The sequence below is a fragment of the Nocardioidaceae bacterium SCSIO 66511 genome (assembly GCA_023100825.1).
Classification (GTDB): Bacteria; Actinomycetota; Actinomycetes; order Propionibacteriales; family Nocardioidaceae; genus Solicola.
The window spans coordinates 920,389-978,059 of record CP095846.1; the positions used below are offsets into that span (position 1 = coordinate 920,389).

Genomic DNA, 57,671 nt, shown 5'->3' on the forward strand with positions numbered 1-57,671 from the left:
GTAAGCCAAGACGTTTCGTACGTCTTCGCCCCGTGCGCCTGCGCCGGGGCTCCTTTCGTTTCCGGGCCCGTTACGGGCCAGCGCATTCGGCGCATACCGACGAAATGAGAAGGAGACCCATGGCGCGCCAGGACAAGGCAGCCGCGGTCGCCGAGCTTGCGGACGAGTTCCGTAACAGCAACGGTGCCGTGCTGACCGAGTACCGCGGTCTCACCGTCAAGCAGCTGCAGGATCTGCGCCGCTCGCTCGGTGAGGACGTCAGCTACGCCGTGGTGAAGAACACCCTGACCAAGATCGCGGCCCGCGAAGCCGGCGTCGATGCATTCGACGACCTGCTGGTCGGCCCCTCGGCCATCGCCTTCATCAAGGGCGACCCGGTCGAGGCCGCGAAGGGTCTGCGTGACTTCGCCAAGGCGAACGAACCTCTCGTGATCAAGGGCGGCGTGCTCGACGGCAAGTCGCTCGACGCCGACGAGATCAAGAAGCTGGCCGACCTCGAGTCGCGCGAGGTCCTCCTCGCCAAGCTCGCGGGCGGCATGAAGGCCAGCCTCAGCCAGGCAGCCGCGCTCTTCAACGCCCCGTTGGCCCAGGCGGCCCGCGCGGTCGGAGCGCTGCAGACCAAGGCCGAGTCCGACCCGTCCGTGATCGGCGGCGCCGGCGAGGCCACGTCCGAGGAGCCGGCTCCTGCGCCCGCAGAGGACGCAGCCGAGTCCCAGGACTGACCCACCCCACGTACGCACCAAGCAACACCATCCAGGAAGGAAACGCCACCATGGCGAAGTTGAGCACCGACGAGCTGCTGGACACGTTCAAGGAGATGACCCTCCTCGAGCTCAGCGAGTTCGTGAAGCAGTTCGAGGACACCTTCGACGTCACCGCCGCCGCGCCTGTCGCGGCCGTTGCCGCAGCCCCCGCCGCGGGCGGCGCGGCAGCCGATGACGGCGCAGCCGAGCAGGACGAGTTCGACGTCATCCTCGAGGCCGCCGGCGATAAGAAGATCCAGGTCATCAAGGAGGTTCGCGGACTCACCAGCCTCGGCCTCAAGGAGGCCAAGGAGCTCGTCGAGGGCGCGCCGAAGCCGATCGTAGAGAAGGTCAACAAGGAAGCCGCTGACAAGGCCAAGGAGGCGCTCGAGGGCGCCGGCGCCACCGTCAGCGTCAAGTGATCGCATCCAGGTCCTCGCGGGCCTGAGCAACGGGCGGCCAGGCATTGCGCTGGCCGCCCGTTGGCGTACCTGCAGTGCGTGGAGACGGTGCGGTCTTACCCGCCCGCAACGGTGCGGTAACGCCCCGACACCAGGGGTTGTAACTGCAGGTTACCCTCAGGTAGCATCCACGCTTGTTTAGGATGAGCGTCACACCTCGTCCGGGAACAACCGGCAGATGATCGGCGGCGCCTGACGAGGGCGCCACACAGAGTTCGACCGGGTCGTACGACCCGTGCAGATAAACCCAGGGGAGCGGTGGCCGCGGGAGCGGCGATCGCTCCATGCAGGCAAGGAGGCGCGTGCGTGGGCGTTGCAGTGCAGGTGGAAGGGCTGACGAAGTCCTTCGGCAACCAGCTCATCTGGGGCGATGTCACCCTCACGCTGCCACCCGGCGAGATCTCGGTGATCCTCGGGCCGTCCGGTACCGGCAAGTCCGTCTTCCTGAAGAGCCTGATCGGCCTCCTCAAGCCCGACCGTGGCTCCATCACCATCGAGGGCACCGACGTAGCGAGCTGCAAGGAGAAGGATCTCTACGAGATCCGCAAGCTCTTCGGCGTGCTGTTCCAGGACGGCGCGATGTTCGGCTCGATGAACCTCTACGACAACGTCGCGTTCCCGCTGCGTGAGCACACCAAGAAGTCCGAGTCCGACATCCGTCAGATCGTGATGGAGAAGATGGAGATGGTCGGACTCATCGGCGCCGAGGACAAACTGCCCGGTGAGATCTCCGGCGGTATGCGCAAGCGTGCCGGCATCGCCCGCGGCCTCGTACTCGATCCCGAGATCGTGCTCTTCGACGAGCCCGACTCCGGCCTCGACCCCGTACGTACCGCCCTGATCAGCCAGCTGATCATCGACCTCAACGCGCAGATCGACGCGACGTTCCTGATCGTCACCCACGACATCAACACCGCGCGTACCGTCCCCGACAACATCGGCATGCTCTATCACCAGCACCTTGCGATGTTCGGGCACCGCGAGATGCTCCTGTCCAGCGACCAGCCGGCCGTACGCCAGTTCCTGAATGCGCAGAAGGCCGGCCCGATCGGCATGACCGAGGAGAAGGACCAGGACGAGCTAGCCCAGGAGGCGCAATACGAGATGCCTCCGCTGCCGCCGATCCCGATGCAGGTGATGCCGTCCGACGGGCGCCCGCGTCGGGGGCAGCGCCCGCCCGGCGAGTGGTGCCGCGAGAACGGCGTCACCCCGCCCCCCGGATCATTCCGCCAGGACATGTCCATGGCCCCCGGCGGTGCTGCGTGACACCAGTGCCCCGGCCACCAGCACATACCCTGTTGCGCGACGCCCGGACGGGCGCCTCGCTGCGTTCTCGTCGGTCGAAGGTGTGCTATCACCGACTTCCCTCCTCGGCCTTGCGATGCATCCCGCCTGACGTCGCTCACGACGGGCAGCGCTGATGGCCGGGACACTCACGACGCTCGCCCGACCCATCGGGGTGGCGGGCAGCCTTTTTGCGTTCGGGCTCGACGTCATCGTCTCGATCTTTCGGCGCCCGTTTCAGCTGCGGGAGTTCCTGAACCAAGCCTGGTTCATCGCGTCGGTCACGATCTTCCCGACCGCACTCGTCGCGATCCCGTTCGGTGCGGTGATCGCACTGCAGACGGGTTCGCTGATCAGCCAGTTCGGCGCCCAGTCGTTCACGGGTTCGGCGGCGGTGATCGCGATCGTACGAAATGCCGGCCCGATCGCAACGGCTCTGATGGTCGCCGGTGCGGGCGGATCCGCGATCGCGGCCGACCTCGGCGCGCGCAAGATCCGCGAGGAGCTCGACGCCATGCAGGTGTTGGGCATCGACCCGATCCAGCGCCTCGTCGTGCCGCGGGTGCTCGCCTGCATGCTGGTCGCGGTGTTCCTGAACGGCCTCGTCAGCATCGTCGGCGTGATGGGCGGGTACGCCTTCAACGTCATCTTGCAGGGCGGTACGCCCGGCGCGTACCTCGCCTCGTTCACAGCACTGGCGCAGTTACCAGACCTGTGGCAGGGCATGGCCAAGGCGCTCGTCTTCGGTCTGGTGGCCGCGATCGTCGCCGCCTACAAGGGCATGAACGCGAAGGGCGGGCCAAAGGGTGTCGGCGACGCGGTGAACGAAGCCGTGGTCGTCACGTTCATGCTGTTGTTCGTCATCAACTTCTTCATGAGCGCCATGTACTTCCAGATCGTGCCAGAGAAGGCGATATAGCTATGGCAGATCTACGTACCATCTACCAGCGCCCACTCGGTAGCGTCGACAACCTCGGCCATCAGCTCGCGTTCTACATCCGTGCCCTGATCTGGGTACCGCGCGTGCTCGTGCGCTACCCGAAGGAGATCCTCCGGCTGCTGACCGAGGTCACGTTCGGCACCGGCGGCCTCGCGATCATCGGCGGCACGATCGGCGTCATCACCGCGATGTCGTTCTTCACCGGCACCGAGGTCGGGCTACAGGGCTTCACCGCGCTCGACCAGCTCGGCACGTCCGCGTTCACCGGGTTCATCTCGGCGTACTTCAACACCCGTGAGATCGCGCCGCTGGTCGCAGGCATCGCGCTCGCCGCGACGGTCGGCTGCGGCTACACCGCCCAGCTCGGCGCGATGCGGATCAGCGAGGAGGTCGACGCCCTCGAGGTGATGGCGATCCCGTCGCTGCCGTACCTCGTCACAACCCGGGTCATCGCCGGCCTCGCGGCGATCATCCCGCTCTACATCGTGGGTCTGCTCGCCTCGTACTTCGCGACGAGATTCGTGGTCACGGTCGCGTACGGGCAGAGTCCGGGTACGTACGACCACTATTTCGACCTGTTCTTACCACCCGGCGATGTGTTGTGGTCCTTCTTCAAGGTCCTGATATTCGCCGTCGTGGTGATCATGATCCACTGCTTCTACGGCTACTACGCGACCGGTGGCCCGGCCGGCGTCGGTGTCGCCGTCGGCCACGCTGTTCGTACCTCGATCGTTGCGATCAACGTCGTCGACCTGCTGCTGTCGATGGCGATCTGGGGTACGACGACGACGGTTCGATTGGCGGGTTAGCGCGATGGCCCGTACCCCTGTGCTCGAACGCACGTCGACCGTGCGCACGCTCGGCATCGCATTCATCGTGCTGATGCTGATCGTGCTGTGGATCACGTGGGGCATCTTCAACAAGACGTTCCGAGACACCGTCGAGGTGTCGATGATCGCGCCGTCGTCCGGCCTGCAGCTGAGCGAGGGCGGCGATGTCAAGATGCGCGGCGTGCTCGTCGGGTCGGTCAACGACATCGAGCTCGCGCCCGACGGCGAGGGTGCCGAGATCTCCCTCGATCTCGACCCCGACCAGGTAGAGAAGATCCCGTCCGATGTGTCGGCGCTGATCGTCCCGAAGACACTGTTCGGACAGAAGTACGTAGACCTGCAGATCCCCAGCGGTGCGGTGACGACGCCCATCGCCCAGGGTGACGTGATCAGCCAGGCGAAGGTGCCGGCCGAGGTCGAGACCCTGCTGAACGACCTGTATCCGTTGCTGCGTGCGGTCAAGCCGGCCGACCTGTCGAAGACCTTGAACGCGCTGGCGACGGCGCTCGACGGGCGCGGCGAGGAGATCGGCCAGAACATCGAGAACCTCAACGACTACCTGAAGAAGCTCAACACCGTCTCGCCCGAGCTCGTCGACGATATCGTCAAGCTCGGTGACGTGTCCGAGACGTACGCCGACGCGATGCCCGACCTCGGCACGCTGCTGCGCAACGCGGTAGAGACCGGCGACACGATCGTGGAGAAGCAGGACCAGCTGGCCGAGGTGTTCTCCGCGGTGAGCGACTTCTCCGATGTGGGGCGGAGCTTCCTTTCGTACAACGGCACCGGGCTGATCCGGCTCAACCAGCAGGCGCGGCCGACGATGTCGCTGCTGGCGGAGTACTCGCCGATCGCGCCGTGTGTGACCAGGGGAGCCGCGAAGATCCTGCCGCGACTGAACCAGGCGCTGCGCAACAACACGCTGCACGGGCGCGTGTTGTACCCGGTCAAGCAGCCCACTCCGTACTCCGGCAGCGAGACGCCGATCCTGCCGCCGATGAGCGACCAGTCGTCGGTGCTGGCACCGAGCTGCCTGTCGGCGCCGAACTCCTCGTACGGCAACGGCACGTGGGGCCCGGGTGCGCCGCTGGAGCTGCTGCGCAAGTTCGGCGTGAACAACGACCACAACAAGTACACCAGCCTCGGTCGCCCCGCTCCCGTGGTCGGGGGTGATCGCTGATGGCTCGTAAGGGACTCGACAAGCAGAGCGCCGGCTCGCTGGTGAAGCTGCTGATCTTCATCCTGGTGACGACGCTGGCTACCGCGGTGCTCGCGATCACGATCGGCAACATCTCGTTCGAGGACCGCCAGACGTACAAGGCGGAGTTCAGCGACACCACCGGACTGATCAAGGGCAATGACGTACGTATCGCCGGCGTGCGGGTCGGCACCGTCGAAAGCGTCGAGCTGGGTGACGACAACCAGAGTTCGATCGTGACGATGGCGGTCAACAAGAACACCACGTTGCCGCAGTCGACCGAGGCGACAATCAAGTACCGCGATCTGATCGGTCAGCGCTACATCTCGCTGGAGCGGGGGTCGAAGGGCTCCGACTCGGCGATGGAGTCCGGCGACATGATCCCGCTGTCGCAGACGACCGAGGCGCTCGACCTGTCGGCGCTGTTCAACGGCTTCAAGCCGCTGTTCCAGGGGCTGTCGCCGGAGGACACCAACAAGCTGGCCAGCGAGCTGGTGCAGGTGCTGCAGGGTGAGTCCGGCACGATCGAGACGCTGCTGTCTCGTACCGCATCGGTGTCGCAGACGTTCGCCAACCGCGACAAGCTCATCGGCAGCGTGATCACGAACTTCAACGACCTACTCGACACGCTGAACAACCGCGACGAGGAACTCGACGACACGATCGTCACGCTGCAGAGGTTCATGAGCGGGCTGAACAACGATCGCGGCGCGATCACGAACGCGCTCGACTCGATCGACGACCTCACGACCGAGACGGCGTCGCTCGTCACGGACGTACGCCCCGCGCTGACGACCGACATCAAGCAGCTGCGCGAGCTGTCCACCCGGCTTGACCGACCGGTGATGCGTAAGGAGCTCAACGAGATCATCAAGATCCTGCCGATCAAGGCGACGAAGCTCGGGCTGGCGGGCGACTTCGGACCGCTCGGTGGTGTCGTGCCGTGCGAACTCTCAAGCGATATCAATATTCCCGCGTTGCCAGGGGTCCCCGGCTACGAGAAAGCTCAGAGCATCTACAGCGGCGTCGTCGTCAATAACCCGTACTACGAGAAGAGGTGCGCATCGTGAAGCCATTTCGCGAGCGCAATCTCGTCGTCGTCGGGCTCGTTTCGATTGCCGTCATCGCCGTGATGATGCTCGCCGCGTTCCGCGCCGAGTCGCTGCCACTGATCGGCGGCGGTAACACGTACTACGCCGAGTTCACCGAGGCCGGTGGGCTGCGCGCGGGCGACGATGTCCGCGTCGCGGGTATCAAGGTCGGTGAGGTCAAAGACATCACCCTAGAAGGCGATACGGTCCGAGTCGAGATGCTGGTGGAGGATGGCGTCGACCTAGGCTCGGAGTCACTCGCCGCGATCAAGATCAAGACGATGCTCGGCGCGATGATGGTCTCCATCCAGTCTGACGGGCCCGAGACCATGGACGCGGGTGACGACATCCCCGTCGACCGCACCACGCCGCCCTACGATGTGGTGCAGGCGTTCTCCGATCTGTCCACGACGACGCAGGAGATCGACACCAAACAGCTGGGCAAGTCGTTCGACACCCTTGCCGATGTGATGGACGACGTGCCCAAGGATCTGCGAGGAACGCTAGACGGGGTATCGCGACTGTCCAAGAACCTTGCCGCGCGCGACCAGCAGATCAACACGTTGCTGAAGAATGTCGACGACCTCTCCGGGACGCTCGCGGATCGCAATGACGAGCTGATCACGCTGTTCAAGGACAGCAGCACCCTGTTCCGAGCGTTGACTGCCCGCCGCGATGCAATCCACGACATCCTGGTATCCACCCGGACATTAGCCAATCAGACGGAACGTCTCGTCGCGGACACCAGGGGAGACTTGAAACCCGCCCTCGACCACCTGCGTGGGGTCGTAAGGGTTCTCCAGGCCAACCACGATCAGATCGACCGCGCCCTCGGCGCGCTCCCGAAGTACTACACGGGTCTCGCAGGTCAGAGCGGAAACGGGCCATGGCTCGATTCCTGGATCGAAAATGTGACCAACTTAATTCTCTGTGGTGAGACCGGAAGCAGCTATTGCGGATGACGAAGACACGAACGGTGCTGATGGCAGGAGTCACGCTGGTGGCCCTTGCTCTAATTGCCGGGCTTCTACTGATTGTGCGTCCAGGGGGCGACTCGCGAACGCATATCACGGTGGATTTCGAGCGAACTGTTTCCTTGTATGAGGGAGCTGACGTTCGGATCTTGGGCGTGCCCGTGGGAAGTGTCGACTCGGTCGAGCCCATGGGTGAGAAGGTTCGGGTTGACCTGTCGTGGGACTCGGACTACAAGGTGCCCGCCGACGCAAAGGCAGTTGTTGTCTCGCCCGCGATCGTCGGTGACAGGTACATCCAATTGACGCCCGCGTACGAGTCGGGTCCAGAAATGGAGGACGATACTGTCCTCGACGCCTCCCAAACTGCCATTCCGGTGGAACTCGATCAGGTTTATGACTCACTCGATCAGCTCGCGACCGCGCTTGGCCCAGAGGGTGCGAACAAGAACGGAGCGCTAGATCGGCTCCTGAGCAGTAGTGCGAAGGCGTTCGACGGGCAAGGCAAGAAGTTTCACCGTACGCTCGAGGACCTGTCCAAGCTCACTGGGACTTTGGACGACAATAAGGACGAGCTCTTCGGTAGTATGACGCAGCTTGAGCGATTCGTTGGTGCGCTGGCGGACAACGACGCGGCGGTTCGCAGATTCAACAGGAGCTTGGCCGAAGTGTCGAGCATGCTCTCCGGCGAGCGCAGGGATCTGGCTGGTGCGCTAGGCGCTTTGGGTGGCTCGCTTGACAAGATCCGGTCTTACGTTCGCGAGAACCGAGGAACGCTGAAGCGCAACGTAAGCGCCCTGGTTGACGTGACGGATCAGCTTGTGAACCAGAGGCGTAATCTCTCGCGGATCTTTGACACGGCGCCAACCGCTCTGAGCAACCAAGTTCTTGCATACGATCCGTCCGTTGGTGCTCTCAATGCGCGCTCCACCATCGCGATCCAAGCTGGTGCGGCGACGTCCGGCTTCGAGTCTGGACTAGTCACTCCTTCGAATATCGCCGCCTGGGGAGGCAACCTGCTCGCACCATGCTCCTTCTTGGGACGGTTCGGAGGCGACACCGGTGCATCGCAGCCGGGAGGCAGCGAGCGAATTGACTGCCTCGTCAAGTTTCCGCCGAATGCTGTTGACATGCTGCTCAAGCGTGGTTTGCAGGGCAATAGTCCTGCCAGAAGACCGAGGCTAGAGCAGCTCCGTCGTCTCGATGACGCCAGTGGCGTGGCTAGTTTGATGGCGGAGGTGACAGAGTGATTGCGAGCAATAGGTCACGTATTTCAATGATATGCGTGAGTAGTGTTCTCGTACTTGGTGCGACCGGTTGCGGATTCAATTCCGTATATGACGTTCCTCTCCCCGGGGGTGCGGACGTCGGAGACAATCCGACCGAGGTGACGATCCAGTTCAGTGATGTTCTCGACTTGGTGCCGCAGAGCGCGGTCAAGGTCGACGACGTCACGGTTGGTAAGGTGACCGATATCGAGATGAAAGACTGGAATGCGGTCGTCACGATTGAGATGCGCAACTCGGTGGAAATGCCGTCGAACGCGACGGCTGAGATTCGACAGACGAGTATCCTGGGCGAGAAGTTCGTATCCCTCGCGGCGCCGACGGAACCGGCACGTGATGACCTCGAGTCGGGCGACACCATTCCGCTAGAGAACACCGGCAAAAACCCCGAAATCGAAGAGGTGCTCGGCGCTTTGTCGATGGTACTGAATGGCGGCGGGGTCGCCCAGTTGCAAGCCATCACGAGGGAGATGAATCGCATCTTCGATGGCCGCGAGGACGAAGTAAAGTCAGTTCTCCGACGGCTGAGTAAGTTCATGGGAGATGTTGACCGGCAGAAGCCAGAGCTCGTCGCGGCGCTGCGAAAGGTCGGTCGACTGGGCAAGAGTGCAAACGATCAGAGCGATGCCATCGAGGCGGCGCTTGACGACGTTCCCCGCGCGGTTCGAGTGCTGAATGATCAGCGTGACGAGTTTGTTCGTATGCTTGGGAAGCTTGATAGGTTCAGCGAGGTCGGCACAAGAGTAATCCGACGGTCTCGTGCGGACACGGTGGCAAATCTCCGTGACCTGGCGCCTGTGTTGCGTAATTTGAATCGAAGCGGCGACTCGCTTGTGCGGTCGCTTCGTCTGCTACTTACTGCTCCATTCCCGGACTCCCTGGTTGGGGATACACCGGTCGAGGCGCGCGCGTACAACAAGGGGGCATTTCTGAATGCGAGCCTGACGTTCAACCCGGAGTTGCAGCCGATCATCGACGACATGTCACCTGCCGAGTACAAGAAGTTTCTCGCAGCGATGGGCGTGAGTCGGCGTAGCGCGGATGCGCGGTCAGAGCGGGAGTCCGTTGAGAGCGATAACTCGTCGAACGGACTTGAGCAGCTGCTTTTGGACGGAAGCGTTAGCGAATGATCACACGCGCAACAAGACTGCGACTCCTCATCTTTGTTGTACTCACGCTGGTCGGCATTGCATATGTCGGTGCAAGGTACGCTCAGGTGGATCGCCTCGTCATCGACCGTACGTACGACGTGACTGTGGATCTGCCGGAATCCGGAGGCATCTTCGTTGGTGCTGACGTGTCCTATCGTGGCGTGAGCGTTGGCAGGGTCAGCGATCTGAAGTTGTCGGAGACAGGTGTCCACACGACCCTGAGCATTGATGACACCAACGACGACATCCCGAGTGACCTCGAAGCGGTTGTCGCGGACAAATCGGCCGTCGGCGAGCAGTATGTTGACCTTCAACCACGGACAGACTCGGAGCCCTATTTGGCAGACGGCTCCGTCATCGAACAGGCTGACACGACGACGCCGATCTCGACTCAGGATCTGCTCGCCAACGTTTCGAGCTTTGTAGGATCTGTGAACACGCACGATCTGCGTACGGTGGTGCACGAGCTCGGCGTCGGTTTCGACGGTACCGGTCAGGACATCAGCAAGATCATCGATACCTCGAACTCGTTCATCGAGACCGCGAACAAGCGGTTCGGCGTCACTGCTCAGCTGATCCGTGACGGTTCGACGGTGCTGGACGGGCAGATTGCGGTTGGGAGCAGCATCCGATCGTTCAGCCGGGATCTCGCCGACTTCTCTGATGCGCTGCGTGAGTCCGATCCTGACCTGCGGGCGGTGCTGGAGGACGCGCCCGGCACGGCCGACGAGATCAGTGCGTTGCTCGACGAGAACAAGAAGAGTATTGGAGCATTGATCGGGAACCTGCAGAGTCTCAACAGGCTGACGGTGGCGAACCTTCCTGGTCTTCGCGGAGTTCTCGTTCTTGCTCCGTACGCGGTTGAGAACGGATTCAGCGTGTTGTCGAAGGACCGAGATGGCAAGTACGAGATCCGGCTCGCGATGGCCGTGAGCAAGGAGCCGCCGTACTGCGAGAGTGGATACGTTCCGCTTACGGACCTCCCGAAGCCTTCAGATCTCGGGGCACGCAAACTTGTTGGCCGTGTCTGCAACGAGCCCGCATCGAAGACCAACGCGCGTGGGGTGCAGAACAACCAATCGCTTCGCGGTGCCCCGGTCGCCGGTGTGTACGACGAGGAGTCCGGCGAGTTCAGCACCGATGTGCCCGACGGCCTGTCGCGGCCGGCCCCGTCTGCCACCGATGAGCCGCCCTCGGACTCGTGGACGAACCTGATGATGGCACCATCGGTTACTCAATGAGCGAAGCAGAAGACGACCAGGTCGAGCCGGCCGCCGACGACTCGACTGAGGTCAAGCAGGATGAGCGTGCCCGTACCGCAGCACTTCCGATCGCGATCGTGCTCGTAGTCATCGCCGTGATCGCGGCAGGTGTCGGCATCTGGCTGGTGGCAGCGCCTCCGGCGACGACCGAGGAGACGAACGACTCGAATCGGCAGGACGCGATTGTCGCCGCGGAACGGTTCACGAGCCTCCTGACCGACTTCGACGCCACCAAGGACGTGAAGGCGTATGCAGGCGAGCTCGCCGACCAGCTGACCGACGGCACCGACAGTCCGTGCTGGTCGACTGTCGCAGGGTTCGTACCCGCGGTTGCCGACGAGGCGACCGCGCAGGCCGCGAAGCAGCGCAAGCAGCTCTATGAGGGCGAGGTTCGCGAGCGGGCTGTCGAGACCGTCGACTCGGATTCGGCACGCGTCATCCTTGCAGCCGATTTCGCCACGTCGGCGGTGATGAAAGGTAAGCGAGTTCCGCTGCTCGCGCAGCCCTTGCGCCTCAGGCTCGACCTCGAGCTCGACGGGGACAACTGGCTGGTCTCGAACTGCACCCTGGTCACGCCTGCCACGGGCGACGAGGACGGTGAACAGTGATGACCCCGAGTCCTTCTGGGAGCAACCGTCGCCGGATTGCCGGTGACGCAGCACGCCGTCGCCGCGAGGCCGAAACGGGCGGTGACACCGAGGCGGCCCCCGAAGCAGTCGAAGACGGTCAATCCGCCGCCGGCGCGGAGACCGATAGCCCATCGGACACGGTCGAGACTGAGCCTGCGGACGCGGATACGAGTGACACCCCCACTCCCGACGCCGACCCGGCACCGGACCGAGCGCGCAAGAGCGTGTTCGACCTTGCAGTACCGCCGCGAGAGACCTGGTGGTGGCTGGGCGCGTTGATGGTCGTGATGATCGCTGCACTTGTTTTCGTGGCCTACGTGGGCTTCGGGTACCTCGATGATCGCAACGACGATCAGGCCTTCGCCGACAATCGTGAGGACGCGACGTCATCCGCGGCAACCGCCGCCGAGACGATCTTGAGCTACAGCTACCAGAGCCTCGATGACGATCGGGCCGCGGCCGAGAAGACGATGACCGACGACTTCGCCAAGGAGTACGGCGAGTTATACACGAAGCCGTACTGCGAAGCGTTCCCGGGCCAGGAGGACTGCACCGTCGAAGGCACCTTCCCGGACGTGGTCAAACGCAACAAGCAGCAGACCGAAGCCGCGGTCGTCGACGTTGCGCCGATGGAGTGCGGTGACGAGTGCAGCGACGACAAGGCGTCGGTGTTGCTGTTCATCGACCAGGAAAGCACCTCGGACGGCGAACAACAGAACCCCGTCGGCAACCGAGCCGTCTTCACGATGGTCAAGCAGGACGGCGACTGGCTCGTCGACGGCATCCGCTACGTCTAGCTCCGGTTGTGGCCTCCGTCACCTTCCGTTACGGTCACTGGGTCACCGTGTGTGACACGCGGTGTATCACCGAACGAGGGACGACGAGGGGACGACGGTGAATTCACGAGTCATATTCGCGACCATAGGCTGCGTGTTGACATTTGGGTTGAGCACTGGTCCGTCTAGTGTGGCTACGCAGCCCAATGTCGCGGCGCCGAGCACCAGCGGTCGAACCAAGTTCATGAAGGCCACAGCCGACTACAGGTGTAAGGCAATAAATTCCGTGGTTGATCAGTTGATCGGTGGCCCGCAAGATGTTCGTGTTCACCTTGCTGGAAAGTTCCCGACGGTGCTTGCGAGTGGGCAGATTGCGAGGGTGCGGAAGTTTCGGGCGAGGTTGACGTTAAGTCGGAGGCTCGTTCGGAAGTTGAAGCACGAGCAGGGTGTCAAGCGTGTAGCGGCTAATGCTGGCGCACGTTACCTGGTCGGAAAGTCGAACCATGGTAAGCCGATTGGCCTTGTTGTAAAGTGGCAAGGCCGCCAAGAATATGTGCGTTCGAACCATAAACGTGGACGCTTCGTGAGGTTGCGGCTGGGGCATAAGAACGTAACCTACAGTCCGGGTCGGGTTAAGGTGCGTGCTCCGCAGTCGGCGGAGAGACTAGTGGTTCTTCTCCCGAAGCACCTTGGGTACGTCCAACACTATCGAATGCCATTGGTAATGGGAGGAAAGAAGCAGCCGTGGAAGTGCTCCGTGGCCGGAAAGGGTAAGCAAAAGGATCGGCGTCTCGGTGTGATCAAGGTTCGCTGAGATGAACTACTGAGCGATGGGTGCTGGAAACTATCGTCGTGCGGCACGCAACTATGGCCTCGGCCATCTTCGGCGCGGTCACTGCGAAACCGCGCGTGACACGCCGTGTATAACCGAACGAGGAACGACGAGGGGGCTACGGTGAAGAAGCGTTTGGCCAGAGTCGCTTGGGTGGCCGTGGCTGTGGTTGCCCTGATGGCGGGCTCGGCGACCGCACATTCAGAGATGAAACTAGTTGCCGATGGCGAGCAGGTTCGGAACTCCAATACCAACCATCGCATCGACGGGGAAACAGCTCGGCGAAAAGCCATTCGAGGTACGTCGCAGCATCGGTGCGAGATGCCACAAGGCAAGCCGATCCGTTTTCGGATTAGCCTGCGAGCCGACGTTCCCGTAAAAGTCAGGCGCGGGTCTACTGTCGTCCTCCACAATTGGCGCGCTCGGATTCGTCTATCAAAAGGCTCAGTAGCACGCCTTAAGGCCTACTCGAACGCGCAGCGTATCAAGATCTACATGGGAGCCGGAGCCTCCGAATACAATGCGATCTTCATTGTTGTCGGGAAAGGTAAGAAGCGAGTCGTGTCGCAGATCGATGACGGTAGGACGGGTGCGAAGCTGAAGCGTGGTAAGCCATCAGTTTTGCGACTGCGCGGCGATCGCCTGAAGGTCGCGTTGCCGAATCAGAGTGGACAGCGTGTATGGTTGCGTTTTGGTCGTTCGGGCTCCTGGTTCTACACGTTGATACCTCGAGACGATTCGGTGACCTCGCTCTTCTTGAATTGTCAGCGGATCGCGTCGCCTCACAAGATAGGATTCGTCACTGTGCGCGGGTAGCCATCCAAAGCCTGAGGAGATGACATTGCAATGCTCAGATCAATTGCAATTGGTGCAATGGCCAGTCTTGTCGTCGTTGCGATAGGCTCGCCCGCCCAGGCGGCGGAGCGGACACTGCACGATAAGCGTGGAGACAAGAAGCAACTCGACATCGTCGCTACCAAGTTTGTGAACGGGGGAAATCGAGCGGAGTCGCGACCCGCTTCCGCAACTCGAGCATGGGCCGTGAGGGCTACGTCATTTCACTTCTCCGCCCGACCCGCAGGCCGGTCAACTTCTACTTGGTAGTTGGCTGGGACCCTCGCAGGGTGTCACGGGCGGCGTGATGCGTCAGTCACGTGATCGCAAGCATATGAAGCTCATCACGAAACGTTGTGGTGTGAAGAAGGGTCGGAAGCACAGTCGTATCTGGATCAGCGTCGATGCTGATCGGTGCTTCGGTCGCGCCGCGGGTGCGATGCGCTTCGGAACGAGCAGCGCATCCGACGACCATGCCCCTCAGAAGCGACTCGTCACCAAACATCCGGTCAAGCGCGGCTGAGGCTGTAGGCAGAGTTCGCCGACTTCTCGGTGCTGGCGAGCGCGTTCGGCACCTAAAAGTCCGCGAACTCTGGCCAGCGGCCGCCACGAAGGCTGGCGCACGCCCAACCCGCCGGGGTACGGTGCTTGACGTGCGGTTCGCAACCGGGCATAGTCGCCGGTTGCGTTCTTGCCGTCGTGGGTCTAGACTGCTTATTTGCGCTGCCTGCATCCCGCCTTGGTCCCCTTGACTGGGGCGATGTGGCCTGCGCGGAATCCGCCGGATTCCCAAGCCGGATGAGCTTCATCGAGAACAGCGAGCCCTCGGAAGGACCCTCTCTTGGCCGCCTCGCGCACTGCCGCACCTGCTACGACCAACCCTCGCATCTCATTCGCAAAGATCAAGGAGCCCATGGAGGTTCCTGGTCTGCTCGAGATGCAGACCGACAGCTTCTCCTGGCTGATCGGAGACGACGAGTGGAAGGCTGGGGTAACAGCCGCACTCGAGTCCGGACGCACTGATGTGTCCACCAAGTCCGGTCTCGAGGAGATCTTCGAGGAGATCTCCCCGATCGAAGACTTCTCCGGCACGATGTCGTTGTCGTTCCGCGACCATCGCTTCGAGCCGCCCAAGAACTCCGTCGAGGAGTGCAAGGACCGCGACGTCACGTACGCCGCGCCCCTGTTCGTCACCGCCGAGTTCATGAACAACGAGACCGGCGAGATCAAGTCGCAGACGGTCTTCATGGGCGACTTCCCGCTGATGACCGACAAGGGCACGTTCATCATCAACGGCACCGAGCGTGTCGTCGTGTCCCAGCTCGTCCGCTCACCGGGTGTCTACTTCGAGCGCACCCCCGACAAGACCAGCGACAAGGACATCTACACCGCCAAGGTGATCCCGTCGCGCGGTGCCTGGCTGGAGTTCGAGGTCGACAAGCGTGACCTCGTCGGCGTACGCCTCGACCGCAAGCGCAAGCAGAACGTCACCGTCCTGTTGAAGGCGCTCGGCTGGACAGAAGCGCAGATCCTCGAGGAGTTCGGGCAGTACGAGTCGATCCGCGCCACCCTGGAGAAGGACCACACCGCCGGCCAGGACGACGCGCTCCTCGACATCTACCGCAAGCTGCGCCCGGGCGAGCCGCCCACGCGTGAGGCCGCGCAGACGCTGCTCGACAACTACTACTTCAACTCCAAGCGCTACGACCTCGCCAAGGTCGGCCGCTACAAGATCAACAAGAAGGTCGGCACCGCCGAGGCGTTCGACCAGCAGACGCTGACCGTCGACGACATCGTCGCCACCATCCGCTACATCGTCGCGCTGCACGCCGGCGAGACCGAGCTGGAGGCCCCGGGCGGCACCGCGTACGTCGAGGCCGACGACATCGACCACTTCGGCAACCGCCGTATCCGTACGGTCGGCGAGCTGATCCAGAACCAGCTCCGCACCGGCCTCGCCCGAATGGAGCGGGTCGTCCGCGAGCGGATGACGACTCAGGACGTCGAGGCCATCACGCCGCAGACCCTGATCAACATCCGGCCCGTCGTTGCGGCGCTGAAGGAGTTCTTCGGCACCTCGCAGCAGAGCCAGTTCATGGACCAGAACAACCCGCTCGCCGGGTTGACCCACAAGCGTCGTATGTCGGCGCTCGGCCCGGGTGGTCTGTCCCGTGAGCGCGCCGGTTACGAGGTCCGTGACGTCCACCCGTCGCACTACGGCCGCATGTGCCCGATCGAGACTCCCGAGGGTCCGAACATCGGCCTGATCGGCTCGCTCGCCACGTTCGGGCGGATCAACCCGTTCGGCTTCGTCGAGACGCCGTACCGCAAGGTCGAGAAGCGCAAGGTCACCGACCACGTCGACTACCTGACCGCGAGCGAAGAAGACCGCTTCATCATCGCGCAGGCCAACTCGCCGCTCACCGACAAGAGCACGTTCGCCGAAGAGCGCGTCCTCGTACGTGAGCGCGGCGGTGAGGCAGAGCTGGTGCCCGCCGACGAGGTCGACTACATGGACGTCTCGCCGCGCCAGATGGTCTCGGTCGGCACGGCGCTCATTCCGTTCCTCGAGCACGACGACGCCAACCGCGCGCTGATGGGCGCCAACATGCAGCGTCAGGCCGTTCCGCTCGTACGTAACGACGCCCCGCTCGTCGGCACCGGCATGGAGTACCGCGCCGCCGTCGACGCCGGCGACGTCACCGTGGCCAAGAAGCCCGGCGCCGTCACCGAGGTGTGCGCCGACTACGTCGAGGTCATGAACGACGACGGCACCAACCAGACGTACCGGCTGGCGAAGTTCCGTCGCTCCAACCAGGGCACCTGCATCAACCAGCGTCCGCTCGTCTCCGAGGGCGACCGGGTCGAGGTCGGCACGCCGCTGGCCGACGGCCCGTGCACCGACGAGGCCGAGATGGCACTGGGCACGAACCTCCTCGTTGCGTTCATGCCGTGGCAGGGCCATAACTACGAGGACGCCATCATCCTCTCCCAGCGGGTCGTACAAGACGATCTGCTCACCTCGATCCACATCGAGGAGCATGAGGTCGACGCACGCGACACCAAGCTGGGTCCGGAGGAGATCACCCGCGACATCCCGAACGTCAGCGAGGAGATGCTCGCCGACCTCGACGAGCGCGGCATCATCCGCATCGGTGCCGAGGTCGGCAACGGCGACATCCTCGTCGGCAAGGTCACCCCGAAGGGCGAGACCGAGCTGACGCCGGAGGAGCGGCTGCTCCGCGCGATCTTCGGCGAGAAGGCGCGCGAGGTACGCGACACCTCGCTCAAGGTCCCGCACGGCGAAGAGGGCACCGTCATCGGCGTCCGCGTCTTCGACCGCGAGGAGGGCGACGAGCTGCCCCCGGGCGTCAACCAGCTCGTCCGCGTGTACGTCGCCCAGAAGCGCAAGATCACCGACGGCGACAAGCTCGCCGGACGCCACGGCAACAAGGGCGTCATCTCGAAGATCCTGCCCGTCGAAGACATGCCGTTCATGCCCGACGGCACCCCCGTCGACATCGTGCTCAACCCGCTCGGTGTGCCCGGCCGGATGAACGTTGGTCAGGTTCTCGAGACGCACCTCGGTTGGGTCGCGAAGGCCGGCTGGGAGATCGATGGCAAGTCCGAGGAGTGGCAGAAGCGCTTGACGGCGATCGGCGCCGACTCCGCGCAGCCCGACAGCAACCTCGCAACGCCCGTCTTCGACGGCGCGCGTGAGGATGAGATCCAGGGCCTGCTGGGGTCGACCCGACCGAACCGTGACGGCGACCGCATGGTCGGCCCGGACGGCAAGGCGACGTTGTTCGACGGGCGCAGCGGCGAGCAGTTCCCCGACCCGGTTTCGGTCGGCTACATGTACATGCTCAAGCTGCACCACCTCGTTGACGACAAGATCCACGCCCGTTCGACCGGTCCGTACTCGATGATCACCCAGCAGCCGCTCGGTGGTAAGGCGCAGTTCGGTGGTCAGCGGTTCGGCGAGATGGAGGTGTGGGCGCTCGAGGCGTACGGTGCGGCGTTCGCGCTGCAGGAGCTGCTCACCATCAAGTCCGACGACATCCTCGGCCGCGTCAAGGTGTACGAGGCGATCGTCAAGGGCGAGAACGTTCCCGAACCAGGGATCCCCGAGTCGTTCAAGGTCCTCGTCAAGGAGATGCAGTCCCTGTGTCTCAACGTCGAGGTGCTCTCGAGCGACGGCACATCGGTTGAGCTGAGAGACGCCGAGGAAGACGTCTTCAGGGCTGCCGAAGAGCTGGGCATCGACCTTTCGCGTCGCGAGCCCAGCAGCGTCGAGGAAGTGTGAGGCCGGGGGCCCGCCGGCACTCGGTGGGCCCCGACCCCCACTCCCCACCTTTGAGTTTCACCAAGATTGAGGATGCGAAGACAACGTGCAGGACGTGAACTTCTTCGACCAACTGCAGATCGGCCTTGCGACTGCAGATGACATTCGTACCTGGTCCCACGGCGAAGTGAAGAAGCCGGAGACCATCAACTACCGCACGCTCAAGCCCGAGCGCGACGGCCTCTTCTGCGAGAAGATCTTCGGCCCGACGCGTGACTGGGAGTGCTACTGCGGTAAGTACAAGCGGGTCCGCTTCAAGGGCATCATCTGCGAGCGCTGTGGCGTCGAGGTCACCCGCTCGAAGGTACGCCGCGAGCGGATGGGCCACATCGAGCTCGCCGCGCCCGTCACCCACATCTGGTACTTCAAGGGCGTCCCGTCACGCCTCGGATACCTGCTCGACCTCGCGCCGAAGGACCTCGAAAAGGTCATCTACTTCGCCGCGTACATGATCACCCACGTCGACGAGGACGCACGTCACCGCGACCTCTCGTCGCTCGAGACCAAGATCGACGTCGAGCGCAAGGGCATGGAGTCCAAGCGCGACAACGACATCGAGCAGCGCATGGCCAAGCTCGAGGAAGACCTCGCCGCGCTCGAGGCCGAGGGTGCGAAGGCCGACCAGCGCCGCAAGGTCAAGGATGCCGCCGAGCGTGAGGCCAAGCAGATCCGTGACCGCGCCCAGCGCGAGATCGACCGCCTCGACGAGGTCTGGGATCGCTTCAAGAACCTCAAGGTCCAGGACCTCGAGGGCGACGAGATCCTCTACCGCGAGATGACGTACCGCTTCGGCAAGTACTTCGAGGGCTACATGGGCGCCGCGGCGATCCAGAAGCGCCTCGAGACGTTCGACCTGAACGCCGAGGCCGACAACCTGCGCGAGACCATCAACACCGGCAAGGGTCAGCGCAAGACGCGTGCCCTCAAGCGCCTCAAGGTCGTCTCGGCGTTCCTCGCCAACAACAACGACCCGAAGGGCATGGTGCTCGACGCCGTCCCGGTGATCCCGCCGGAGCTGCGTCCGATGGTCCAGCTCGACGGTGGCCGGTTCGCCACCTCAGACCTCAACGACCTGTACCGGCGAGTCATCAACCGCAACAACCGCCTGAAGCGGCTGCTCGATCTCGGCGCACCCGAGATCATCGTCAACAACGAGAAGCGGATGCTGCAGGAGGCCGTCGACTCGCTGTTCGACAACGGCCGCCGTGGTCGTCCGGTCACCGGACCCGGCAACCGTCCGCTGAAGTCGATCTCCGACATGCTCAAGGGCAAGCAGGGTCGATTCCGGCAGAACCTCCTCGGTAAGCGTGTCGACTACTCCGGCCGTTCGGTCATCGTCGTCGGCCCGCAGCTGAAGCTGCACCAGTGCGGTCTGCCCAAGCAGATGGCGATCGAGCTGTTCAAGCCGTTCGTGATGAAGCGCCTGGTCGACCTGAACCACGCTCAGAACATCAAGAGCGCCAAGCGGATGGTCGAGCGCGGCGTACGCGCCGAGGTCTGGGATGTCCTCGAAGAGGTCATCGCCGAGCACCCGGTGCTGCTCAACCGCGCACCGACGCTGCACCGCCTCGGCATCCAGGCGTTCGAGCCGCAGCTGATCGAGGGTAAGGCCATCCAGATCCACCCGCTCGTCTGCTCGGCCTTCAACGCCGACTTCGACGGTGACCAGATGGCCGTGCACCTGCCGCTGTCGGCAGAGGCACAGGCCGAGGCGCGGATCCTGATGCTGTCGACGAACAACATCCTGAAGCCGGCCGACGGCCGTCCCGTCACGATGCCGACGCAGGACATGATCATCGGCATCTTCTTCCTCACCTTCGCGAGGGAGAACCAGCCCGGCGAGGGCCGTGCCTTCGGGTCGATCGCCGAGGCGATCATGGCCTTCGACCGTCAGGAGATCAGTCTCCAGTCGCCACTGCGGCTGCGGCTGCGCAACGGCGTGATGCGCGAGACGACACTTGGTCGCGCGCTGTTCAACGACGCACTGCCGGAGGACTACCCGTACGTCGACTACGAGGTCGGTAAGAAGCAGCTCGGCGTGATCGTCAACGACCTCGCGGAGCGCTACTCCAAGGTCGACGTCGCGAACGCGCTCGACAACCTCAAGGACACCGGTTTCCACTGGGCGACGCGTTCCGGCGTGACGATCTCGATGGAAGACGTCATCTCACCGGCCCGCAAGCCGGAGATCCTCGCCACGTACGAGGAGCAGGACGCCAAGGTCCAGAAGCAGTTCTCCCGTGGTCTGATCACCGACGACGAGCGCCGCCAGGAGCTCATCGAGATCTGGACCCAGGCGAGCAACGAGGTCGCCGCGGAGATGGAGGGCACCTTCGACAAGGAGAACCCCATCTTCCAGATGGTGCACTCCGGTGCCCGCGGCAACATGATGCAGGTCCGTCAGATCGCCGCCATGCGCGGCCTGGTCGCCAACCCCAAGGGCGAGATCATCCCGCGGCCGATCAAGTCGAACTACCGCGAGGGCCTGTCGGTCGTCGAGTACTTCATCGCCACCCACGGTGCCCGTAAGGGCCTCGCCGACACGGCGTTGCGTACTGCCGACTCCGGCTACCTCACGCGTCGTCTCGTCGACGTCAGCCAGGACGTCATCATCCGCGAGGACGACTGCGGCACCGAGCGTGGTCTGCCGAAGGTCATCGGCCAGCGCCTCGACGACGGCCGGGTCATCGCAACGGAGAACGTCGAGACCTCGGTGTACTCGCGTACCGCCTCCGTCGACATCGTCCACCCCGAGACCGACGAGGTGCTGATCAAGGCCGGTGGCGACATCGGCGACGTGCAGATCGCCGAGCTGGTCGCGGCCGGCGTCGAGAAGATCAAGGTCCGCTCCGTGCTGACCTGCGATGCGCGTACGGGCACGTGCGCGAAGTGCTACGGCCGCTCGCTGGCGACGGGCAAGCTCGTCGACCTCGGTGAGGCCGTCGGCATCGTCGCCGCGCAGTCCATCGGTGAGCCCGGTACGCAGCTGACCATGCGTACCTTCCACACCGGTGGTGTCGCAGGTGACGACATCACGCACGGTCTTCCGCGCGTCGTCGAGCTGTTCGAGGCCCGCCAGCCCAAGGGCCGTGCGCCGATCACCGAGTCGGCCGGGCGGGTCGAGATCGACGAGACCGAGAAGGGTCGCAAGATCCTGGTCACGCCCGACGACGGCACCGATGTGCAGGAGTACCCGGTCACCAAGCGTGCCCGGTTGCTCGTCGGCGACGGTGACCACGTCGACGTTGGCCAGCAGCTCACGCACGGCACGCCCGATCCGCAGGACGTCCTGCGCATCCTGGGCGTACGCCGGGCCCAGGAGCACCTGGTCGACGAGGTCCAGGAGGTCTACCGGAGCCAGGGCGTTTCGATCCACGACAAGCACATCGAGATCATCGTGCGCCAGATGCTGCGCCGGGTCACGGTCATCGAGCAGGGCGACTCCACGCTGCTGCCCGGCGACCTGCACGATCGGGTGCGCTTCGAGGAGGAGAACCGTCGGGTCGTCTCCGAGAGCGGCTCGCCTGCCTCGGGCCGCCCGGTGCTGATGGGCATCACGAAGGCGTCGCTCGCGACCGATTCGTGGCTGTCGGCGGCGTCCTTCCAGGAGACCACCCGAGTGCTCACCGATGCCGCGATCCACGGCAAGTCGGACTCCCTGCGCGGTCTGAAGGAGAACGTCATCATCGGCAAGCTGATCCCCGCCGGCACCGGCCTCGAGCGTTACCGCAACATTCGGGTCGAGCCGACCGAGGAGGCGCGCGCAGCGGCGTACTCCGTCAGCGGGTACGAGTCGTACGACTACGACTTCGGCCAGAGCAGCGGCCAGTCCGTCGCACTGGACGACTTCGACTTCGGGTCGTACCAGAACTAACCCATCGCTGAGACGCGACTTATATCGCACTGAGACGAGAACTGCCCCAGCCGATCGGCTGGGGCAGTTCTCGTCTCAGTGCGATATAAGTCGCGTCTCAGCGCTCTTCGACGACCTTGAACACCATCGTGCGATCGAACTCCCGACCGTACGCGTCCGTCGCGGTCACCACGGCCTTGTGCGTACCGGCGTCCAGCGTCGTCGGCAGCTCGTGCCGCCACAGATGCATGGACCGGTCGGCAACGCTCCCGCCATTGACGAGTTGCTGGGCGACGGCGTGCGGATCCGACCACTGCGGACCGATGCGCTGGTCCTCGCCCTGCATCGGCTGCGTACGTACGGCCTCACCCGCGGGTTCGCCGTCGATCGTGACCTCGACCGTCGAGTCCGACGATCCCATCCAGAAGTTGGCCGTCAGCCAGCTGCCGCCTTGCAGGTCTGCGCGCGTGATGCGGCGCAGGTCGCCGAGCTCAGGTGCTTTGCCCTGCTTATCGTCGTTCCACTTCTGGCGGGCGACGTACCACTGCCGGTACGACGGGGAGTTGACGCTCAGCTGCACCTGGTAGTCGTCGGGTTTGCCGGTGACCGTGTAGCGCTCCTGGAACGAGTTGCCGTCTACGTCCAGAGTCAAGATGCCCGGCCGCCCACCGTCACGGCCGACGGCTACCGGGTAGCCCTCCGGAGTGAGCTCGCCGGAGAACCAGTCACCGGAGATCGCGCCCGCCACGAGATGCGGGAACGGCAGCCCCTCTATACCGAAGATGTCCTTCCAACCCTTGACCAGGTCTCCGGTCTTCATGTTCTCGATCGAGTGCGTATGACCGGCGACGGCAACGGCGTCACGGCCGTCGAGCAGCCGGTAGACCTCGCGTACCTGATCGACCTGGTGGATCGGGCTGCCCTCGTCGGCGAACGTCAGCAGCGGGATATGGCTTGCGATCACGACCAGCTTGTCGTCGGGAACGTTGCGCAGATCGCGCTCCAACCAGTCGAGCTGGTCTGCGCCGAGCCGTCCGTTGTACGACGGATCGTTCTTCGGGTCGTCACACTCGGGACGCTTGCCGTCGGAGTTGTCGACGTCAGGCGTGCAGGGATAGCGAACCGTGTTCAGCGCGACGACGTGCGCTTCGCCGACGTCATAGGAGAAGTACGTCGGCGCGAGCTGCTCCCGGAAGGTGTCGAAGGAGTGCTCGGCGGTGGGCGAGTCGTAGTCGAGGTCGTGGTTGCCCGGCAGGAACCGAACCGGACCGTTCAGCTGGTCGGCCAGGCCGCGTACGTCCGGGTACAGCGACAGATCGTCGCCGACGACGTCGCCGATGAACAACGCACCGCAGCTGGCGTAGTCGGTGCGCTCGGACAGGTCGGTGATGGCGCCGTCTCGCGCGTACCCGATCTCGGTCTTGTCGTACGGCTGCAGATCGCCGGCGATCACGCAGCCCTGCTCGCGATCGGCGGTCGCCTTGCTCTTGGCCAGCGGAAAGTTGACGGCGTCGGGCAAGGGCCCGGTCGGCTCGATCCCGCCGTACTTCAGCTTCGGGGAGCCGGCCGGCAGATGGGTGTAGTGGAACTGCGCGACATTCGATTCGTCGACCGGCACTTGGTAACCCGCGGGCTGGGTGATGAACACGGTCATGTTCTCGTACGCGGGCAGTTCGTACCGACCGAACCGGTCGGTCGTCGTGACGTCGCGTCCGTTGGAAACGGTGACCTCGGGAAGGCCTCGTTCGCCGCCGTCGCTACTGCTGTCACGGTCGCGGTCGACGAAGACCCGGCCCTTCAGGGTCTCGGCGGAGCGCGACTCAGAGCCGCTCTCGCGTACGACCTCGACCTGGCCACGGTACGCAGTGGCGTCCCAGTCGGCCGGCGCAGCGGCGTGGGCGGGTGGAGAGACGGATGGGCTGGTGGTCGACAGTCCGGCGACGGCGATGGCGCCGGATGCGATCAGGGCGAGGGTGGTTCGACTTCGGTGCGGAGCGGACATGAGGGGTGGCCTCCTGCTCGACGGACGGAGCGAACGCGACCGCCAACCGGTCGCTGCGGAGGTGATTCCCAGGCATGCTGAACGTTCGGCGAGGCGGGGTCGAACGGTCGATGGCCGCTCGGTGGAGCGTGCAGGAGCGCCGACTCAGCGGTGCAGGAGCGCCGACTCAGCGGGGTACTTCTCGCGTCTCAGCGGGGGAGTCGTCGCGGAAGAGCCACTTCAGCCGTGGCTCGAGGATCGGCCGGAAGCCGTCGGCTACGGCCCGCGTCATCAGCAGGTTCGCCAGCACCAGCGCCGCGATGACCGAGATGCCCATGCCGACACCACCGTGTTCGAGCAGGTAGTCGAAGGCGCCGTAGTAGGTGAGCGCGAGTACGACGAAGCCGTGCAGCAGATAGCAGTACAGGGTGCGCTGGCCCATCCGCGAGTACCACGCCCACCCGTGCGGTACGAGCGCAAGCACCGCCGCCGCGAGAAGGAACCCGATCGCGAGCAGTCCGCCGCGGTTCAGCATCCCGTCGATGGCCGAGGCGTCGAGCGGCGATTCGGAGTACGCGTCGCGCCAGTACAGCCACGACACGATCCAGTCCTTTGGCTCCAGCACGCATACGTACGCCGCGATCGCGAGGGCTGCCGCACCGCCGGCGCGTACACGCCAGTCGCGCAACCTGTCGAAATGCTCACGTCGCAGCTGCATGCCGACGACGTAGAACGGCAAGAACCCGATGATCTGCGGGATGGCCAGCACATCGCTGACCGGGGCCAGCCCGCCGATGAGCGAGATCGCGATCGCGACCGGGATCGGCCAGCGGATCGCCCGCCAGATCGGCGTCGTCAGCCGCCACACGAACAGCGCCGCGATGAACCAGGTGAGCCATTGCGGTTCGAGCACGTGCAGCTCCAGCGGCTCATCGGCCAGCCACGCCTCGTACGCCTCGAGCCCCAGCTCGACGACGAGGTACGGGACGACGAGCGCACCGACCATCCGACGGATCTGACGCGGCGTCCCTGTGTAGTGCCGACTGGTGTAGCCCGAGATCAGGATGAACACCGGCATGTGGAACAGGTAGATCCAGCGGTACGCCGCGCGCGCCTCGTCCTGGGCGAGCAAGGGGGTGAGGAAGTGCCCGATGATGACGAGCAACATGACCCAGTACCGTGCGTTGTCGAGGAACGGGTCACGCGCCGGCGACGCCTGGCGGCTGGTGGTGTCGGTCGTCGGTGCCGTAACAGTCATAGGGAAAGCGGTGGGTCCTCGATTCGCTGGTCCGGTCGTTCCCACCGTGCCAGTTATCGTTTCGTTACACAAAATCGGCGGCGTGGAGGACGGCCTAAGGTGGCCCCGTGACAGACCCCATCGAGCCCGTGCGACGCCAGCGGATCGCGGCGTACGCCCGAATCATCAGCGGCGACCAGCTGCTGCTGACCCGCATCTCACGAATCGGTCATCACGACGGATCGTGGACGCTCCCGGGTGGTGGTATAGATCACGGGGAGAACCCGCGGGACGCGCTCGTACGCGAGGTCTACGAGGAGACCGGACTCGACGCGCAGATCGGCGCACTGCTCGACGTACACGACACCCATTTCACCGGCACGGCGCCGAACGGGAGGGTGGAGGACTACCACGGCATCCACCTCGTCTTCGCTGCGACCGTGCCGGACGGCGTTCGCGCGGCGGTCACGGAGGTCGGTGGTACGACCGACGCCGTGGAGTGGGTACGACTCGACGCCGTCGGCGACCGGCCGGTGCTCCAGGTCGTTCGCTACGCGCTGGAGCTACCGAGAGGCTAGGACCCTTCGGACTTATCGTCCTTCTCGGTGTCGTCCGACTTGTCGTTGTCGTCCTTCTCGCCCTGCTGCGCCTTCTGCCGCAGGTTCGGACCCGGTGGCGAGTCGGCGTCGTCGGAGTACAGCAGCTCGATGTAGTTGCCTCGACCCGTCGCAACGGCCGTCACAGCGATAGCGGGGCCCGAGCCGTCGTTGCGCGGTGTGTACGTGATGCTGCGCTCGTTGCGGTCCTCGACCTCGTCGATCTTCGGCGTCGTCGCCACATCGGCGAACGCGCGTACGTACCGGCGGGCGATCGCCTCGGTGTCTGCGCCGTCCTTGACCGCGAGCATTGCCACCTTCGGCGTCGCGCTGCTCAAGATGACCTCGGTGTTGGGACGGATCTTCCACTTCGGCGTGAGGATCCAGTCGCCCGCCTCGGCCGGGCGCTCACGCTTCATGGTCGGCCACTTGGGCTCGTCCGGCTTGTCGGCCTCGGGATCACCGGAGCCGTCGGAGTCGGGCTCGTCGCCGTCGCTCGTCGGATCGTCGGTTTCGGGCTGGTCGCCGTCACTACTCGCATCGCGTACGCCGGCCTTATCGGGCTTGGCCGCCGACTTGTTGTCGGCCTTGCGCTTGTCGCGCTCCTTCGCGATCGCGGCCTCCTCGGCCTTACGCGCATCGAGGGCGTTCTGCGCGTCGCGCGCCTGTGCGTCGGCGCGGTCGCGCTGACCGGACTCGGCACGCGGACCGAGCTGCTCGAGCGTCAAGACCAGCACCGGCCGGAGCAGCGAGCCCGCGGCGGCGAGCTTCGCCTTCGGGTCACCGGGGTACACGGTGAGTTCGACGGCGACGTGCACATCGTCATCGGTCGTACCTCGATCGGCAAGCCGGCACCCCATGATCTGCGCGTCGTCGACGACGCAGTAGTCGCGCCAATGCTCGGCGTCGATCTCGCTCCCCTCGAGGGAGTCTGACAGCTCGCCCAACATGGCCGGAACGACCTCATTGGGGTCACCGTCGACGCGCAGCATTGCGGTGGTGAAGTCGGGCAGCGCGGGCTCGTCGGGATCGCGCGTCTCCGGATCGGCCGGATCGGCCGGGTCACCGTCGTTGGCGAAGGCATCCTCGCGTCCGTCGACGTCGTCGATGACCTCCTGTACGTCGGCACGCCGCTGGCGGATCAGCGGGCCGACCTGCACGGCGCCTTCGGGGACGTCGATGCCGAACGAGATGGGCGTACCTGAGGTCGCCTCGTGGCGTTCGACCTCATCGGGGTCGACCGCAACGTGTTTGGTGGGTGCATCCGTCGGGCCGTCGTCCGAGTCCGCCGTGCATGCCGTCGCTGTTGCGATCAGGGCAGCCGTCGCAATGCCGATGGCGACACGTCTCATGGCTACCCTTCGGTCGGGGATCGGCAGGACTCCGGCGACCGGCCACGACGCTTGCGCGAGGAGGTTCCAGGTGGCCGACGCTACACAGGTTACCGGTGCCCTCATAAGGGACGCGACACGCGATGGCGGGGTTCCCGTCACATTCGCCGAAAGCGTCGCGAAACCTCGCGCATGGCCACGCCTCGGACGGCCCGCAGAGCGCCTGTGCCCGCCCCCTAGTCTGTCCTTCGAGGCGGCTCAGCGGCGGGCTGCGAAGGAGTGGGGTGTCGATGACAGTTGTGGAGACCGCGACCGGCGACGTCGTCGCGGCACTGCGACGTAATGGGGTCGGCGATGTCGACGACTCGAGCCTGGCGCGGGCGCTGTACAGCAGCGACGCGTCCCTCTATCGCGTGACGCCCCAGGTCGTCGTACGCCCAAGAGAGATCGACGAGGTGATCGCAACGGTCACCGCCTGTGCCGAGACCGGCGTACCACTCACGGCCCGAGGCGCCGGAACGTCGATCGCCGGCAATGCGGTCGGCACCGGCGTCGTCCTCGACTTTCGCCGCCACCTCGGCGCGGTCGAGCACATCGACCCGGAGGCGCGTACGGCGCTGATCCAGCCGGGTGTCGTGCACGCGAATCTGCAGAAGGCGGCGGCGCCGCACGGCCTGCGCTTCGGGCCCGATCCGTCCACACATACGCGGTGCACGATCGGCGGCATGATCGGCAACAACGCATGCGGATCCCGCGCCCTCGGGTACGGCCGGATGGCCGACAATGTCGCCGGCCTCGACGTCGTGACGATCAAGGGCGAGCGCCTCCAGCTCGTACGCGGCGGGCGTACCGCTTCGTCGACTCTCGATGCGCTCGAGACGGTCGTCGGAGACGGGCTCTCGACCATCCGCACCGAGTTCGGACGCTTCGGCCGCCAGGTCTCGGGCTACAGCCTCGAGCATCTCCTCCCCGAGAACGACTTCGACGTCGCAACGTTCATGACCGGCACCGAGGGCACCCTCGCGATCCAGCTCGGTGCGACGGTCGACCTCGTACGCGACGCGGCGCATCGCGTACTCGTCGTGCTCGGGTATCCGTCGATGGCCGACGCCGCCGACGCGGTTCCCGCACTACTCCCGTTCGGTCCGATCGCATGTGAGGGTCTCGACTCGCGCATCGTCGACGTGGTGCGTACGCAGAAGGGCGCGCACGCCGTACCCGAGCTCCCCGACGGCAAGGGATGGCTGTTCGTTGAGCTCGCCGGTGAGGACGCGGGTGAGCTCGCAGCCCTGGCCGACAAGGTGGCACGCGCCTCGGAGTCGGTTGCCAGCCGCGCTGTTGAGGATGCCGGAGAGCGTGCGGCGCTCTGGCGAATCCGCGAGGAGGGTGCCGGTCTCGCCGCGCGTACGCTCGACCGACCTGCGCTGTCGGGCTGGGAGGACGCGGCAGTCCCGCCGGAAAAGCTCGGCGGGTACCTGCGCGAGTTCGAGTCGTTGCTCGTCGACCATGACCTGCAGGGCATTCCGTACGGCCACTTCGGCGACGGATGTGTGCACATCCGCATCGACTTCCCGATCGACGAGCCCGGCGGCACTGGTGTGTTCCGCGGGTTCCTCGAGGAGGCGGCAGATCTCGTGGCGCGCCATGGCGGCACTCTGTCGGGTGAGCACGGTGACGGCCGGGCTCGCTCGGAGCTGCTGCCGCGGATGTACTCCGCCGATGCGATCGCGATGTTCGAGCAGGTCAAGCACGTCTTCGACCCCGACGACCTGCTCAACCCCGGTGTGCTTGTACGACCCCGCGCGGTCGACGCGGACCTGCGCATCTCCGGTCGAGGTGCGGTACGTGAACGCCTCGGCCTTCGGCTCATCCACGACGACGGCGACTTCGGATCGGCCGTGCACCGGTGTACGGGAGTCGGCAAGTGCATCGCCGACTCCTCCGCGAGCGGCGGAGTGATGTGCCCTTCGTACCTCGCGACTCGTGATGAGAAGGACTCGACGCGCGGGCGGGCGCGAGTGCTGCAGGAGATGGTTGACGGGCGTACGGTCACGAAGGGCTGGAAGTCGCCCGAGGTACACGAGGCACTCGATCTCTGCCTGTCGTGCAAGGGCTGTGTGCACGACTGTCCGACCGGCATCGACATGGCGACGTACAAGGCGGAGGTGCTGCACCAGACGTACCGCAAGCGCATCCGGCCTCGCAGCCACTATCTGCTCGGTTGGCTGCCGCGTTGGGCTCGTCTGTCGGCGCCGATCGCCTGGCTTGCGAATGTGATCCTGATGACGCCGGGGCTTCGCTCGATCGCCCGGTGGGCCGCCGGCGTCGACCAGCGCAGGAGCCTGCCGACGTTCGCGACGACAACCCTGCGCAAGTGGGCGAAGCGGCGTGACGCATCGGCGCAGGGCAGACACGGTGACGTGGTGATCTGGGCCGACTCCTTCACCGACTACTTCTCGACCGATGCGGGCAAGGCGGCGGTCGACGTGCTGGAGGACGCCGGCTATTCGGTACGCGTACTCGACAAGTCCGCGTGCTGCGGTCTGACCTGGATCTCGACGGGTCAGCTCGACGCCGCGCGGCGGATGGTCGCGGGCACGGTCGCCACGCTGCACCAGGTCGTGTCCTCGGGTACGCCGGTCGTCGGTCTGGAGCCGTCCTGTCTCGCGGTGCTGCGCTCCGACGCGCTCGATCTGGTCGACGATCCGAGAGCGGCCGAGGTGGCCGAGGGCGTACTCACCCTGTCGGAGCTGCTGGAGCGTACGCCCGACTGGACCCCGCCCGATCTCTCCGGCACCGAGATCGTCGCGCAACCGCACTGCCACCATGCGTCGGTGCTGGGGTGGCGTGCCGACGCGGCGTTGCTCGAACGATCGGGTGCTTCCGTACGTCGGATGGGCGGCTGCTGCGGGCTCGCGGGCAACTTCGGCGTCGAGAAAGGGCACTACGAGGTCTCGGTCGCGGTCGCGGAGCATCAGCTGCTGCCGGCCGTACGCGAGGCCGGACCGGGTACAGTCGTCCTCGCCGACGGGTTCTCCTGTCGTACCCAGCTCGACGACCTCGCCGACGTACGCGCGATGCACCTCGCGGAGCTGCTCGCAGAGCGACGGTGACCGGCCCGGCGAGGGTCTCTGGACCCGATTTTGACCGAGATACCGCCAGCCGGTAGTCTTGTCCGATGTGCCTGGCCTTCCCAGGCCATCCAGTGTGCCAAGACGCCGTCTCCGTGCGGTAGGCATGACACGCCCGAGTGCGGGGGTCGCAGGCGAGAGCCATTCACCCCAACCAGGGCACGTGCACGACTCAGCAGCCCGCCAGAAGAAGGAAGTACGTAGTGCCCACGATCCAGCAGCTGGTCCGCAAGGGCCGTCAGGACAAGGTGGCTAAGCAGAAGACACCGGCCCTGAAGGGTTCGCCACAGCGTCGCGGCGTATGCACGCGCGTGTACACCACGACGCCGAAGAAGCCGAACTCCGCGCTGCGCAAGGTTGCACGCGTCAAGCTCTCGAGCGGCATCGAGGTCACCGCGTACATCCCCGGCGTCGGCCACAACCTCCAGGAGCACTCGATCGTGCTCGTCCGCGGCGGCCGGGTGAAGGATCTCCCCGGTGTTCGTTACAAGATCATTCGCGGTTCGCTCGACACCCAGGGTGTGAAGAACCGTAAGCAGGCTCGCAGCCACTACGGCGCGAAGAAGGAGAAGAGCTGATGCCGCGCAAGGGCCCCGCACCGAAGCGACCGATCGAGACCGATCCGGTCTACAGCAGCCCGCTGGTCACCCAGCTGGTCAACAAGGTGCTCGAGGACGGCAAGAAGCAGGTCGCTCAGCGCATTGTGTACGCAGCGCTGGAGGGCACCCGAGAGAAGACGGGCACCGACCCGGTCGTCACGCTCAAGCGCGCACTCGACAACGTGAAGCCGAGCCTCGAGGTCCGCAGCCGTCGTGTCGGCGGCGCGACGTACCAGGTCCCCGTCGAGGTCCGCGCCGGCCGCCCGACAACGCTCGCGCTGCGCTGGATCGTCAAGTACGCCAGTGAGCGTCGCGAGAAGACCATGTCCGAGCGACTGATGAACGAGCTCCTCGACGCGTCCAACGGCCTGGGCGGCAGCGTGAAGAAGCGCGAGGACACGCACAAGATGGCCGAAGCCAACAAGGCATTCGCTCACTATCGCTGGTGACGAACTCCCAGGCGCCGCTGTAGGTGTCGGGTACCGATCAATACGTAAGGGAAGAAACTCCAGGTGGCCATAGACATCACCACTGATCTGACTGTGGTGCGCAACATCGGCATCATGGCGCACATCGACGCGGGCAAGACCACGACGACCGAGCGCATCCTGTACTACACCGGTATCAACTACAAGATCGGTGAGACTCATGATGGCGCGTCGACGATGGACTGGATGGAGCAGGAGCAGGAGCGCGGCATCACGATCACGTCGGCCGCGACGACTGCCTGGTGGCACGATCACCAGATCAACATCATCGACACCCCGGGTCACGTCGACTTCACCGTCGAGGTCGAGCGCAACCTGCGCGTACTCGACGGTGCCGTTGCGGTCTTCGACGGCGTTGCCGGAGTAGAGCCGCAGAGCCAGACCGTATGGCGCCAGGCGAACAAGTACGGCGTGCCCCGGATGTGCTTCATCAACAAGATGGACCGCACCGGAGCCGACTTCTTCTACAGCGTCGGCACCATCGTCGACCGCCTCAACGCGACCCCGCTGATCATGCAGATCCCGATCGGTGCCGAGGCCGACTTCCTCGGTGTCGTCGATCTGGTCGGCATGCGCGCCCTCACCTGGCGCGGTGAGACCGCGATGGGTGAGGACTACGAGGTCGAGGAGATCCCCGCCGAGCTCGCCGACCAGGCAGCGGAGTACCGCGAGAAGCTCATCGAGACCCTCGCCGATGCCGACGACGAGATCATGGAGCTCTACCTCGAGGGCCAGGAGCCGACGCTCGACCAGCTCAAGGCCGCCATCCGTCGCGCGACGATCAGCGACAAGCTGAACCCCGTGCTGTGTGGCACCGCCTTCAAGAACAAGGGCGTACAACCCCTGCTCGACGCGGTTGTCGACTACCTGCCGTCGCCGATCGACGTCGGCGCGATCCACGGCCACGACGTCAAGGACGAAGAGGTCACCGTCGATCGTGAGCCGAAGGAGTCCGAGCCGTTCTCGGCGCTCGCCTTCAAGATCGCGTCCGATCAGCACCTCGGCAAGCTCACCTACATCCGGGTCTACTCCGGTCGACTCGATACGGGTACGCAGGTCTACAACCCGACCAAGGGCAAGCGCGAGCGCATCGGCAAGATCTACCAGATGCACTCCAACAAGCGCGAGGAGATCGCGAGTGTCGGGGCGGGTCAGATCGTCGCCGTGATGGGTCTGAAGGACACCACCACCGGCGAGACGCTGTGTGACCAGGCGAACCCGGTCGTCCTCGAGTCGATGACGTTCCCGGCGCCGGTGATCCAGGTTGCGATCGAGCCGAAGTCGAAGGCCGACCAGCAGAAGCTCGGCACCGCGATCCAGCGGCTGCACGAGGAGGACCCGACCTTCACGGTGCACACCGATGAGGAGACGGGCCAGACGATCATCGCCGGCATGGGCGAGCTGCACCTCGATGTCTTCGTCGACCGGATGCGCCGCGAGTTCAAGGTCGAGGCCAACGTCGGCAAGCCGCAGGTCGCGTACCGCGAGACGCTCAAGCGCAAGGTCGAGAAGGTCGGCTACACGCATAAGAAGCAGACCGGTGGGTCCGGCCAGTTCGCGAAGGTGCTCATCAACGTCGAGCCGACCGGTTCGGTCGTCGGCGGCGAGGGCGGCTACGAGTTCGCAAATGAGATCACCGGCGGACGTATTCCGAAGGAGTACATCCCGTCGGTCGACGAGGGGGCCCAAGAGGCAATGGAGTTCGGCATTCTTGCCGGATACCCCATGGTCGATGTCAAGGTGACGCTGACCGACGGTCAGTACCACGACGTCGACTCGTCGGAGCTCGCATTCAAGATCGCCGGTTCGATGGCGTTCAAGGAGGCGGCGCGTAAGGCTGATCCGGTGATCCTCGAGCCGATGTTCGCGGTCGAGGTCACCACTCCCGAGTCCTACCTCGGGGATGTCATCGGCGATATCAACTCGCGCCGGGGACAGGTTCAGCAGATGAGCGAACGGCACGGAGACCGGGTGGTCGATGCGCTGGTTCCGCTGTCTGAAATGTTCGGGTACGTCGGCGATCTGAGGTCGAAGACCTCGGGTCAGGCGTCGTACTCGATGGAGTTCGACTCATACGCCGAGGTTCCCAGGAACGTCGCGGAAGAGATCATCAAGAAGGCCCGGGGCGAGTGATCGTCGACCTGTAATAGGGTCGGCGCGCGCTCAACCGCACGGCGTAAGACATTCAATCGAGGAGGAGCCCCAGTGGCTAAGGCGAAGTTCGAGCGGACTAAGCCGCACATGAACATCGGCACCATCGGTCACATCGACCACGGCAAGACCACTCTTACCGCGGCGATCACCCAGGTGCTTCACAAGAAGTACCCGGAACTCAACGAGGCTTCGGCCTTCGACATGATCGACAAGGCGCCGGAAGAGAAGCAGCGCGGCATCACGATCTCGATCGCCCACGTCGAGTACCAGACCGAGAACCGGCACTACGCGCACGTCGACTGCCCCGGGCACGCCGACTACGTGAAGAACATGATCACCGGTGCGGCGCAGATGGACGGTGCGATCCTCGTCGTCGCGGCGACCGACGGTCCGATGCCGCAGACGCGTGAGCACGTGCTGCTGGCTCGCCAGGTCGGCGTTCCGGCGATGGTCGTTGCGCTGAACAAGTGCGACATGGTCGACGATGAGGAGATCCTGGAGCTCGTCGAGCTCGAGGTCCGCGAGCTGCTCTCGGAGCAGGAGTTCGACGGTGACAACGTCCCCGTCGTGAAGGTCGCGGCGTACCCGGCGCTGAACGGCGACGAGAAGTGGTCGGAGGCCATCCTCGAGCTGATGAACGCCGTCGACTCCTACATCCCGGAGCCGGAGCGCGAGACCGAGAAGCCGTTCCTGATGCCGGTCGAGGATGTCTTCACGATCACCGGTCGCGGCACGGTCGTCACCGGTCGTATCGAGCGCGGCATCATCAAGGTCAACGAGACCGTCGACCTCGTCGGCATCCGTGACGACAAGCAGACCACGACCGTCACCGGTATCGAGATGTTCCGCAAGCTCCTCGACGAGGGCCAGGCGGGCGAGAACGTCGGTCTGCTCCTGCGCGGTACGAAGCGCGAGGACGTTGAGCGCGGCATGGTCGTGATCAAGCCGGGTTCGACCACTCCGCACACGGACTTCGAGGGCCAGGTCTACATCCTCGCCAAGGATGAGGGCGGGCGTCACACGCCGTTCTTCAACAACTACCGGCCGCAGTTCTACTTCCGTACGACCGACGTCACCGGTGTCGTCACGCTGCCCGAGGGCACGGAGATGGTCATGCCGGGCGACAACACGTCGATGGCAGTTGAGCTGATCCAGCCGATCGCCATGGAGGAGGGCCTGCGCTTCGCAATCCGCGAAGGCGGCCGTACCGTCGGCGCCGGCCGGGTCACCAAGATCAACAAGTGATCTAGCCGAACAACGAAGGGCCCCGATCCGCACTGCGGATCGGGGCCTTTTCGCATCTCCACCTCCCGCCGAGGTACGGAGTCGTTCCCATGGCGTACGCCTCATGGGAACGAATCCGTACCTCGGCGGGAGATTCCGAAAATTGGGCTGTGGATAACGCAAAGTACAAGCCCGATCTGCGCAACGCTTGGGCATGCCTGGAGCCCGTGCAATCCCGACCGAACTCAAGAGTGGAATCGTCACCGAATGGGACGCCAAAGCCTATGGACTGAGTACGAAGGTCTTGCGCCGGGCCGGATTCAGGCAGCTACATCGCAGCATCTACATCTGGCCCGAGGTCGAAGTCACGCCACAGCTGCAATACGACGCAGCCCAACTCACGATGGCGTGGACGGCGTTGGCATCGCATCAAACTGCGGCACAGCTGCACGGTCTGCCCGTACCCGATCCGAGTGTGCCGCACTTCTGGTTTCCCGAACGAGACAAGGGCATTGATACCTCCGGCCTACGGGCGCACTGGTTCAAGACCGGCGAGGTGCCGAGGTACCGGATGATCGACGGTCGCCGCGTCACCTCCATCGGCAAGACCTTCATCGACCTGGCGACGGAACTCTGCTTGTTCGATCTCGTTGCGTTCGCCGATGCGGCGATCAAACGGCCCGAGGTGACGATTGACGAGTTGCGTGAACTCTCCCTCGAACGTGGCCGTCGCCACATCCGTAAAGCGCGCCAGGCCGTAGACCTGGTTCGGCCTAGAGTCGACTCTCCGCCGGAAACACACCTTCGACTACTCCTTCACTTCGCAGGGCTTCCTGAGCCGAAGACCGGCACTGCGGGACTCGACGCGGAGGGGGAGTGGATAGCGACTCCGGACCTGAGCTTTCCGGAGGTCCGGCTGGCGATCGAGTACGACGGTGAGCACCATCTGCGGCAGAGGAAGCAGTGGACTCGCGACGTCGACCGAAACGCCGAGTACGTCGAGAACGGATGGACGGTCGTCGTCGTGATCGCCGACCATCTGTACCGACGGCCGCAGCTGATCCTCGATCGGATTCACGGCCATCTGCGTCGGCTGGGACATCCGAGTACGCCGCGCGTACTCGCCGGCGAGTGGGAGCGGTACCTGAACGAGGTGCGCCTGCAATAACCCCACCAGTCCCGCCGAGGTACGGATTCGTTCCCATGAGACGCGCGCCATGGGAACGAATCCGTACCTCGGCGGGCTGGTGGGAGGGAATCCGTACTTCGGCGGGAACTTTTGGGTACGTAGGTGGGTCTGACGAATAGCGAAAGCCCACCGCTCCGGAGGGAAAGAGGGAGCGGTGGGCCTTCACGGGCCCCTACACCGGAGTGGGTGGCGCAGGGGTGGTTGGGCGGATCAGTTGGCCGTGTAGATGAGTGCACCGCCGTCGGTCTGGATCCGTAGCTGACTGCCTTCGATGTCGTAACCGATCGGACCCGCGAGTACTTCCCGCACGGCACGGTCGAGTTTCGGATCGGCGCATGCGTTCGTCCCCGATGACGCGGCCTCGTCGCCGGTGACCGTCATCGATCCATCGGAGACGTCGACGCCGGTCGTACGCTCGGCGCAGCCGGTCGACATGGTGAGCTCATCGGACTCATAGGACAGCGTCGCCTTGGCGCCGTGCGGGGCGCTCGAGACGACGTCGCCGTCGACGATCGAATCGAGCTTCCAGTTCGTACCCTCCAGCGGCTTGTCGGCGACGGGCTTGGCGGACAGCGCCACTTCGCTCTTGCCGTTGTCGAGCGTCAGCCGATCGCCGTCGACGGCCACCTTCGGCCCGGAGCCGAGGAAGGACTCCATCCACGCATCGGCCTTACCGAGGCCGGGGCAGAAGCCCATCGTCGCGCCCATCGGCGAGGAGACGAGCACGTCGTCGCTCATGTCGTAGTCGCCGGAGAACGTATTGCAACCCGCGGATGCGGAGTACGAGCCCTGGTGGAAGTCGATCTCGACGTCGACGCCCTTGGGCAGGCCGCGAGAGGCATCCTGGTCGAGGGTGTACGTATTGCCGGCGACCGATGCCGGCTCGGGCAGCGCGGCGGCGAACTCCACCTCGGAACCCGAGCCCGCGGAGCCGGCGTCGGACCATGGCGAGGTGACACCGAGGCCGACCGCACCGGCGACGACCGCGGCGCCCGCGATCGGAGTCGCGACCTGGGTGCGTACGCGGCGCCGATGAGCCCGGGCGAGGACCTGTGTCACGTCACCCGCGGGTTCGACGGCGTCGCCTACCTGGCGGTAGAGATCCTTCAGCTGTGTGTTCATTCGGCTACCTCGACTGATTCGGCGGTGAGCAGATGCGGTGCGGTTTCGCGGAGCTTGGCAAGCGCCGCGTGCGACTGACTCTTGACGGTGCCCGTTGAGCACCCGAGGAGGCGAGCCGTCTCGGCCTCCGAAAGGTCTTCGTAATAGCGGAAGTACAGCGTCGCGCGCTGCCGCGCGGTCAGCGTCTGCAGCGCCCGCCCGAGTACGGACTTCGCGACGACGGCTGACTCGATGTCGTGCGCGGAGTGGACCTCCGGGACCTCGTCAGTTGCATACTCCGTGATCTTCTGTCGACGACGCCAACGCGAGCGCACGAGGTTGAGCATGACCTGACGCACGTACGCATCGGGATTCCCGTTCGGGTGTATCCGATGCCATTTGGCCGCGGTCTTCACCATCGCCTCTTGAAGTAGGTCTTCGGCTGCGTTGTCGTCACCGGTCAGGAAGAAGGCGGTGCGCGACAGATCGGAACGGCGCGCCGCGAAGAACTCGCGGAACCCGTCGTAGCGATCTGACATGTCACTGTCTCCCTCCTGCTGACTCACCCCTTAGTACGCACGAGTGCGGCGAATGGTTGGCCGTTTCCGATATCGGTTGAGGGCTCTTTCGCAGACACCGCCATCGCGGGCGTACGAAGGCCCGACAACTCGGCCGAACGCGGCCGCAGAAGCTGATCGAGACGCGGACCCGGAACGCGGCGTCAACCCCGATTTGGCATCGGCCGGTGATGTCTGTCAGACTGTTGCGGTTGCTCCGGTGGAGTTGCCGGGGTGTGCGCTGCTCGCAGCCACACCGAACCAGGAGACTCCACTCGGCTCGATGCAGATCAGGTCGGGCCCAACTACCTAACTCGAGAAGTGTGTGCCGTCGTGTGCCTTGTGCCCATCGCGACACGCCCGACCTCGGGGGTCGGAAGAGCCGTGCAGGCCACGTCGACGGGTTACCGGAGCGCAGCACACGGCTCAGCCGAGGCGTGACGAGACCAGACCTGGCACCACGCCGGGCCCGGGCACGAAGAAAGGGACGAAGCGAGCGCTATGGCGGGACAGAAGATCCGCATCAGGCTCAAGGCCTATGACCACGAGGTGATCGACACCTCGGCGCGGAAGATCGTGGACACCGTGACGCGGACCGGCGCGAGCATCGCCGGACCGGTGCCGTTGCCGACCGAGAAGAACGTGTTCTGCGTCATCCGCTCGCCGCACAAGTACAAGGACAGCCGCGAGCACTTCGAGATGCGTACGCACAAGCGACTCATCGACATCATCGACCCGACACCGAAGACGGTCGATTCGCTGATGCGTCTCGATCTGCCGGCCGGTGTCGACATCGAGATCAAGCTCTGAGGACCGAACACCAATGAGCAAGCAGACTAGCCAGAGGAAAGACGTACGCGGGCTGCTCGGCCGCAAGGTCGGCATGACGCAGACCTGGGACGCCGACAACCGCGTCGTGCCCGTCACCGTGATCGCGGCCGACACGAACGTCGTCACGCAGATCCGCAAGGCCGAGACCGACGGATACACCGCCGTTCAGATCGGCTTCGGCGAGATCGACGGTCGCAAGGTCACCAAGCCGCGTGCGGGTCACTTCGAGAAGGCCGGCGTGACGCCGCGCCGCCACGTTGCCGAGATCCGCACCGCCGCGATCGACGGATACGAGATCGGGCAGCAGATCAGCCCCGACATCTTCGCCGCCGGTGACGTCGTCGACGTCACGGGTACGAGCAAGGGCAAGGGCTACGCGGGCGTGATGAAGCGCCACGGCTTCGCCGGCGTCAGCGCATCCCACGGTGCACACCGCAACCACCGCAAGCCGGGTTCGATCGGCGGCTGCGCCACCCCCGGCCGGGTGTTCAAGGGCCTGCGGATGGCCGGACGCATGGGCAACGACCGCGTGACGGTCCAGAGCCTCGCGATCCACGCAGTCGACACCGACAAGGGCCTGATCCTGATCAAGGGCGCCGTACCCGGCGCCAAGGGCTCGACGGTCATGATCCGTTCAGCCGCCAAGAAGGGAGCCTGATCGTGAGCATCGTCAAGGTCGATCTCCCCGCTGAGATCTTCGATGTCCAGGTCAACGTCCCGTTGATCCACCAGGTGGTCGTGGCCCAGCAGGCCGCGGCGCGCCAGGGCACGGCCGCCACCAAGACCCGCGGCCAGGTTCGCGGCGGTGGCGCCAAGCCGTACCGCCAGAAGGGCACCGGCCGCGCCCGCCAGGGTTCGACCCGGGCGCCGCAGTTCGCCGGCGGTGGCACCGTGCACGGCCCGACGCCTCGGTCGTACGTTCAGCGCACGCCGAAGAAGATGAAGGCCGCCGCACTCCGTGGCGCGCTCTCGGATCGCGCCCGCAACGACCGCGTGCACGTGGTCGACGGTCTCGTTTCCGGCGACACCCCGTCCACCAAGGCCGCGCTCGCCGCGGTTCGCGAGATCACCGAGCGCGAGCACGTGCTCGTCGTCGTCCAGCGTGACGACGAGGTGACCGTCAAGAGCCTGCGCAACGTGGCGACGATCCACCTGTTGCCGTCCGACCAGCTGAACACCTACGACGTCCTCCGCAACGACGACGTCGTGTTCACCAAGGCGGCCTACGACGCGTTCGTCGAGCGCGTCACACCCGCGAAGGAGGCTGCCAAGTGAGCACGCTGCACGGAGACCCGCGCGACGTACTCCTCGCGCCGGTCGTCAGCGAGAAGAGCTATGGCCTGCTCGACGAGAACAAGTACACGTTCCTCGTCGCGCCGGATGCCAACAAGACGCAGATCAAGATCGCGGTCGAGAAGATCTTCGACGTGAAGGTCACCGGTGTGAACACGCTCAACCGTCCCGGCAAGCGCCGTCGTACGCGTACGGGTTGGGGCAAGCGTCCCGACACCAAGCGTGCGGTCGTGAGCGTGGCCGAGGGCCAGAGCATCGACATCTTCTCCGGACCGGGCGCCTGAGGGACACGAGGACGACAACATGGCTATTCGCAAGTACAAGCCGACAACTCCGGGCCGTCGCGGCTCGTCGGTTGCCGACTTCGCCGAGATCACCCGCACGACGCCCGAGAAGTCGCTGACCCGCCCGCTGCCGAAGAAGGGCGGCCGCAACAACCAGGGCCGCATCACCACGCGGCACCAGGGTGGCGGTCACAAGCGCGCATACCGCGTCATCGACTTCCGCCGCTACGACAAGGACGGCGTGCCGGCCAAGGTCGCTCACATCGAGTACGACCCGAACCGCACCGCTCGGATCGCCTTGCTGCACTACGCCGACGGCGAGAAGCGCTACATCATCGCGCCGGCCGGCCTCTCGCAGGGCGCGACCATCGAGGCGGGTGTCAAGGCCGACATCAAGCCGGGTAACAACCTGCCGCTGCGCAACATCCCGGTCGGTACGGTCGTGCACGCAATCGAGATGCGCCCGGGTGGCGGCGCCAAGCTCGGCCGGTCTGCAGGTGCGGCCGTCCAGCTGGTCGCCAAGGAAGGCAACCGCGCACAGCTGCGGCTGCCGTCGGGCGAGATGCGTTACGTCGACGTCCGCTGCCGCGCCAGCATCGGTGAGGTCGGCAACGCCGAGCAGTCCAACATCGACCTCGGCAAGGCCGGCCGCAACCGCTGGAAGGGCAAGCGCCCGAGCGTTCGCGGTGTCGTGATGAACCCGATCGACCACCCGCACGGTGGTGGCGAAGGACGTACGTCCGGTGGACGCCACCCGGTGTCGCCGTGGGGCAAGCCCGAAGGCCGTACGCGTAAGCGCAAGGCCAGCGACAAGTTGATCGTCCGCCGCCGCAAGACCGGCAAGCGCTGAGACCGGGAGAGACGAGAAAGCAATGCCACGCAGCCTCAAAAAGGGCCCGTTCGTCGACGGCCATCTGATCAAGAAGGTCGACGCACAGAACGACCAGGGCAGCAAGAACGTGATCAAGACGTGGTCGCGTCGCTCGATGATCGTGCCGGCAATGATCGGCCACACCATCGCAGTGCACGACGGCCGCAAACATGTCCCGGTCTTCGTGACCGAGGCGATGGTCGGGCACAAGCTCGGCGAGTTCGCCCCGACACGTACGTTCCGCGGGCACGAGAAGGACGACCGAAAGGCGCGTAGACGATGAGCACGATGGAGCGCGGACGCGTGAGCGCTCGGCGAGACTCGCTTCTGGGAGACGCAGAAGGTGCATTCGCCGTCGCGCGGTTCGTCCGGGTCACCCCGATGAAGGCACGCCGGGTCGTCGACCTCGTACGCGGGCTTCCCGTTGACGAGGCGCTCAGCGTGCTGCGGTTCGCGCCGCAGGCCGCTGCCGAGAACGTCCGCAAGCTGCTGGAGAGCGCGATCGCCAACGCCGAGGGCGGCGAGGGTCTCGATGCATCGACGCTGGTCGTCAGCAAGGCGTTCGTGGACGAGGGCCCGACGCTGAAGCGTTGGCGTCCCCGCGCACAGGGTCGGGCGTACCGCATCCGCAAGCGCACGAGCCACCTGACGATCGTCGTCCAGCCTGAGGACGCCGTCGCCGAAAACACTGCCGGAAGCAAGGGAAGGAACCGCTAGTGGGACAGAAGGTCAACCCGCACGGGTTCCGACTCGGAGTCTCGACGGATCACAAGAGCCGTTGGTACGCCGACAAGCTCTACTCGAGCTACGTCGGTGAGGACGTCAAGATCCGCAAGCTGCTGACCACCGGCATGGACCGCGCCGGTATCAGCAAGGTCGAGATCGAGCGCACCCGTGACCGTGTACGCGTCGACATCCACACCGCCCGTCCCGGCATCGTCATCGGTCGCCGTGGCGCCGAGGCCGACCGCATCCGCGGTGAGCTGGAGAAGCTCACCGGTAAGCAGGTGCAGCTGAACATCCTCGAGGTCAAGAACCCCGAGACCGATGCGCAGCTGGTGGCGCAGGGCGTCGCCGAGCAGCTGTCGGGTCGTGTCCAGTTCCGCCGTGCGATGCGCAAGGCACTGCAGACGACGATGCGCAGCGGCGCGAAGGGCGTTCGCATTCAGTGCTCCGGCCGTCTCGGCGGTGCCGAGATGTCGCGCCAGGAGTTCTACCGCGAGGGCCGCGTGCCCCTGCACACGCTGCGCGCCGATGTCGACTACGGCTTCTACGAGGCGCGTACGACCTTCGGCCGGATCGGCGTGAAGGTCTGGATCTACAAGGGCGAGGTGGCTGGCACCCGCGCCGAGCGCGAGGCACAGGCCGCCGCGCGCGCCGCGGCACCGAGCGGTCGCGGTCGCCCGTCGCGCGGACGCCGTCCGAGCCGTCGTGGTGGCGATGACCGCCGCGACGCCGCGGGTGCCGCGCAGAAGAGCAGTGCGCCGGCCGCCGAGGCCGCAGCTCCGGCAGCCGAGAGCGCACCGACCGGACAGGAGAGCTGAATCATGCTGATCCCCAAGCGGGTCAAGCACCGCAAGCAGCACCACCCGAAGCGGCGTGGTGTCGCCAAGGGCGGCACCTCGCTCGCATTCGGCGATTACGGCATCCAGGCCGTCGAGGGCAACTACGTGACGAACCGGCAGATCGAGTCGGCGCGTATTGCGATGACGCGGCACATCAAGCGTGGCGGCAAGGTGTGGATCAACATCTACCCCGACCGTCCGCTGACCAAGAAGCCGGCCGAGACCCGGATGGGTTCCGGTAAGGGCTCCCCGGAGTGGTGGGTCGCCAACGTGAAGCCCGGCCGCGTGATGTTCGAGCTGTCCGGTGTTACCGACGAGACCGCTCGTGAAGCGCTGCGCCGTGCGATCCACAAGCTCCCGATGAAGTGCAAGATCGTGAGCCGCGAGGCAGGTGACAACTGATGGCAGCGTCCACCCAGGCCGCAGAGCTGCGTACGTTGAACGCGGATGACTTGGCCGAGAAGCTCGCCGAGCACAAGGCGGAGCTGTTCAACCTGCGCTTCCAGGCGGCGACCGGCCAGCTCGAGAGCCATGGTCGGCTGCGTACGGTGCGGCGCGATATCGCCCGCATCTACACGGTGATCCGCGAGCGTGAGCTCGGCATCATCGAGGCCGACGAGCCCACCGACGAGAGCGAGGGTGCGGCATGACCGAGCAGCAGATTGAGAAGGACACCGTGGCAGAAGCAGAGGGCCGTAACGCACGCAAGGTGCGCGAGGGACTCGTCGTCAGCGACAAGATGGACAAGACCGTCGTCGTCGATGTCGAGGATCGTGTGAAGCACGCGCTGTACGGCAAGGTCATGCGCCGCAACAGCAAGCTCAAGGCTCACGACGAGACCAACCAGTGTGGTGCCGGCGACCGCGTCCTGATCATGGAGACGCGTCCGCTGTCGGCAACCAAGCGCTGGCGCGTCGTCGAGGTCCTCGAGAAGGCGAAGTAGTCATGTACGCGGTGTTGAAGGGTCTCTCGGGGAGCGAGACGACCATGCAGCACAGCGTCGAGGTCCTCGAGAAGGCGAAGTAACTATCCGTTCCACCAGGCTCGTCCGGCAGACCCGGTAGAGAACCAGTGAGACAACAGGAGATATCCGATGATCCAGCAGGAGTCGCGGCTCAAGGTCGCCGACAACACCGGTGCCAAGGAGATCTTGTGCATCCGCGTGCTCGGTGGCTCCGGCCGCCGCTACGCCGGAATCGGCGACACCGTCGTTGCCACCGTCAAGGATGCGATTCCGGGCGGCAACGTGAAGAAGGGTGACGTCGTGAAGGCAGTCGTCGTGCGCACCGCCAAGGAGCGGCGTCGTCCCGACGGCTCGTACATCCGCTTCGACGAGAACGCGGCCGTCATCCTCAAGGCCGACGGCGGCGAACCCCGCGGTACGCGCATCTTCGGCCCGGTCGGCCGCGAGCTGCGCGATAAGCGCTTCATGAGAATCATCTCGCTGGCACCGGAGGTGCTCTGATGGCCAAGAAGCAAGCCAGCCTGAACATCAAGAAGGGCGACGAGGTACGCGTCGTCGCCGGCAAGGACAAGGGCGTCGAAGGCAAGGTCATCGCGGTCATCCCCGAGCGGGAGCGCGTGATCGTCGAGGGCGCCAACCGCATCAAGCGCCACACCAAGACCCAGCAGCAGGGCGGCCGCGCCGGTAACACCGGAGGGATCATCACCCAAGAGGCCGCGATCCACGTCTCGAACGTCATGCTGCTGGTCGAGAAGGACGGCGAGAAGGTCACGTCGCGTGTCGGTTCGCGCCGCGAGGACGTCACCAAGACCCGTGCGGACGGTTCGACCTACGACGCTCAGCGCAGCGTACGGGTCGCGAAGCGCACCGGCGAGGAGATCTGATGAGCACCACCACCGAGACGGCTCCGACGCCGCGACTGCGTACGCGCTACCGCGAGGAGATCATCCCCGCCCTGCGCGAGGAGTTCGGCTACGAGAACATCATGCAGGTCCCGGGCCTCACCAAGATCGTCGTCAACATGGGCGTCGGCGAGGCGGCCCGTGACTCGAAGCTGATCGACGGTGCGGTCAACGACCTGTCGCTGATCGCGGGCCAGAAGCCGGCGATCACGAAGGCACGTAAGTCGATCGCGCAGTTCAAGCTGCGCGAAGGAATGCCGATCGGCGCGCACGTGACGCTACGCGGCGCGCGCATGTGGGAGTTCCTGGACCGGCTGCTGAGTGTTGCGCTGCCGCGCATCCGCGACTTCCGTGGTCTGTCGCCGAAGCAGTTCGACGGTCGCGGCAACTACACGTTCGGGATGACCGAGCAGGTCATGTTCTACGAGATCGACCAGGACAAGATCGACCGCAGCCGCGGTATGGACATCACGATCGTGACGACCGCGACCAACAACGACGAGGGCCGGGCGCTGCTGAAGCAGCTCGGTTTCCCCTTCAAGGAGAACTGATGGCGAAGACAGGACTTCGGGTCAAGGCAGGGCGCAAGCCCAAGTTCGCGGTCCGCGCGTACACCCGCTGCCAGCGTTGCGGCCGGCCGAAGGCGGTTTACCGCAAGTTCGGCCTGTGCCGGGTGTGCCTTCGTGAGATGGCGCACCGCGGGGAGCTCCCCGGCGTGACCAAGAGCAGCTGGTAACCACCACCGAGACTGAACGCCACAGGTCGCAGCAGCGAAACCGTGGCGGGAGAGACATACATCATGACGATGACCGATCCGATCGCGGACATGCTCGCGCGTGTCCGCAACGGTAACCAGGCCTTCCACGACGACGTACGCATGCCGTACAGCAAGTTGAAGGTCGGCGTTGCGGAGATCCTGAAGCAGGAGGGCTACATCACCTCCTACCAGGTCGATGAGCCGGCCGAGGGCGCCGTCGGCAAGACGCTGACGGTGACCTTGAAGTACGGCCCGCACCGCGAGCGCTCGATCTCCGGTATTCGCCGCATCAGCAAGCCGGGTCTGCGGGTGTACGCGAAGGCCACCAACCTGCCCAAGGTCCTCGGCGGCCTCGGCGTCGCGATCATCTCGACGAGCCAGGGACTGCTGACCGACCGCCAGGCGACCCAGAAGAAGGTAGGCGGGGAAGTCCTCGCCTACGTCTGGTGAGGCCGGAGGAGGAACGTTATGTCACGCATTGGCAAGCTGCCCGTCACCGTGCCCAGCGGTGTCGAGGTGACCATTGACGGCCAGCACGTCACGGTCAAGGGACCCAAGGGCACCCTCGACCACACCGTTGCGGAGCCGATCACGGTCGCGCTCGGCGACGACGGCGTCGAGGTCTCCCGTCCGGACGACGCACGCGAGAACAAGGCGCTGCACGGGTTGTCGCGCACGCTGATCCAGAACATGGTCATCGGCGTCACCGACGGCTACGAGAAGAAACTCGAGATCGTCGGCGTCGGTTACCGCGTCCTCGCGAAGGGCCCGTCGGCCGTCGAGCTGAACCTCGGCTACAGCCACCCGGTCAACTTCGAGGCTCCCGAGGGCATCACGCTCACGGTCGAGTCGGCCACGAAGTTTGCCGTACAGGGCATCGATAAGCAGGTCGTCGGCGAGGTCGCCGCAAAGATCCGCAAACTACGCAAGCCCGAGCCGTACAAGGGCAAGGGTGTTCGTTACGCCGGCGAGCACGTCCGCCGCAAGGTCGGAAAGGCTGGTAAGTAGTCATGGCCATCGCTTTGAAGCATCGTCGCAACCTCGCGACGCGCACTGCGTCGAAGGCGCGTCGCCAGGTACGCGGTCGCAAGAAGCTCAACGGCACCCCCGCGCGTCCGCGCTTGGTCGTGACCCGCTCCAGCCGGCACATCGTCGCCCAGGTGGTCAACGACCTCGAGGGTCGTACGCTGGCCTCGGCATCGTCGATGGAAGCCGACCTGCGTGGGCTCGACGGTGACAAGACGGCGAAGGCGCATAAGGTCGGCGAGCTTGTCGCCGACCGTGCGAAGGCCGCCGGGGTCGAGACCGTCGTGTTCGACCGGGCCGGAAACAAGTACCAAGGTCGCGTAGCGGCTCTGGCCGACGGCGCCCGCGAGGGCGGGCTGGCCTTCTGATGAGAACAGCAATTATGAGGAGTTCGAAATGAGCGGATCGCAGCGCCGCAGCGGTGGCGGCGGTGGCCGTCGGGGCCGCGACGGGTCGGCGGACAAGACCGCCTACATCGAGAAGGTCGTCGGCATCAACCGCGTGGCGAAGGTCGTCAAGGGCGGCCGGCGCTTCAGCTTCACCGCGCTCGTCGTCGTCGGTGACGGCGACGGCATGGTCGGAGTCGGTTACGGCAAGGCCAAGGAAGTCCCGACCGCGATCGCCAAGGGCGTCGAGGAGGCGAAGAAGAACTTCTTCCGCGTCCCGCGCATCCAGGGCACGATCCCGCACCCGGTGCAGGGTGAGAAGGCGGCAGGCGTCGTCATGCTGCGCCCCGCTGCACCCGGTACCGGTGTGATCGCCGGCGGACCCGTGCGCGCCGTGCTCGAGTCGGCCGGTATCCACGATGTGCTGAGCAAGTCGCTCGGATCGGCCAACGCGATCAACATCGTGCACGCCACCGTCGAGGCACTTCGCTCGCTCGAGTCGCCGGAGTCGGTCGCGCAGCGTCGCGGTCTCCCGGTCGAGGATGTCGCGCCGAGCGCGCTGCTGAAGGCACGCGCGGAGGTGTCGTCGTAATGGCGAACGTCAAGGTACGCCAGGTGCGCTCGGTCATCGGGTGCAAGAAGAACCAGCGCGAGACCCTGCGTACGCTCGGTCTGAAGCGCATCGGTGACGAGGTCGTTCGCGAGGATCGCCCGGAGGTACGCGGCATGCTCGCGACCGTCACCCACCTCGTCAACATCGAGGAGGTCGACTGACATGGCGCTCAAGCTCCATCACCTGCGTCCCGCTCCGGGTGCCAAGACGGCGAAGACCCGGGTCGGACGCGGCGAGGCCAGCAAGGGCAAGACCGCGGGCCGCGGAACCAAGGGTACGAAGGCTCGTAACCAGGTGCCCGCCACTTTCGAGGGCGGTCAGACGCCGCTGCACATGCGGCTGCCGAAGATGAAGGGCTTCAAGAGCCCGTTCAAGGTCGAGTTCCAGGTCGTGAATCTCGACCGGTTGTCGGCTCTGTACCCCGACGGCGGCGAGGTCGTCGTCGACGACCTGGTGGCCAAGGGTGCGGTTCGCGCCGGCAAGCCGGTCAAGGTGCTCGGCACTGGCGACATCACCGTTGCCGTTCAGATCACTGCGCATGCGTTCTCGGCGTCGGCGCGACAGAAGATCGAGGCGGCCGGGGGTACGGTCACCCAGCTGTGACCGGCATGATGGAATCAGCGATGAGGCGTGTCTTCGCGGGAGGCTGCGAGTGACACGCCTTATTGCGATCTCATTGACCGACCGGCAGTTCGCGACCCGGAGTGTCCGGGCCGACCGTGACAACCGCCCCTACGGGGTACGTGGGAGGACTTGGTGCTAGGCGCCTTCGTCAACGCGTTCAAGACGCCCGATCTGCGACGCAAGTTGCTGTTCGTGCTGCTCATCGTCGTGTTGTTCCGGCTCGGTTCGACGCTGCCCGCGCCGGGCGTGAACGTCGAGAACGTCCAAGCTTGCTTCACCAACGCGTCCGAGGGCGATCAGGCCGGCCTCTTCACGTTGATCAACGTTTTCTCCGGCGGCGCGCTGCTGCAGCTGACCGTGTTCGCGCTGGGCATCATGCCCTACATCACGGCCAGCATCATCTTGCAGCTGCTGACCGTCGTGATCCCGCGGCTCGAGGCGCTCAAGAAGGAGGGCCAGTCCGGGCAGGCGAAGATCACCCAGTACACCCGTTACCTGACCCTGGGCCTCGCCGTTCTGCAGGGCACCGGCATCGTCGCGCTCGCCCGCTCGGGCAACCTGTTCGGCAGCTCATGTGACATGCCGCTCCTGCATGATCCCGACAGCATCACGCAGTTCCTCGTCACCGTGCTGACAATGGTCGCCGGCACCTCGGTGATCATGTGGTTCGGCGAGCTGATCACCGATCGCGGTATCGGCAACGGTATGTCGATCATGATCTTCACCCAGGTCGTCGCGACCTTCCCCGGTGCCATGTGGACCATCCGTCAGCAGAGCGGCTGGCGTACGTTCGCGATCGTTATCGTGATCGGTCTCGCGGTTGTCGCCGCGGTCATCTTCATCGAGCAGGCGCAGCGCCGGATCCCGGTTCAGTACGCACGCCGTATGGTCGGCCGCCGCATGTTCGGCGGATCCTCGACGTACATCCCGCTGAAGGTCAACCAGGCCGGCATCATTCCGGTCATCTTCGCCTCCAGCCTGATGTACATCCCGGCGCTGATGGCGCAGTTCAACCAGGAAGCGTCGTGGGCCGGTTGGGTGAACAGCCACTTCGTACAGGGTGACCACCCGCTCTACATGGCGACCTACTTCGCGCTCATCATCTTCTTCACGTACTTCTATGTGTCGATCACCTTCAACCCCAAGGAGGTCTCCGACAACATGAAGAAGTACGGCGGCTTCATCCCGGGCATCCGGGCGGGTAAGCCGACCGAGGAGTACTTGGGGTACGTCCTGTCCCGTATCACGCTGCCGGGCTCGCTCTACCTCGGCCTGATCTCGATGATTCCGCTGATCGCGTTCGTGTTGATCAACGCGAACCAGAACTTCCCGTTCGGCGGTACGACGATCCTGATCATCGTCGGCGTCGGTCTCGACACCGTCAAGCAGATCGAGAGCCAGCTGCAGCAGCGCAACTATGAAGGGTTCCTTCGCTGATGCGTATGTTGCTGATGGGCCCACCTGGGGCGGGCAAGGGCACGCAGGCCGTACGGCTGTCGTCGACGCTGTCGGTGCCGCAGATCTCGACGGGCGACATCTTCCGGGCCAACGTCTCGGAGGGCACCGAGCTCGGCAAGACCGCGCAGTCGTACATGGACGCCGGTGAGTACGTACCCGACGAGGTCACCAACGCCATGGTGCGCGACCGGCTCAACGCCGACGATGCGCGCGGCGGGTTCCTGCTCGACGGCTACCCGCGCACCCTCGATCAGGTGCGTACGCTCGACGACATCCTCGCCGAGCAGAGCGCCAAGCTGGAGGCGGCGATCGAGCTCTCGGTCGACTCCGAGGAGCTCATCGCGCGGCTGCTGAAGCGTGCGCAGGAGTCGGGCCGTGCCGACGACACAGAAGAGGTCATCCGTCACCGCCAGGAGGTGTACGTCGAGCAGACGGCGCCTCTGGTGGAGACCTACGAGCAGCGTGGCTTGCTGATCCAGGTCGACGGCATGGGCGAGGTCGACGAGGTGTCCGATCGCATCGCTGCCGCGCTACGAGAGCGCGGCCTAGGGCGCTGATGGGCCTGCTCGACCGGGGCATCGAGCTCAAACGCCCGGACCAGATCGATCGCATGCGCGAGGCGGGCGTCGTCACGCGTGAGGCGCTCGAGCTCGTTCGCGAGCACGTACGACCCGGGGTGACGACCGGGGAGCTCGATGCGATCGCGGAGAAGCACATCCGCTCGCGCGGAGCGGTGCCGAACTTCAAGGGCTACCACGGATTCCCAGGCACCATCTGCACATCGGTCAACGACATCGTCGTGCACGGCATCCCCGGTGATCGCGAGTTGCACGACGGCGACATCATCTCCGTCGACTGTGGTGCGATCGTTGACGGCTGGCACGGCGATGCCGCGATCACGGTGGCCGTCGGCTCGGTACCCGACGAGATCATCGAGCTGATGGCGGTCTGCCAGGAGTCGATGTGGCGCGGGATCGCCGCGGCCCGGCTCGGCGGTCGGGTGACCGACATCGGCAATGCCATCGAGACCTACGTACGTGCTCGTGGTTCGTACGGCATCGTCGAAGACTACGTGGGGCACGGGATCGGCTCGGCGATGCACCAGCCGCCGAACGTCCCGAACTACGGTAAGGCCGGTCGCGGGCCGAAGCTGGTCAAGGGCCTGGTGCTCGCGGTCGAGCCGATGATCACCCAGGGCACCATCGAGACCCGCGTACTCCCCGATGAGTGGACCGTCGAGACGATCGATGGCTCGTGGTCGGCGCACTTCGAGAACACCTTCACGCTCACCGACACCGGCACCTGGGTACTCACCGAGCACGATGGCGGCAAGGCGAAGCTGGCCGAGCTGGGCATTCCGTACGGCGGTCCGAGCTGAGCGATCCGCGGTGCTTTCTCCGTGTCGGTCGTCGGATTTCCCTTCACTGAGGGTGATTCCTGGGGTGTCCAGGTTGCTGTCTCCGCTCAACTTCGGTAGATGTTGCGCTCGTGCCCGCCTGACGGTGGCCACCTGACACTCAGATCGGTAGGGTGTCGGATTGTCAACAAAACTACGAACCTCGTACGTCGGCCAGGTGAACTCGACTCGGGTCGGCACGACCAAGGGAGCGGCCGATGGCCTCCAGCGGAGCGAACGAAACGAGCGAGGCATCCGATGAGGTGCCACCGGGTGTACTGAAAAGGGCCGTCGCCGCGTCGGCGATGGGCAATGCGACCGAGTGGTTCGACTACGGCGTCTATGCCTATGTCGCGACCGAGATCGGCGCCAACTTCTTTCCCGGCGAACACGAGAACCTCGGTGCGCTGCTCGGCTTCGCAGTCTCGTTCGTACTGCGTCCACTCGGTGGAATCGTCTGGGGTCCGCTAGGCGACAAGCTCGGACGTTCGACGGTCCTCGCAACGACGATCCTGTTGATGTGCTCGGCCACGTTCTGCGTCGGTCTGATTCCCAGCTACGACACCATCGGCATCTGGGCACCGATCCTGCTGATCCTGCTGCGAGTCGTCCAGGGCTTCTCGACCGGTGGCGAGTACGGCGGCGCCGCGACGTTCATGGCAGAGTACTCGCCGGACAAGAAGCGCGGCTTCTGGGGCAGCTTCCTGGAGTTCGGCACGTTGGCCGGCCTGTCGCTGGCCCTGATCGTCGTTGCCGTGCTGCGCTACTTCATCGGCGACACCGCCATGGAGGATTGGGGCTGGCGGATTCCGTTCTTCATCGCGGGCCCGCTCGGTGCCATCGGTCTGTACCTGCGCGTGAAGATGGAAGACACTCCGGTCTTCAAGGAACTCGAGGCGAAGGACGAGGTTGAGCACGAGGCGACCGGCGCGTTGAGGGATCTGCTCGCCACGTACTGGAAGCCGATCCTGCAGCTGTTCGGACTGGTGATCGCACTCAACGTGGCGAACTACACGCTGCTCTCGTACATGCCCACCTACCTTCCGGACACCATCGGGATGGCGAAGGGCGACGCCGAGCTGATGGTGCTGATCGGCCAGGTGCTGATGATGCTCGTGATCCCGTTCGCCGGATCACTCTCGGATCGGATCGGTCGTAAGCCATGCTGGTGGTATTCGCTGATCGGATTGTTCATCCTCGCCCTGCCGATGTACTGGCTGATGGCACAGAACCTCGCCCTGGCGATCGTCGGCTTCGCGGTCCTCGGGCTGGTGTACGTGCTCCAGCTGGGAACGATCTCCGCGACGTTCCCTGCGATGTTCCCGACGCACGTCAGGTACGCGGGGATGGCGATCTCGTACAACGTTGCGACCGCGGCGTTCGGTGGCACCGCACCGTTGGCTAACGAAGCGCTGATCGACGCGACCGGCAACTCCTACATTCCCGCCTTCTACATGATGGGTGCCTGCATCTGCGGCATGGTGGGTCTGTATTTCATGGTCGAGACCAGGGGTGCGTCGCTCAAGGGTCGTGGAGTTCCGGGCGTCATCTCGAAGCCGTCCGGTCGTCGGCCCGGGGGTGGGAAACCGCGCACTGCCGAGGCCTGATCGTCAACCAGGCATGAAGAAGGGCCCCGCCGGATCGGCGGGGCCCTTCTTGCGTTTCGTGCGAACGGCGTCAGCTGAGAACCGCGTCTACGGCCTCGCCCCACACGCCGGCCGCTTCGTCGACCTCTGCGGAGTTGACGACGAGCGCCGGGATGAAGCGCACGACCTGACCCCACGCGCCGCAGGTGAGCAGCAGCAGTCCGCGCTTGGCGGCTTCTTGCTGTGCCGCGCTTGCGGTAGCGCCGTCGGGGTTGCCGTCGGCGTCGCGGAACTCGTTGCCGACCATCAGGCCGAGTCCGCGTACGTCGGTGATCTGGTCGTGCTTGGCGGCTACGCCCGACAGCGCCGAGCGCAGGTCATCGCCGCGGTCGGCGGCGTTCTGGACGAGCTTCTCGTCCTCGATCACGTCGAGGGTTGCCAACGCGGCGGCGCAGGCGACGGCGTTGGCGCCGTACGTGCCGCCCTGGGAGCCCGGCCATGCCTTGGCCATCAGCTCTTCTGACGCGGCGATGGCCGACAGCGGGAAGCCGGAGGCGATGCCCTTGGCGGTGACGAGTACGTCGGGCTGCACGCCGAAGTGGTCGTGTCCCCAGAACTTGCCCGTGCGGCCCCAACCGGTCTGCACCTCGTCGATGACCAGCAGGATGCCGTACTTGTCGGCGCGCTCGCGCAGGCCGGCGAGGAAGCGCTCGTTGGCGGGTACGTACCCGCCCTCGCCGAGTACCGGCTCGACGAAGAACGCCGCGGTGTCCTGCGGTGACGACATGGTCTGCAGGGTGAAGTCGAGCTGCTTCAGTGCGAAGTCGGTCGCCTCCTCCTGGGTCCAGCCGAAGTGAGTCGGGTCGGGGAAGGGGGAGACGTGCACGCCGGCCATCAGCGGGCTGAAGCCCGCCCGGAACTTCGTGCCGGACGTGGTCAGCGACGCCGCCGCGACCGTACGCCCGTGGAAGCCGCCGTGGAACACGACGATGTTCGGACGGCCGGTGGCCTGCCGGGTCAATCGCAGCGCGGACTCGATCGCCTCGGATCCGGAGTTGGAGAAGAACACCCGCTCCAAGCCGGCCGGCAGCACCTCGCTCAATCGTTCGGTGAGCGTCAGCAACGGGCGGTGCATGACCGTCGTGTACTGCGCGTGGATCACCTTCGCGACCTGCTCCTGCGCGGCCGCGACGACGCGCGGATGGCAGTGCCCGGTGCTCGTGACGCCGATCCCGGCGGTGAAGTCGAGATAGCGGCGCCCCTCCTCGTCGAAGAGATGGACGCCCTCGCCGCGCTCGACGACGACGCCGGTCGCTTGCTTGAGTATCTGAGACAGTTCGGCCACGGACGCTCCTCTGATAGGCGGGTCGACGCCGATGCAGCCCCCCACTCGACAGTGGTCGACCCGGTTGCTCGCCCCCTCGATCCGGGGGCTGGTAGATTGTCGACAATCAGCGTAACAGGGTCGCGCTCCCACGGGGAAGCCGCGGCCGTACCGTTGCCGTAAGACGCCTTTACCCCCCGGGAGAGTGACCATGACCGACAACGACGCCCGCAGTGCGACCGCCGGCTCCGCCGAGGCGGTGATTGCGTCGGTACCAAAGCAGTTGTACGTGGGGGGTGAATGGCGCGATGCGCAGGGTGGAGCGACGTTCGACGTACTCGATCCGGCGACCGGCGAGGTGCTGTGCGCCGTTTCGGATGCGACACCCGCCGACGGACGCGCGGCGCTCGACGCCGCGGTCGGAGCGCAGGCGTCGTTCGCCGCAGTGTCGCCGCGTGAGCGTTCCGACATGCTCACCAAGGCCTTCGAGTTGCTCCATGAGCGCATCGACGACCTCGCTCGGCTGATGACTCTCGAGATGGGCAAGCCGCTCGCCGAGGCGAAGGGCGAGATCGCGTACGCGGCTGAGTTCTTCCGCCACTTCGCCGCCGAGGCCGTACGCATCGACGGCGGCTACCAGACTGCGCCCGCGGGCAATGCGCGGTTCCTGGTCGCCAAGCAGCCGGTCGGCCCGTGTCTGCTGATCACGCCGTGGAACTTCCCGATGGCGATGGGTACGCGCAAGATCGGCCCGGCGATCGCGGCCGGCTGCACCAGCGTGATCAAGCCCGCGCATCAGACGCCGCTTTCGATGCTCGCGCTCGTCGAGATCCTGCGTGAGGCGGGCGTGCCCGACGGCGTCGTGAACGTCGTGCCGACGACGGATCCCAACGGCCTGATGGAGCCGCTCATCCGGTCCGGCGATGCGCGCAAGCTGTCGTTCACGGGCTCGACCAAGGTCGGTCGCATCCTGTTGGAGCAGTGCGCCGACAAGGTTCTTCGTACCTCGATGGAGCTCGGCGGCAACGCGCCGTTCGTGGTGTTCGAAGACGCCGACCTCGACGAGGCGGTCCAGGGCGCCCTCGCCGCGAAGATGCGCAACATGGGCGAGGCATGCACTGCGGCGAACCGGATCTACGTCCACGAGAGCGTGATCGACGAGTTCGGCGACAAGCTCGCGAAGGCCATGGCAGCAATGCCGGTCGGACGCGGCATCGATGACGGTACGCGCGTCGGTCCGTTGATCGACGACGCGGCACTGCGCAAGGTCTCCGAGCTGGTCGAGGACGCCGTCGAGCGCGGCGCGAGCGTACTCACCGGCGGTGAGCCTGGGCAGGGCGCCGGCTACTTCTACCCGCCGACCGTGCTCACGGGTGTGTCCGAGGACTCCAAGATGGCAAGCGAGGAGATCTTCGGCCCGGTAGCCCCGCTGACGTCGTTCTCGACCGAGGAGGAGGCGATCGCAGCGGCCAACGACACGGAGTACGGACTCGTTTCGTACGTCTACACCAACGATCTGCGCCGTTCGCTACGGGTCGCCGAGGCCCTCGAGACCGGCATGGTCGGGCTGAACCAGGGTGTCGTCTCGAACCCCGCCGCGCCGTTCGGCGGTGTGAAGATGTCCGGTCTCGGACGCGAGGGTGGTTCGACCGGCATCGACGAGTTCCTCGAGATCAAGTACATCGGCATCACTGCCTGAGCCCACCACGCTGACACGCGAGTTCCACCACGCTGACACGCGGGTTTTGACGTACAGAACCCGCGTGTCACCGGGACAGAACCCGCGTGTCAGCGTGTGGTGGAATGTGCGGCGTGACCGACCTCGACCGCACCAGGCTCCCGCTCGACGTACGCTCCGCGACCCGCGATGCCGCGGCCGGCAGCCAGACGCAGAGCCCACCCGACCCGGTCGTCCCCGTACGCCCGCCCGCCGGTGCGCCGAACGTCGTGATCGTGCTGGTCGACGACATGGGATTCGGTGCATCGAGTGCGTACGGCGGACCGTGCGAGATGCCGACCGCAGAGCGCCTGGCCGGCGGTGGGTTGCGCTACAGCCGTTTTCACGTGACGGCGCTGTGTTCACCCACGCGCCAGGCGCTGATGACCGGGCGCAACCATCACTCGGTCGGTATGGGCGTGACGTCGGAGATGGCGACGCCGAATGCCGGCTACACGGGCTATCGGCCACCGAGTGCCGCGACGATCGCGCAGACCCTGTCCGGCAACGGCTACAGCACGGCCGCATTCGGCAAGTGGCATCAGACGCCGCCGGCGGAGGTGAATCCGTCAGGTCCCTTCACCCGTTGGCCGACGGGTGAAGGCTTCGACGCGTTCTACGGCTTTATGGCGTGCGAGATGAACCACTGGCACCCGCAGCTCTACAACGGCACAACACCCATCGACCCGCCGCGTACGCCTGACGAGGGATACCACCTGTCCGAGGACCTCGTCGACCAGGCGATCGACTGGGTGACGACTCAGCAGTCCCTGACGCCGGACAAGCCGTTCTTCACCTACCTCGCACTCGGCGCCACCCACGCTCCGTTCCATGTCGCGCCGGAGTGGACTCAGAAGTACGCGGGACGCTTCGACGACGGCTGGGATGCTCAACGGGAGCAGACGCTTGCGCGACAGAAGGAGCTGCGCCTCGTACCCGAGTCCGCCGACCTCGCACCGTGGGCCGAAGGCGTGCCGCATTGGGACGACCTGGACGACGCCGAACGCCGCGTCGCAGCCAGGTTCATGGAGACGTACGCGGGCTTCGCCGAGCACGCCGATGCTCAAGTCGGCCGGTTCGTCGACGCGCTCGAACGGATCGGCGAACTCGACAACACCTTGTTCCTCTACCTCCTGGGCGACAACGGCGCCTCCGGTGAGGGCGGCCTCGAGGGTACGTTCCGCGAGCATCTCGTCGGCCACGGGATCGCCGACGACACCGCGTACATGGATGATCGTCTCGATCAGCTCGGTGATCCATCGACGTACCCGATCTACCCCGTCGGCTGGGCGCTTGCGATGAACACGCCGTACCAGTGGACGAAGCAGGTCGCTTCGCACTACGGCGGTACGCGTGACGGCATGATCGTGCGATGGGGGAGCGGAATCGAGGCGCGCGGCGAGGTCAGGCATCAATGGCATCACGTGATCGACGTGCTGCCGACGTTGCTCGACGTCGCCGGTCTGCCACAGCCGGAGTACGTCAACGGCTTTGCACAGCAGCCGATTGAGGGCGTGAGCATGCGCTACTCGTTCGACGACGCCGATGCGGCCGACCGGCGTACGACGCAGTACTTCGAGATGGTCGGCAACCGCGGCATCTACCACGAAGGCTGGACGGCCGTGACCCGCCACGGTGTGCCGTGGCAGATGGTGCCCGAGGGTCCGCGACCATTTGATGCAGACATCTGGGAGCTGTACGACACGACGACCGACTGGACACAGGCGCACGACCTCGCCGCCGAGCAACCAGAGAAGCTGCGCGAACTGCAGGAGATCTTCGTCGCGGAGGCGGAGAAGTACAACGTGTTCCCGCTCGATGATCGCGTGACCGAGCGCGAGAACCCGCAGCTCGCCGGCCGCCTCGACCTGCACCACGGGCGTACGTCGATCGAGCTCGGCCCGACGGCGGGTCGGTTATCGGAGGATGCGGCTCCGAACGTCAAGAATCGTTCGCATGTGATCACCGTCGACGTCGAGGTCGCCGGTACGGCAAATGGC

At 65.2% G+C, this 57,671-nt stretch carries 56 protein-coding genes (1 of these 56 running past the window's edge); 50 read left to right on the plus strand and 6 right to left on the minus strand.

From position 1 onward, the window contains the following. Positions 1-119 precede the first annotated feature (119 nt). The 16 genes from rplJ (at position 120) to MU582_04360 (ending at position 22,507) form a co-directional block, all read left to right on the plus strand. Entirely contained in the window at positions 120-722 is a 603-nt protein-coding gene (gene rplJ, locus MU582_04285) for a 50S ribosomal protein L10 (protein ID UPK75861.1), read from the plus strand. A gap of 50 nt (positions 723-772) precedes the next feature. After that, complete coding sequence (gene rplL / locus MU582_04290) at positions 773-1,165, plus strand: 50S ribosomal protein L7/L12 (protein UPK75862.1); 393 nt, start codon at positions 773-775, stop codon at positions 1,163-1,165. Between the two features lie 345 nt (positions 1,166-1,510). Beyond that, positions 1,511-2,470, plus strand: coding sequence for an ABC transporter ATP-binding protein (locus MU582_04295; GenBank protein ID UPK75863.1), 960 nt, complete (start codon positions 1,511-1,513; stop codon positions 2,468-2,470). A 154-nt stretch (positions 2,471-2,624) separates the two neighbouring features. Beyond that, positions 2,625-3,407, plus strand: a complete 783-nt coding sequence (locus tag MU582_04300) for an ABC transporter permease (protein UPK75864.1) — start codon at positions 2,625-2,627, stop codon at positions 3,405-3,407. A gap of 2 nt (positions 3,408-3,409) precedes the next feature. Continuing rightward, the gene (locus MU582_04305) at positions 3,410-4,237 is read left to right on the plus strand and encodes an ABC transporter permease (protein UPK75865.1); all 828 of its coding nucleotides are present in this window, start codon (positions 3,410-3,412) and stop codon (positions 4,235-4,237) included. Positions 4,238-4,241: 4 nt separating this feature from the next. Further along, positions 4,242-5,438 (plus strand): MCE family protein, encoded by a 1,197-nt coding sequence (locus MU582_04310; GenBank protein UPK75866.1) that lies wholly within the window; start codon positions 4,242-4,244, stop codon positions 5,436-5,438. Further along, positions 5,438-6,526, plus strand: a complete 1,089-nt coding sequence (locus MU582_04315) for an MCE family protein (GenBank protein ID UPK75867.1) — start codon at positions 5,438-5,440, stop codon at positions 6,524-6,526. The genes MU582_04310 and MU582_04315 overlap by 1 nt, the downstream gene beginning before the upstream one ends. 62 nt (positions 6,527-6,588) lie before the next feature. Beyond that, the gene (locus MU582_04320; protein UPK77108.1) at positions 6,589-7,509 is read left to right on the plus strand and encodes an MCE family protein; all 921 of its coding nucleotides are present in this window, start codon (positions 6,589-6,591) and stop codon (positions 7,507-7,509) included. Further along, the gene (locus MU582_04325) at positions 7,506-8,768 is read left to right on the plus strand and encodes an MCE family protein (protein UPK75868.1); all 1,263 of its coding nucleotides are present in this window, start codon (positions 7,506-7,508) and stop codon (positions 8,766-8,768) included. Before MU582_04320 ends, MU582_04325 begins: the two co-directional genes overlap by 4 nt. 35 nt (positions 8,769-8,803) lie before the next feature. Beyond that, complete coding sequence (locus tag MU582_04330; protein ID UPK75869.1) at positions 8,804-9,934, plus strand: MCE family protein; 1,131 nt, start codon at positions 8,804-8,806, stop codon at positions 9,932-9,934. Beyond that, entirely contained in the window at positions 9,931-11,196 is a 1,266-nt protein-coding gene (locus MU582_04335; protein ID UPK75870.1) for an MCE family protein, read from the plus strand. The genes MU582_04330 and MU582_04335 overlap by 4 nt, the downstream gene beginning before the upstream one ends. Further along, entirely contained in the window at positions 11,193-11,825 is a 633-nt protein-coding gene (locus MU582_04340; protein ID UPK75871.1) for a hypothetical protein, read from the plus strand. The genes MU582_04335 and MU582_04340 overlap by 4 nt, the downstream gene beginning before the upstream one ends. After that, positions 11,825-12,643 carry a hypothetical protein gene (locus tag MU582_04345; GenBank protein ID UPK75872.1) on the plus strand — a complete coding sequence of 273 codons (819 nt, stop codon included), beginning with the start codon at positions 11,825-11,827 and terminating at the stop codon, positions 12,641-12,643. Before MU582_04340 ends, MU582_04345 begins: the two co-directional genes overlap by 1 nt. Positions 12,644-13,577: 934 nt before the next feature. After that, a complete protein-coding gene (locus tag MU582_04350) occupies positions 13,578-14,270 on the plus strand; it encodes a hypothetical protein (protein UPK75873.1) in 693 nt (230 codons plus the stop codon). An 859-nt stretch (positions 14,271-15,129) separates the two neighbouring features. After that, positions 15,130-18,594 (plus strand): DNA-directed RNA polymerase subunit beta, encoded by a 3,465-nt coding sequence (gene rpoB / locus MU582_04355; protein ID UPK75874.1) that lies wholly within the window; start codon positions 15,130-15,132, stop codon positions 18,592-18,594. Between the two features lie 85 nt (positions 18,595-18,679). Then, positions 18,680-22,507, plus strand: a complete 3,828-nt coding sequence (locus MU582_04360; GenBank protein UPK75875.1) for a DNA-directed RNA polymerase subunit beta' — start codon at positions 18,680-18,682, stop codon at positions 22,505-22,507. Between the two features lie 97 nt (positions 22,508-22,604). Here the strand turns inward: MU582_04360 and MU582_04365 are convergent, their stop codons facing one another. Then, positions 22,605-24,488 (minus strand): calcineurin-like phosphoesterase family protein, encoded by a 1,884-nt coding sequence (locus tag MU582_04365; protein ID UPK75876.1) that lies wholly within the window; start codon positions 24,486-24,488, stop codon positions 22,605-22,607. 166 nt (positions 24,489-24,654) lie between these two features. Beyond that, positions 24,655-25,725 (minus strand): acyltransferase family protein, encoded by a 1,071-nt coding sequence (locus MU582_04370; protein UPK75877.1) that lies wholly within the window; start codon positions 25,723-25,725, stop codon positions 24,655-24,657. 107 nt (positions 25,726-25,832) lie between these two features. On the opposite strand from MU582_04370, the gene MU582_04375 reads away from it, so the two are divergent. After that, on the plus strand, positions 25,833-26,282 hold the full coding sequence (locus tag MU582_04375; GenBank protein ID UPK75878.1) for an NUDIX domain-containing protein: 450 nt from the start codon (positions 25,833-25,835) through the stop codon (positions 26,280-26,282). On the opposite strand, the gene MU582_04380 is transcribed toward MU582_04375, so the two are convergent. Beyond that, the gene (locus MU582_04380; GenBank protein ID UPK75879.1) at positions 26,279-27,652 is read right to left on the minus strand and encodes a hypothetical protein; all 1,374 of its coding nucleotides are present in this window, start codon (positions 27,650-27,652) and stop codon (positions 26,279-26,281) included. The two genes, MU582_04375 and MU582_04380, sit on opposite strands and share 4 nt — an antisense overlap. A gap of 269 nt (positions 27,653-27,921) precedes the next feature. Between MU582_04380 and MU582_04385 the strand changes: the two genes are divergently transcribed. The 6 genes from MU582_04385 to MU582_04410 all read left to right on the plus strand — a co-directional run bounded on the left by MU582_04385 (position 27,922) and on the right by MU582_04410 (position 36,395). Further along, positions 27,922-30,744: an FAD-binding protein gene (locus tag MU582_04385; GenBank protein ID UPK75880.1), complete on the plus strand. Its 2,823-nt coding sequence runs from the start codon at positions 27,922-27,924 to the stop codon at positions 30,742-30,744. A 221-nt stretch (positions 30,745-30,965) separates the two neighbouring features. Then, positions 30,966-31,340 carry a 30S ribosomal protein S12 gene (rpsL, locus tag MU582_04390; protein UPK75881.1) on the plus strand — a complete coding sequence of 125 codons (375 nt, stop codon included), beginning with the start codon at positions 30,966-30,968 and terminating at the stop codon, positions 31,338-31,340. After that, on the plus strand, positions 31,340-31,810 hold the full coding sequence (rpsG, locus tag MU582_04395) for a 30S ribosomal protein S7 (protein UPK75882.1): 471 nt from the start codon (positions 31,340-31,342) through the stop codon (positions 31,808-31,810). Before rpsL ends, rpsG begins: the two co-directional genes overlap by 1 nt. A 114-nt stretch (positions 31,811-31,924) precedes the next feature. Next, the gene (gene fusA, locus MU582_04400; GenBank protein ID UPK77109.1) at positions 31,925-33,982 is read left to right on the plus strand and encodes an elongation factor G; all 2,058 of its coding nucleotides are present in this window, start codon (positions 31,925-31,927) and stop codon (positions 33,980-33,982) included. Between the two features lie 72 nt (positions 33,983-34,054). Beyond that, positions 34,055-35,248: an elongation factor Tu gene (gene tuf, locus MU582_04405; GenBank protein ID UPK75883.1), complete on the plus strand. Its 1,194-nt coding sequence runs from the start codon at positions 34,055-34,057 to the stop codon at positions 35,246-35,248. Positions 35,249-35,441: 193 nt separating this feature from the next. Further along, positions 35,442-36,395, plus strand: a complete 954-nt coding sequence (locus MU582_04410) for an endonuclease domain-containing protein (GenBank protein UPK75884.1) — start codon at positions 35,442-35,444, stop codon at positions 36,393-36,395. A 231-nt stretch (positions 36,396-36,626) separates the two neighbouring features. On the opposite strand, the gene MU582_04415 is transcribed toward MU582_04410, so the two are convergent. Further along, positions 36,627-37,538, minus strand: a complete 912-nt coding sequence (locus MU582_04415; GenBank protein ID UPK75885.1) for an META domain-containing protein — start codon at positions 37,536-37,538, stop codon at positions 36,627-36,629. Next, on the minus strand, positions 37,535-38,056 hold the full coding sequence (locus MU582_04420; protein ID UPK75886.1) for a SigE family RNA polymerase sigma factor: 522 nt from the start codon (positions 38,054-38,056) through the stop codon (positions 37,535-37,537). The genes MU582_04415 and MU582_04420 overlap by 4 nt, the downstream gene beginning before the upstream one ends. Positions 38,057-38,575: 519 nt before the next feature. Between MU582_04420 and rpsJ the strand changes: the two genes are divergently transcribed. From rpsJ to MU582_04545, 25 genes are all read left to right on the plus strand, one after another. Then, positions 38,576-38,884, plus strand: a complete 309-nt coding sequence (rpsJ, locus tag MU582_04425; GenBank protein UPK75887.1) for a 30S ribosomal protein S10 — start codon at positions 38,576-38,578, stop codon at positions 38,882-38,884. Positions 38,885-38,897: 13 nt separating this feature from the next. After that, complete coding sequence (gene rplC, locus MU582_04430) at positions 38,898-39,563, plus strand: 50S ribosomal protein L3 (GenBank protein ID UPK75888.1); 666 nt, start codon at positions 38,898-38,900, stop codon at positions 39,561-39,563. Beyond that, complete coding sequence (rplD, locus tag MU582_04435) at positions 39,560-40,180, plus strand: 50S ribosomal protein L4 (GenBank protein UPK77110.1); 621 nt, start codon at positions 39,560-39,562, stop codon at positions 40,178-40,180. Before rplC ends, rplD begins: the two co-directional genes overlap by 4 nt. Beyond that, positions 40,177-40,482, plus strand: a complete 306-nt coding sequence (gene rplW / locus MU582_04440) for a 50S ribosomal protein L23 (protein UPK75889.1) — start codon at positions 40,177-40,179, stop codon at positions 40,480-40,482. The genes rplD and rplW overlap by 4 nt, the downstream gene beginning before the upstream one ends. A gap of 19 nt (positions 40,483-40,501) precedes the next feature. After that, positions 40,502-41,332 carry a 50S ribosomal protein L2 gene (rplB, locus tag MU582_04445; protein UPK75890.1) on the plus strand — a complete coding sequence of 277 codons (831 nt, stop codon included), beginning with the start codon at positions 40,502-40,504 and terminating at the stop codon, positions 41,330-41,332. A gap of 22 nt (positions 41,333-41,354) precedes the next feature. Beyond that, a complete protein-coding gene (gene rpsS / locus MU582_04450) occupies positions 41,355-41,636 on the plus strand; it encodes a 30S ribosomal protein S19 (protein UPK75891.1) in 282 nt (93 codons plus the stop codon). Then, the gene (rplV, locus tag MU582_04455) at positions 41,633-42,070 is read left to right on the plus strand and encodes a 50S ribosomal protein L22 (GenBank protein ID UPK75892.1); all 438 of its coding nucleotides are present in this window, start codon (positions 41,633-41,635) and stop codon (positions 42,068-42,070) included. Before rpsS ends, rplV begins: the two co-directional genes overlap by 4 nt. After that, positions 42,070-42,897 (plus strand): 30S ribosomal protein S3, encoded by an 828-nt coding sequence (rpsC, locus tag MU582_04460; protein UPK75893.1) that lies wholly within the window; start codon positions 42,070-42,072, stop codon positions 42,895-42,897. The genes rplV and rpsC overlap by 1 nt, the downstream gene beginning before the upstream one ends. Before the next feature lie 3 nt (positions 42,898-42,900). Next, positions 42,901-43,320, plus strand: a complete 420-nt coding sequence (rplP, locus tag MU582_04465) for a 50S ribosomal protein L16 (protein UPK75894.1) — start codon at positions 42,901-42,903, stop codon at positions 43,318-43,320. After that, positions 43,320-43,568 carry a 50S ribosomal protein L29 gene (gene rpmC / locus MU582_04470; GenBank protein ID UPK75895.1) on the plus strand — a complete coding sequence of 83 codons (249 nt, stop codon included), beginning with the start codon at positions 43,320-43,322 and terminating at the stop codon, positions 43,566-43,568. The genes rplP and rpmC overlap by 1 nt, the downstream gene beginning before the upstream one ends. After that, positions 43,565-43,861 (plus strand): 30S ribosomal protein S17, encoded by a 297-nt coding sequence (gene rpsQ, locus MU582_04475; protein ID UPK75896.1) that lies wholly within the window; start codon positions 43,565-43,567, stop codon positions 43,859-43,861. Before rpmC ends, rpsQ begins: the two co-directional genes overlap by 4 nt. A gap of 150 nt (positions 43,862-44,011) precedes the next feature. Continuing rightward, a complete protein-coding gene (rplN, locus tag MU582_04480; GenBank protein UPK75897.1) occupies positions 44,012-44,383 on the plus strand; it encodes a 50S ribosomal protein L14 in 372 nt (123 codons plus the stop codon). Further along, entirely contained in the window at positions 44,383-44,766 is a 384-nt protein-coding gene (gene rplX, locus MU582_04485) for a 50S ribosomal protein L24 (protein UPK75898.1), read from the plus strand. Before rplN ends, rplX begins: the two co-directional genes overlap by 1 nt. After that, complete coding sequence (rplE, locus tag MU582_04490; protein UPK75899.1) at positions 44,766-45,335, plus strand: 50S ribosomal protein L5; 570 nt, start codon at positions 44,766-44,768, stop codon at positions 45,333-45,335. The genes rplX and rplE overlap by 1 nt, the downstream gene beginning before the upstream one ends. After that, the gene (locus MU582_04495; protein ID UPK75900.1) at positions 45,335-45,520 is read left to right on the plus strand and encodes a type Z 30S ribosomal protein S14; all 186 of its coding nucleotides are present in this window, start codon (positions 45,335-45,337) and stop codon (positions 45,518-45,520) included. The genes rplE and MU582_04495 overlap by 1 nt, the downstream gene beginning before the upstream one ends. Before the next feature lie 63 nt (positions 45,521-45,583). Then, complete coding sequence (gene rpsH, locus MU582_04500) at positions 45,584-45,991, plus strand: 30S ribosomal protein S8 (GenBank protein ID UPK75901.1); 408 nt, start codon at positions 45,584-45,586, stop codon at positions 45,989-45,991. Between the two features lie 18 nt (positions 45,992-46,009). Continuing rightward, entirely contained in the window at positions 46,010-46,549 is a 540-nt protein-coding gene (gene rplF, locus MU582_04505; protein UPK75902.1) for a 50S ribosomal protein L6, read from the plus strand. Between the two features lie 2 nt (positions 46,550-46,551). Beyond that, complete coding sequence (gene rplR, locus MU582_04510; protein UPK75903.1) at positions 46,552-46,935, plus strand: 50S ribosomal protein L18; 384 nt, start codon at positions 46,552-46,554, stop codon at positions 46,933-46,935. Between the two features lie 28 nt (positions 46,936-46,963). Then, a complete protein-coding gene (gene rpsE / locus MU582_04515) occupies positions 46,964-47,545 on the plus strand; it encodes a 30S ribosomal protein S5 (GenBank protein ID UPK75904.1) in 582 nt (193 codons plus the stop codon). Further along, a complete protein-coding gene (rpmD, locus tag MU582_04520) occupies positions 47,545-47,727 on the plus strand; it encodes a 50S ribosomal protein L30 (GenBank protein UPK75905.1) in 183 nt (60 codons plus the stop codon). Before rpsE ends, rpmD begins: the two co-directional genes overlap by 1 nt. A gap of 1 nt (position 47,728) precedes the next feature. Beyond that, positions 47,729-48,169 (plus strand): 50S ribosomal protein L15, encoded by a 441-nt coding sequence (gene rplO / locus MU582_04525; GenBank protein UPK75906.1) that lies wholly within the window; start codon positions 47,729-47,731, stop codon positions 48,167-48,169. A 153-nt stretch (positions 48,170-48,322) separates the two neighbouring features. Further along, positions 48,323-49,627 carry a preprotein translocase subunit SecY gene (gene secY, locus MU582_04530; GenBank protein UPK75907.1) on the plus strand — a complete coding sequence of 435 codons (1,305 nt, stop codon included), beginning with the start codon at positions 48,323-48,325 and terminating at the stop codon, positions 49,625-49,627. After that, positions 49,627-50,205 (plus strand): adenylate kinase, encoded by a 579-nt coding sequence (locus tag MU582_04535; protein UPK75908.1) that lies wholly within the window; start codon positions 49,627-49,629, stop codon positions 50,203-50,205. The genes secY and MU582_04535 overlap by 1 nt, the downstream gene beginning before the upstream one ends. Then, positions 50,205-51,026: a type I methionyl aminopeptidase gene (map, locus tag MU582_04540; GenBank protein UPK75909.1), complete on the plus strand. Its 822-nt coding sequence runs from the start codon at positions 50,205-50,207 to the stop codon at positions 51,024-51,026. The genes MU582_04535 and map overlap by 1 nt, the downstream gene beginning before the upstream one ends. A 236-nt stretch (positions 51,027-51,262) precedes the next feature. After that, positions 51,263-52,651 (plus strand): MFS transporter, encoded by a 1,389-nt coding sequence (locus tag MU582_04545; GenBank protein UPK75910.1) that lies wholly within the window; start codon positions 51,263-51,265, stop codon positions 52,649-52,651. Between the two features lie 70 nt (positions 52,652-52,721). Here the strand turns inward: MU582_04545 and MU582_04550 are convergent, their stop codons facing one another. Then, entirely contained in the window at positions 52,722-53,975 is a 1,254-nt protein-coding gene (locus tag MU582_04550; GenBank protein ID UPK75911.1) for an aspartate aminotransferase family protein, read from the minus strand. Positions 53,976-54,165: 190 nt separating this feature from the next. Here MU582_04550 and MU582_04555 point away from each other — a divergent pair, with 190 nt between their 5' ends. Both MU582_04555 and MU582_04560 read left to right on the plus strand, forming a co-directional pair. Beyond that, a complete protein-coding gene (locus tag MU582_04555; protein UPK75912.1) occupies positions 54,166-55,653 on the plus strand; it encodes an NAD-dependent succinate-semialdehyde dehydrogenase in 1,488 nt (495 codons plus the stop codon). Between the two features lie 113 nt (positions 55,654-55,766). Then, a protein-coding gene (locus tag MU582_04560; GenBank protein ID UPK75913.1) for an arylsulfatase crosses the window boundary here: on the plus strand, positions 55,767-57,671 show its 5' portion. 438 nt of this gene lie beyond the right edge of the window; 1,905 of the gene's 2,343 nt are visible here — the first part of the coding sequence; its start codon is at positions 55,767-55,769; its stop codon lies beyond the right edge, outside the window.

Excerpts from the sequence above, each read along its gene's own strand:
- rplF (UPK75902.1), top strand. The coding sequence starts at position 46,010 with ATGTCACGCATTGGCAAGCTGCCCGTCACCGTGCCCAGCGGTGTCGAG.
- rpmD (UPK75905.1), top strand. The coding sequence starts at position 47,545 with ATGGCGAACGTCAAGGTACGCCAGGTGCGCTCGGTCATCGGGTGCAAG.
- MU582_04310 (UPK75866.1), top strand. The coding sequence starts at position 4,242 with ATGGCCCGTACCCCTGTGCTCGAACGCACGTCGACCGTGCGCACGCTC.
- rpsH (UPK75901.1), top strand. The coding sequence starts at position 45,584 with ATGACGATGACCGATCCGATCGCGGACATGCTCGCGCGTGTCCGCAAC.
- MU582_04545 (UPK75910.1), top strand. The coding sequence starts at position 51,263 with ATGGCCTCCAGCGGAGCGAACGAAACGAGCGAGGCATCCGATGAGGTG.
- MU582_04410 (UPK75884.1), top strand. The coding sequence starts at position 35,442 with ATGCCTGGAGCCCGTGCAATCCCGACCGAACTCAAGAGTGGAATCGTC.
- rplP (UPK75894.1), top strand. The coding sequence starts at position 42,901 with ATGCTGATCCCCAAGCGGGTCAAGCACCGCAAGCAGCACCACCCGAAG.
- MU582_04385 (UPK75880.1), top strand. The coding sequence starts at position 27,922 with ATGACAGTTGTGGAGACCGCGACCGGCGACGTCGTCGCGGCACTGCGA.
- MU582_04365 (UPK75876.1), bottom strand. The coding sequence starts at position 24,488 with ATGTCCGCTCCGCACCGAAGTCGAACCACCCTCGCCCTGATCGCATCC.
- MU582_04335 (UPK75870.1), top strand. The coding sequence starts at position 9,931 with ATGATCACACGCGCAACAAGACTGCGACTCCTCATCTTTGTTGTACTC.
- MU582_04555 (UPK75912.1), top strand. The coding sequence starts at position 54,166 with ATGACCGACAACGACGCCCGCAGTGCGACCGCCGGCTCCGCCGAGGCG.
- fusA (UPK77109.1), top strand. The coding sequence starts at position 31,925 with ATGGCGCACATCGACGCGGGCAAGACCACGACGACCGAGCGCATCCTG.
- rplB (UPK75890.1), top strand. The coding sequence starts at position 40,502 with ATGGCTATTCGCAAGTACAAGCCGACAACTCCGGGCCGTCGCGGCTCG.
- MU582_04380 (UPK75879.1), bottom strand. The coding sequence starts at position 27,652 with ATGAGACGTGTCGCCATCGGCATTGCGACGGCTGCCCTGATCGCAACA.
- MU582_04300 (UPK75864.1), top strand. The coding sequence starts at position 2,625 with ATGGCCGGGACACTCACGACGCTCGCCCGACCCATCGGGGTGGCGGGC.
- rplO (UPK75906.1), top strand. The coding sequence starts at position 47,729 with ATGGCGCTCAAGCTCCATCACCTGCGTCCCGCTCCGGGTGCCAAGACG.
- MU582_04325 (UPK75868.1), top strand. The coding sequence starts at position 7,506 with ATGACGAAGACACGAACGGTGCTGATGGCAGGAGTCACGCTGGTGGCC.
- MU582_04305 (UPK75865.1), top strand. The coding sequence starts at position 3,410 with ATGGCAGATCTACGTACCATCTACCAGCGCCCACTCGGTAGCGTCGAC.
- MU582_04415 (UPK75885.1), bottom strand. The coding sequence starts at position 37,538 with ATGAACACACAGCTGAAGGATCTCTACCGCCAGGTAGGCGACGCCGTC.
- rpmC (UPK75895.1), top strand. The coding sequence starts at position 43,320 with ATGGCAGCGTCCACCCAGGCCGCAGAGCTGCGTACGTTGAACGCGGAT.
- rplE (UPK75899.1), top strand. The coding sequence starts at position 44,766 with ATGAGCACCACCACCGAGACGGCTCCGACGCCGCGACTGCGTACGCGC.
- rplV (UPK75892.1), top strand. The coding sequence starts at position 41,633 with ATGAGCACGATGGAGCGCGGACGCGTGAGCGCTCGGCGAGACTCGCTT.
- rpsG (UPK75882.1), top strand. The coding sequence starts at position 31,340 with ATGCCGCGCAAGGGCCCCGCACCGAAGCGACCGATCGAGACCGATCCG.
- MU582_04420 (UPK75886.1), bottom strand. The coding sequence starts at position 38,056 with ATGTCAGATCGCTACGACGGGTTCCGCGAGTTCTTCGCGGCGCGCCGT.
- MU582_04340 (UPK75871.1), top strand. The coding sequence starts at position 11,193 with ATGAGCGAAGCAGAAGACGACCAGGTCGAGCCGGCCGCCGACGACTCG.
- rpsQ (UPK75896.1), top strand. The coding sequence starts at position 43,565 with ATGACCGAGCAGCAGATTGAGAAGGACACCGTGGCAGAAGCAGAGGGC.
- rpsS (UPK75891.1), top strand. The coding sequence starts at position 41,355 with ATGCCACGCAGCCTCAAAAAGGGCCCGTTCGTCGACGGCCATCTGATC.
- MU582_04495 (UPK75900.1), top strand. The coding sequence starts at position 45,335 with ATGGCGAAGACAGGACTTCGGGTCAAGGCAGGGCGCAAGCCCAAGTTC.
- rplR (UPK75903.1), top strand. The coding sequence starts at position 46,552 with ATGGCCATCGCTTTGAAGCATCGTCGCAACCTCGCGACGCGCACTGCG.
- rplL (UPK75862.1), top strand. The coding sequence starts at position 773 with ATGGCGAAGTTGAGCACCGACGAGCTGCTGGACACGTTCAAGGAGATG.
- MU582_04345 (UPK75872.1), top strand. The coding sequence starts at position 11,825 with ATGACCCCGAGTCCTTCTGGGAGCAACCGTCGCCGGATTGCCGGTGAC.
- MU582_04370 (UPK75877.1), bottom strand. The coding sequence starts at position 25,725 with ATGACTGTTACGGCACCGACGACCGACACCACCAGCCGCCAGGCGTCG.
- rplN (UPK75897.1), top strand. The coding sequence starts at position 44,012 with ATGATCCAGCAGGAGTCGCGGCTCAAGGTCGCCGACAACACCGGTGCC.
- MU582_04320 (UPK77108.1), top strand. The coding sequence starts at position 6,589 with ATGATGCTCGCCGCGTTCCGCGCCGAGTCGCTGCCACTGATCGGCGGC.
- map (UPK75909.1), top strand. The coding sequence starts at position 50,205 with ATGGGCCTGCTCGACCGGGGCATCGAGCTCAAACGCCCGGACCAGATC.
- MU582_04535 (UPK75908.1), top strand. The coding sequence starts at position 49,627 with ATGCGTATGTTGCTGATGGGCCCACCTGGGGCGGGCAAGGGCACGCAG.
- MU582_04315 (UPK75867.1), top strand. The coding sequence starts at position 5,438 with ATGGCTCGTAAGGGACTCGACAAGCAGAGCGCCGGCTCGCTGGTGAAG.
- rplX (UPK75898.1), top strand. The coding sequence starts at position 44,383 with ATGGCCAAGAAGCAAGCCAGCCTGAACATCAAGAAGGGCGACGAGGTA.
- rplJ (UPK75861.1), top strand. The coding sequence starts at position 120 with ATGGCGCGCCAGGACAAGGCAGCCGCGGTCGCCGAGCTTGCGGACGAG.
- rplC (UPK75888.1), top strand. The coding sequence starts at position 38,898 with ATGAGCAAGCAGACTAGCCAGAGGAAAGACGTACGCGGGCTGCTCGGC.
- rpsE (UPK75904.1), top strand. The coding sequence starts at position 46,964 with ATGAGCGGATCGCAGCGCCGCAGCGGTGGCGGCGGTGGCCGTCGGGGC.
- rpsJ (UPK75887.1), top strand. The coding sequence starts at position 38,576 with ATGGCGGGACAGAAGATCCGCATCAGGCTCAAGGCCTATGACCACGAG.